Source organism: Streptomyces sp. NPDC031265, from assembly GCF_055570295.1.
In genome coordinates, this window is record NZ_JBVIHM010000014.1 from 124,432 (window position 1) to 180,227 (window position 55,796).

Below are 55,796 nucleotides of genomic sequence, written 5' to 3' on the forward strand. Positions count from 1 at the left end.
TTTTCAGGTGGGGGTGGGGTGCTGGCCGCCGTTCGGGACGCTTCTGCTCGCGGGACCCCCCCCCCCCCCCCCCCTCCTCCCTCCCCCCCCCCCCCCCCCCCCCCGCCCCCCCCGACGCGTACGGCAACGACGCACGGCCCGTGGGTGTTAGGTGTGGGCGCTCAGGGGCACCCGTACCAACCGAACGTACGCGCAGTCGAGTTCGGAGGTACAGCCATGGGTCTGGGCGGATGCATTCTGCTGATCGGGGCCGGAGCGATTCTCACGTTCGCGGTCGACTGGCATGTGCAGGGCATGAACATCCATGTGGCCGGTCTCGTGCTGATGGCCGTCGGCATCATAGGAACGGCCGCCTACGTCAGCATCTTCAAGCGGCGGCGGCTCCAGGCGCCGCCTCCAGCCGTGCCCGTGGTCGAAGAAGACCGCCGTTACTACTGAGGCGTGGAGGACTGGGGATGGAAGCCTTGTCGAAGAAGGTGACGACGGAGTCGACCGGCCTGGTGGAGGCAGCGGTCCTCGCCCTCGACTGCGCCGAGCCGGAGGCGCTCGCCGAGTTCTACGCCGGGCTGCTCGGCGCCGAGCAGCCCGTGGAACGCGGAACGGAACGAATCGAGATCACCGGCCGAGGTGGTACGAGGATGGCCTTCCGCCGGGACCACGGCGCCGCCCCCAACAGCTGGCCCCGCCCCGACGACTCCCAGCAGGCGCACTTGGAGCTGCTGGTGGGCCGGGAGGACATGGACGCGGTCGAGCGCCAGGTGATCGCGCTGGGCGGGCGCCCGCTGGACACGAAGGACAACGGGGGGCTGTACGACACCAGGCTGTACTCCGACCCGGCGGGGCATACGTTTTCGCTGCGGAGCCAGTGACGGCCCGCGCGCCCGCATCGGCGCGGACCACCGCCAGTGTCAGTCGACGTCCTGCCCGTCGACGATCCAACTGGTGCTCTGGCCGCCGTGGTGGTGATGTCCGACCGCCAGGTGCAGGAACCAGATCTCGTCGCTCGGCAGCTCCCAGGTCAGACAGGTGAGCCCGGCGACGAACGCGGAGACGTCCGCCGCGGGCGCCGCCTCGGACAGCCCGGCGAACCCCCGGAGCATCCGCCACACGGCGATGCGGCCCAGCGCCGTGGAAGCCACCGTCCCGTACGCGCTGCTGCCGCCGAGCGCCAGCACCAGGTCGGGGTAGGCGGCCGCGAACGGGATGGGCGTCGCATACGAGGGCCGCTCACCGGCGGGGAGCCCGCTGAGGAACCGGGCGGCGGCCTGTTCCGCCCCGCACCGCACGGGCCCGGAGATCCCCGCGAAGCAGTACGTGGGAGCGCCTGGCACCAGCGGCTCGGGCGGGGTCGGCACCGGCACGGCCCCACCGGTGGCCGGGGGGAGCCGCCTGCGGCCCTCGCGACCGACGGCGGAGAGCGAGGCGATCGCTGTGGCACCGCTGCTGCGCCCCGACGAGCTGGGATGTTGCGCGACGTCCCAGGACTCCGCTTCCCAGGGCGCGAGCGACAGCGGTACGCCGCCGTACGCCGCCGGATCGAGGCCGTCGGCCGACGAGAGGTCCTCCCCGCGCAGCACCCGCGCGTGCGCCACGAGGTGCCGCAGCAGCGGGTGACGGAGGTGGGGGCCGACCTCCTGCCAGGTCCGGACATGGGCCAGCGTCTCCCACAGCGCGCCGGAGTGGGGCAGCCCGTCCTCGTACTCCCGCACCAGGATCCGAACGGCGTCCGCGGCCCGCGCGGCGGGCAGCTCGAACATGGCCACCCGCGCGACCCGGGCCCGGCACTGGCGCAGTTCGCGCTCGTCGTCGGGCGAGGGCTGATCGGAGGGCTTGTCGGCGAGCTCCGCGTCCACGGCGTCGTAGAGCCGGATCAGCCCGCCCCAGTCGCCGTCGTCCGCGAGCAGGTCGCTGCGCTCGAAGACCTCGCCCCAGCTGAAGTGGTGTCTCATATCAGGACAGTCTGTCTGCGAGGAGCTGGAGCCAGGCGGCCGGGGTGTACGGGGCCGGTGGGTCGGCCTCCATTCCCAGTTCGGTGATGGCGAGGGTGCACTCGGTCTCGCCGAGGCGGAGGGCGAGGACTTCGTGGACCTCCCCGGCCGCCTTGGCGATCAGCGAACGGTCGGTGGTGTCCAGATAGTCCTGGAGTGCCGCGTCGTGGTCGGCGAACTCGTCCGGCATGTCCTGCGAGAACCAGCCGCCGAGCAGCTGGGCGAGCTCGGGGAAGCGGGCATGCCACTCCCAGTGGGTCAGGGGGGCGCCCGGTGGCGGCAGCTCGCCGCCCTCGATGCTCTGCCGGAGGTGGTCGGCGAGGACCAGCAGCCAGCTCTGGACGTCCCCGCCGGGGAGGTCGGTGTCGGGTACCGGGTAGAACTCGCCGAGGCGCTGACGGAGCCGGCCGGGCGGGTTGCGGGCGTACTCGCGCAGCTGGGACTCCGCCGTGGCCAGCGCCCAGGGGCGGGTGTGCCAGGTGTGACGGAGATAGGCGTCCAGGGCGGCACTGCGCCGTTGTGGGGTGTCGTCGGCGGGCATACCCAGGTAGGCGCGCAGGACCTGGTCCAACTCTCCGTACTGCCGGTCGTGTTGCAGGGGCTTCAGGGGCACGGTCGGCCTCAGAGGTAGATGGGGAAGGTGGCGTGCACGGTGAAGCCGTGGGGGCTCGTGTTGCTGCGTCTGAGGACGACGCGTGCGGCACGGACGTCGACGGGATCCCGGCCGGCCAGCATCATCGCCTGGAGCAGGACGCGCCCGACGGGGTCGGGCCGGGAGGGCCAGCCTGCCTCGATGGTGAGCCGTTGCCGCGTCGACTGGGCGAGCCAGCGGTGGATCACCTGCTCGTTGCGCGTCACGACCTCCTGGGTGGCCCACTGCGCGGTGGCACGGTCGGTGTACGTGGCGGAGCGGGTTCGCATGGGTGACTGCCTATCACGTAGCGGGGCGATGACCTACCGAGACCGTGCGTACGTACGGGTGCACGGCTCACGCTCACGGCGGGGGCTGGCGGTCGGACGGCATGGCGGTGAGGACGACGTACGGGGGGTGGCCGCCGGGGACGGGCCGTACGATCACGATCACGTTCATCGAGGCGTGCGGCGCCGGATCGCCCTGCACCCACGTCGTCCCGGTCGGCTGGGGGAAGACGAGTCCCAGGTCCCGCTTGGACGGTGGTGAGGGATTGTTGGCCAGGTAGTTCTGGAGCCTCTGCTGGTTGGCGGGGTCGTCGAGCACCGCCTGGGTCAGACGCTGGGCCGTGGCGAGGTCCGCGAACGTCGACGCCTTGGCAGGGGAGTTCGGGTTGGCGCTGGGGGCGTCGCGCAGGCGCTGTCCCAGCTGCTCGTCGGTCAGTCCGACGTGCCGGTCGACGACGTGGGCGCCGCTGAGGCCTTCCTGGTTGGCGAGGTCCACCGGGAAGGTGTGGTTGCTCTCGTCGTCACCGGCGACGGTGTAGAGCGGGTCGCCCTTGAAGTGGGTGAGGGCGCGGGCCCCGAACGCCTCGGCGCGGGCCTCTTCCTGACGGAACTCCGGGGCGCTCAGATAGGCCTCGTCCAGCGCCGCCATGAGCTTGTTCAGCTCCGGTATCTGCCGGGTGACGCGGTTGTTGTAGGCCTCGACGACCTCGTTCATCGCATGCTCGTCGATTTCCAGGACGATACCGACGGACAGTTCCTGCAGCGACTTGGCGGTGCTCTTGACGAGGTCCTTCAATGCCTTGAACGGGTTGTGGGAGCTGATGTGCGGCAACGCCTTGAGCACGGCCTTGCGGAAGAGCTCGTGGAGGTCGTGGCGTACGTCCTGGGCGGCCTGGGCGTATGCCTCCAGCGCCTGGCTCATCACACCGCAGGTGTCGTTGATCACGGCCAGGACGGGGTGGGACATACCGGTGTTGTTGGCCCGGTCGTGGGACCAGACGTAGCCGTCGCGGTCGGTGCCCCAGGCGGTGGTGCCCCAGACCGAGCTGCAGAACTGGCGCATGGCGGTGTACCAGTCGCTGTTCGTCTGGTCGGTGATCCCGGAGAGCACGTTGATCAGGTTGCCGTCGGCGGTGCCGGCCGCCATGCCCGGGTGGGTCCACGCCTGGGAGACGTCGCGCAGCCGCTGGTGGTTGGGCAGCGGAAGAATGGTGGCGGCCTTCCCGAACCGGCAGGCGTGCTCCAGGACGGGGCGCAGTACGGCGAGGAAGACGGCTTCGACGTGGTGCAGGGCGCTGTCGATGAACTCCTGCGCGTCGTCGTGGGAGCCCCACTTGAGGCCGGGCACCTGACGGTACTGCGGCGGTCTGTCGATGACCGGCGGCGGCTGGTGATGGGGAAGCGACGCGTTGCCCGACGGGCCGGTGGGTTGGGTGGCCAGGTCGGCGGCGGCGTAGTTGTTCGCCGTGATGGTGAATCCGACGGCCGCGCCGCCGATGCTGGCGACGGACTTGGCCCACACCTCAAGGAGCCGGTTGCCGACCTTGGTGTAGGCCTCCGCGAACTGCTGGGCGGCTGTGCCGAAGCCGCCGCAGTCGGGGTGTTTCTCCAGTTCGTCGATGAAGTGGTCGGCGGCTTTGTGGAAGAGGTCCTGCTGGACGGCGATGTCGTCCGAGGCCCGGTAGAGCCGGCTGGGTGTGACGTCGAAGCCGCCGTTGGGCGTGGCCGCGGTGGGTACGGTGGCGGGGACGGTCATCAGGCGGCGCCCCAGCCCCGCAGGACGGCCAGATGGGCCGCCGCGTAGTTGGCGTGCCCGGTGGTCACGACTTCGTGGAGCCACGCTTGTCGGGCCTGGAGGTCCTGCATGTCGCGGTCCCAGCGGTCGAGTTCGGCGACGAAGGCGTCGCGGGCCTCACCGTCCCAGGTGAGCACGACCTTCTCGGTACGGGCGTACAACGTGCCCAGCTGCTCGTTGAGTTGCTTGAGGATGTCCTCCAGCTCACCGGCGAGCTCGCGCAGGGCGCTGAAACGTACGGCTATGTGGTCGTCCGGGACGGACGTCATGGTGGGCCCTCCCTGGGCGTCTGGCGGCGGTGGGGCCGATTCGGGGCGAAGGACGGTGTCCCGCTACAGATCGCTGATGCCGCTGCGTGGGCCGGGGGTCGGGGCGGGGGCCTGGAGGGCATCGGCTTCGCGGGCGACGTCGATGTGGTCCTGGATCTGCCGCATCTGCGCGAGGACGGCGAGATCCTGCTCACTGAACCCGTCCCGGCCGAGCCGGACGGCTTCTTCGATCACGGCGAGGATTTCCCGTATCCGCACGGCGTCCTTGGCGGCGCCGCGGTGCAGGTCGCGGTAGGCGGCCGAGGCGGGACTGCGCCACCCGGCCTCAAGCCGGTCCACGATGCCGTCCATGCGCCTGACCTGTGTGTCGAGGTGGCGCTGCATGTCATGGAGATCGCCGGCGAGCGTGGCCAGCCCGTCTTCCTCCGGCACACCGAGATCCGGCCTACCTTGCACCGCGCCCACCCCCCCCGCAGACAGCTGCGGCCGGACTCTACAACGGGCTTGGGGCGAAAGGGAGTTGTGAATGCGCCAGATGCGGTGGGGGAGGGGCGGTGCGGATCACGGGGCTGGGGTGGGTGCATGAGTGCCCGTAGACGGTCGTCAGCCAGGTGGTGATGGCCGTTGTGGTCTGCGTCTGCGTGCTCGGTGGGGCGGCCGATGCAGTCGCATGGTGATGCGAGGTGCCGTGATGTGCCGTCGGCGTCGGGGTGCGACGGCTGACCGGTTGGGGCTTCGGTGCGCGGGGTCGACCTCGACCTCTGATGCATCTACTCGTCGAGTAGCTGCCATGCGGTGAGGGCGAGCCTTGCCCGTATCAGCCCGGTGGGCTCGGTGAGTTCGATGCCCAGGGCCCTTCCGATCTGTTCGAGTCGGCGGGCGACGCTGCTGTGATGCAGGTGGAGACGTTCGGCAGCCCGGCGTAGGGAGCCGGTGGCGCAGTACGTGTCCAGGGTCTCCAGATCTTCTGGGTTGCCGGCGATCCGGGCGATCGCGGCTACGTCGGAGTTGTCCCTCGCGGCGTCCTGGGGTACTTGGGCGAGCAGGGCCAACGCCCCCAGGCCGTCGTAGCGGACGACCGGCTGGCGTGGAGTGGTGAAGCGGAGGGCGGTGCGGGCTTCACGCCAGGACCGGTCGGGGCTTGCGGCGGCGCCGATGCCCGCGCGTACGCCTGCTGGGAAGCGGGCCGGGTCCATGGTGGTGGCCAGGACGACGCCCACGTCGCCGAGCGGTGCGGCCTTCACCGGGCGGTCCGGGCAGAGCAGGCCGGCGACCTGGTCGAGCGGAAGCCGCGACCGTACGGCGGCGACGCGGACCGGCAGTTCGGCGGCGAAGCCCAGGAGCCGCAACGCCCGGGCTCTGGCCGCCTCGTCGCTGTCGGAGCTGACCACCAGCTCGACGAGCGCGGGGTCGGCCATGGTGGTGCGGGCCGGACCGTACCTCTCGACGACCGCCGCGGCGGCGATGGCGAGCCGGTCGAGCAGCACTTCGTCGAGCGAGCCGGGAGGGCCGGGGCGCTCCAGCCACACCGCGCCGATCTCCTCCTCGTCGAGAGTGATCGGCACTCTGGTGGACGCGGGCCGCGGTGGAGTGGTCGCTTCCCTGCCGTCGGGCGAGAGCCGCATGGCCCGCCCGGCGCTGTGGAGGCGAATTCCGGCCACGCACTCGGCCAGGCCCGCGGAGGCCCGCGCGAGCGCCGGGAGGTCCACCCGTCGGCGCATGAGGGTGTCGTAGAACATGACGACGCGGATCGCGCCTTCGACGTGCGAGTCCAGTTGCGACAGCCGTATGGCCAGTGCCTCCATGACAGGAGGATAGGCGTCGGCGGGCGGGGCCGGCAGGAGGCCAGTGGGTCGGCGCCGATCGGTGCGTGATCCGGCCGGGTTGCCCGACGGATGGCGGATGACCGCGGTGGGTGGCGGCGGTGAGGATGGTCGACATGGACCCCGAACTCGAAGCATTCATCCCGTTGTTCCCCCGGGCCGACCTGACCGACCCGGTCGCCGAGCGCAAGAACTTCGCGGAGTTGGCCGCCGCGATCCCGGCGCCGGACCTCGCACACATGGAGGTCGAGGACCGCACGGTGCCCGCGGACGTGTCGGATGCGTCAGGCATTGCGGTACGGATATACCGCCCGCATCGGGCGCAGGGCGCGATCGTCTGGTTGCACGGTGGCGGATTCGTCATGGGCGACCTGGACACCGAGCACGCGTGGGCCGCGCGGCTTGCGGACGGCTCCGGCGCGGTGGTGATCTCGGTGGGCTACCGCCTGGCCCCCGAGCACCGGTTCCCGGCCGCGCTGGACGACGCGTACGCAGTGCTGACCTGGGCGGCGGGGTACGCGGCCGACCTCGGCATCGACGCGAGGCGAATCGCGGTGGGAGGTCACAGCGCCGGTGCGGCGATCGCTGCGGCGGTGGCGTTGCGGGCGCGAGACGAGCAGGGGCCGCGCATCTGCTTCCAGCTGCTGAACCAGCCCGGGCTGGACGACCGCCAAGAGACATGGTCTGCACGGCAGTTCACCGACACTCCCTGGTTGAACCGCGACAAGGTCACCGCGATGTGGCGGCACTACCTGGGCGCCACACCCGCCACGCCGTACGCGGCCCCGGCGCGGGCTGCCGACCTGTCCGGTCTGCCGCCCGCGTACCTCGCCACCGCGGAATTCTGCCCGAACCGCGACGAAGGCATCGGCTACGCGTTGCGCCTTCTGCAGGCAGGTGTGCCGGTCGAACTGCACCAGTGGGCGGGCACGTTCCACGGGTCGCAGGCGATTCTGTCGGCCGAGGTGTCCCAGCGGCAGATGTCGGAGCTGGGTGGGGCGCTGAGGCGTGCGCTGGGTGAGTGAGGCGGGGGTGGTCGCGGTCGCGGTCGCGATTGACGAGGCGACCGACCGCCCCCCCCTGCGGGACACCCACCAGTTGAAGGATCACCATCACCACAGGAAGGACGTCTCGGCATGACCGTTGCCACGATCGATCTGCTCTCCTCCTTCATCCACCTTCTCCAGGACGGCCAGGCGCGGGCCGAGCAGCCCGTGTTCGCCCCCAGAGGGACGGCTGGCAGCTGATGGCCTTCCACGCGGAGACAGACGCCGACATGCATGCCGGCCATTGGGAAGTCCACCCTGAGGCGGAAGAGGTCGTGTCCTGCCTCACGGGCGGGATACGTCTGTACTTCCGACCGGAGCGGCAGGGGGAGGAAGAGCAGGAGATCAAACTGACGGCGGGAACCGCGGTCATCGTGCCGCGCGGGCGATGGCACCGCATCGCCCTGGATGCCCCCAGCGACATCCTGTCGCTCACCGTGGCGCGAGGCAGCCGCCTTGCGGAGCGGACGGACGAGTGACTCGGCTCGTTTATTGGCATGCAGGCTCGACCCTCACCCGACATGTGCGCAGCGGGTACGTTCGGCTGTTCTGCGTCAAGGCCCCAGCATCGGCTGTGCACACACCCTCCCTTAAAATTGAACACGTTCAAGTCTGAGCGTAGGGTGGCATGGGGCGACTGTGCGGCGGGGCGAGACCGGTGAGTTGCCTGAGATGGCGCTGCATGGTGAACCCGAACCTGAACACAGCCAGCACCAGCACGAACAGAACGATCCAGAGAAGCATGGCCGATCCTCGGGTTCGCAGGAGTGCACTCCGCGTTCCGCGGGGTCCCGGCGAAGCGAGCGGCGGCAGGTCGCGCCCGGAGGTCCCGGAGATCCCGGAGCGTCATGGCCCAGCGCCCTGCCCGACAGCCAAGGACGGACCACTGCTCATGTCAACGACTCCGCGCCTTCGGAATGTTCTGGAACAGAATCAGGAGCCGTCGCTGACACAGACGCAACACCAAGGGACATGGTGGCAACAACACCAAGGGACATGGTGGGAAGGGGGAATGGGGGGAAAGGAATAGGGGGAGTCGGCGAGGGTGGCAGGAAGCCTGCCGCTGGTTCCTCGGAGAGTCTGGCACCATGCAGCGACATCGCAGTGTGGGACAGCGTCGACCAAGGAAGCAGGCAGTCGAAGATGAGCGATCCCGGCGGTACGAGGCAGCATCATCCGGTCGTCGTCGCGCACCGAACCCACCGCTCCGGCGACGCCCAATTGCGTATCGCCGATGCGATCACCAAGTTCGCCGGCTCCATGACGTTCGTCTATCTTCATGCGGTCGGTTTCGGGCTCTGGATGCTGTTCGTGGAGTCCAACCCGTGGCCCATGCTGACCCTCGTCGTATCCCTTGAGGCGATCTTCCTTTCGACGTTCGTCATGATCGGCCAGAACCGGCAGGCCGAGTTCCAGCAGGCGAAAGCCGATCACGACTTCGTCGAGCAGGAACTGGAGCTCAAGACGAACACCGAGCTGACCCGGGCCATCCACACGATGACCGCGGAACTCCACCGTCGGCTACTGACCACCCCCGAGGAGCAGTAGCGACGCCGCCCCACTTCCGGTCCCCTGTGTGGGCATCCAGCCCGCGCCACCGGTCGGCGGTCAGGTAGCAGGCCGTACCGGCGGCGCCGAGTACCGCCGGGGAAGCTGGAGCGTCAACGCCGTACCGCGGCCACTGAAGGCGCGGCAGTGGGGAGTCGTTCCCGTCCTTGGGCATACTCGCAGTGTCACAAGTCCACTATCGGGCGTCTTGTAAGAATGTTCCCTCGCGACCCGCGTCGCCGGCCCCGCGTTTGCGGGGTGCGGACCGTGGGTCAGGACGTGGGCGGATGTGTGGACAGGTATGCGGGGGCGGCCCACGCGACGTCGTCGACCGCAAGCCAAGGTGCAACCGCAAGAACCGTGGGCGTCGCACCGGCGAAGGCCATGACGTCCCGATGGAGGTGGGACTGGTCGACGTAGCCGACCTCCGCCGCCACCCGTCGACAGGGTTCGCTCACGTCCGCGTCGCGACGCCACACCCCTTCCCCGTCCGCTCCTCCAGAGACGTGCTGCGGTCGTACGGATCGATCGCGGGGCCGTCACCCGCCCCTTCAGCCCGTCCCGTGCCGAACGTCGGAGTGAGATAGCCGGTCGGGGCGCCGCAACCGCCGTTGGTGAGATGGACCTTGTACGAGACGAGGGAGAACGTTCCCGGCTCGGTGATCACCTTCGCGGGGTCGTCCCAGTTCACCACCACCTCGCGCCGCACGATCGTACGCTCGACCTCGTCGCTGCCCGCAGCCGCGCTCACGACCGGGTACACGTACGTGACATCAGCGGTCACCCGCAGTGCGCCGCGATCACCCTGCTGATACGTGATCCGGCCCCGCGTCTTCACCACGTCCCCGACGAGACGTGTACGCGTCTTCTCGAACCGGCTGAACAACAGCAACGGGTCATTCGCCTTGCTGGGCGTGCGAAACGCGGTCGACAGGTAGTCCTGGACGTCCTGCTGGTGCGGATTGATCAGGGCGATCGCCTTGGCGGGGTGATCGCCCCGCAGCACCGCCTGATCCAGGCTCGCAGCGACGAGGAAGTCCCGGGTGTGGCCCAGGGCCTGCGCCACCTGCGCCGTACTCATCCACCCGGTCGCCTTGGCCTCGGGAACCGTGATCCCCGCTGCGCCGTCGGCCCAGCGTGCCGCAGGCGACCCCTTGAACGGTTCGGCAAGCGTGGGCCGCCCCGCAACCTGTGCGGTCGGCGGCTGGTCGGGGCGTACCGACTCTGCGGCAAGCGGGGTCTCTGCCTGCTCCTCACCAGCGAACCAACCGACCAACCGTCCCGGAAACAAGGCCACGACCAACAGAGCGAGCGACGCCACGAAGCCGACGACGTACCACCCTTGCTTCCTCCGCCTCGGCCGGGCCGGCGAGTAGCCACGCCACACTTGTGATGCCTCGGGTTCCTTGCGCAACCGCCGGGCCACCACTCGGGCCCTCGCAGACGGCTCCTTGGGCGCGTCCGGCACGCCGTCCGCCGACTCCCGCAGGAACCGCTCCCACTCCTCGTCAGGCACCGACGAACCGTCGCCCTGTTCCCCAACCACGCTCACGCCAATTCCCCTGTGTCAACCGCCACCTGGGCCCTCCCCAGCGGTCCGCCAATGGTCGCACGGCAGGACCCTGGCTGGTGTTCCAGCACGGGTGGCCGTAAGCGCAGCATCATCACCGGCACCGTCGACCTGCCGCTGGCGGCGTTGGTCAGCGTGGCCAGTGTCCGGGATTCCATCGCCACCATCCGGACTGAAGGCGCGTGTACGTCTTGGGAATCCTCGCGAGCTGACTGAACGTGAGGCGGCGCTCAGCCTGAACCCGGTTACGGTCCCGGCGGTTCAGCAGCACTGCATGGTGAACATCGCCCGGTCGAAGCGTTGTTCGGCGAGGTCCTGCGGGCGGATGAGCCAGTACAGGGCCCCGCAGTCGCCCCACATCATGTCGGCGTCGTCGTCCGTGTCGAACTGCGCCAGCAGGACCCAGTGTTCGGCCTCCTCGTCGACGCGGGGATCGTCCCAGCCCACGTCCGCACCGAGGACACCGTGGGCGATCTCCTGCTCGACCGGGTTCTGCACCGGATCCGCATGGCCGCCTATCCGGTGGCCGGGGCCCGAGGAGTGGTCGTACAGCGCGTCGGTGAACGCTTCGGGCCACCCGTCGTCAAGAGCGTCCTCCGGCAACGCCGTTCGCATGACGGGGTGCCACACACTCGGCGCCGTAGGCTCCATCCGGACTGCCAGAGGCACCTCGGGATACGCCTCAAGGCCCGCGGGGACAGCATGCTCGGCCACCGGCACTCCCGCAGGCACGTACACCACCCGCGCTCCGGCCCAAGTGTCGGGTTCGTCCGCGGCCACGTACGCAGTACCGTCGTCGATCTGCCCGTCGAAGTAGAAGAACAACAAACTGCCGTCGGCCGGCAGCGCGATATCCAGGGCACCGGTGGGCACAGCGGCGCAGTCGACCGAGGCCACGAACGACAACGGCCCATGCCCCGGCCACACCGGCCAGGCCTCGCCCTGCGGCAAAGCAGGCCGCCCACCGAGCCGACCGGCCACCGCTTCACTCTCGACGGCCTTCACCAGGTGCGCGCCGGGGCGCAGCAGAGCGAGCCACTTCTCGGCCAGGTCGGCGGGCAGGTGTGTGCGGGCGATGTCGTGCAGCGAAGTCATACCGCCGATCATGCACGACACCACTGACAACACCCGCCCGGCCACCAGCCACCGCACACCGGCGGAGCCTCGTGTCCGCCATGGTCGACGCGATGAGTGGTCGTACCGGGTGGCGGCCGTGACGCGAAGTACGGTGCTGAATCGACTGAGTTCAGTGGCAAAGACCGCCGCGACGGTCGGAATCGCAACTGCCGGTCTCGGTTTGTCCGGCTACGAGCTGTGCACTCACCTCTGTCATATCGAATCGGCATCTGGTCGGCCCGGCTGTGCGGTCAGCCTCGTTCAACCAGGTCCAGGCGGTCGAGCAGTCCGGCGTCGGTGAAGGCGGCGACCAGTTCGTCACGGCCCTCGGTGAAGTGCGCCCAGCTGTCGTAGTGGACGGGAACCACTCGGCGGGCACCGAGGATCTTGGCAGCCTCGGCGGCTTGCGCGCTGTCGAGGACGATCAGCCCGCCGTCGAAGAGGACGGGGAAGCGGGGAGCCCCAGCGAACAGGATGGTGGTGTCCACCGGGCCGAGCTGTTCGGCGATCTCCTTGACCAGGTCGAGTGAGGCGTTGTCGCCGCTGACGTAGACCGAGGGCAGGCCTTCCCCGGTCAGGACGAATCCGACGACCTGGCCGGTGATCGGTTCGACGTCGTCGCGGGCGCCGGGCCCGTGGATGGCCGGCACGCCCGTGACGGTGATGGTGCCGCCGTCGGGGCGGTCCAGCACGATCGACTCCCAGTCGGTCAGCCCCCTGGCCCCTGCCCCCAGGCGCTGCCCACCCCCGGGCGTGGTCAGGGTCAGGGGTACGTCGGCGAGCATCGCCCGGCCGGATTCGTCGAGGTTGTCGGGGTGTTCGTCGTGGGAGAGCAGTATCACGTCGATACGGCCGAGGTCGGCTGGTGCGGCGGACGCGGGTGCGGTCTTGGTGAGCCGGCCGCCCGGTACGTGGTAGTCGCGGGGCGCGTCGAAGGTGGGGTCGGTCAGGAATCGCAGGCCGCCGTATTCGAAGAGGGCGGTCGGGCCGCCGAAGACGCGGATGGGTATCTGCTCAGTGGTCGTGCTGGTGCTGGCCATCAAACCCTCACGGATAGGAAGCGGTTCATCCGTGAAGGACAGTAGCGGTCTCTCACGGATGAAGGCAAGCCGTACCATGACAGATATGAGCGAGACCCCGACTGCCGGAACCGTGCCACCGCCTGCCCCGGGGGCGGAGGACTACCTCGCCCTCGACTTCGTCAACAGCGCCATCGCGCTGACCGGAGGGCACTTCATCGATTTCCTCGGCACCCCCGCGGCGACGGACCGGTGGCTCGCCGACCACGGCCTCGCGCCGGCCGACGCCGGGGTACAGGAGATGTGCGCCACGCAGCTGCGCTCCCTGCGCGAACACATCAGGGCACTGTTCGCCGCCCGCGTCGCCGGGCTGCCAGCTCTGCCCGCGGCACTGTCCGCCGTCAACGACGCACTGAACAGAGCCCCCGCAGCCGCCCTGCTGTACTGGGACGAGAAGAACGGCCCCTACCGCGCGGCGCCGTGCCCCACCAACGAGATCCTCGACCGCGCTCTCGCGACCCTCGCGGCCAACGCTGCCGACCTCCTCACCAGCCCCGACGCCGACCGCCTCACCGGCTGCGGTTCCACCCCCTGCAACCGCTACCTGCTGCGCCACGGCCGCCGCCACTGGTGCTCCACCCGCTGCGGCGACCGCGCCCGCGCCGCCCGCGCCTACGCCCGGCGCGCCCAGCAGAAGACGGACTGATGAACTCCGTGGCACCTGAGGAGAGTTGGTCGAGGCCGATGCGTCGGCGGGTCGTCGCCGCCCCGTGCCCAGCGAACGGACGTACCGGGGCAACATCCTCCCAATGGCTGGTCACGCAGTCGGCAGCGGGCGCGGTATGGAGCGTCTGGATGCGTACGACGCGGTCGCCCGCCCACGCGCCGTAGTCCCGGTATGCCGCCGGGGGTAAGCACCGCCCGGAGCAGTCGCTGTGCCTGTGCCTCGTATTGGCGCAGAGAACGCTCATTCACCCGCTGCGTCGGGTAGTGGTGATCTGACCGGCGAGGTGGCGTTGGTGACCGGCGGCAGCCGCGGAATCGGCGCGGCGATAGCAAGGCGGCTGGCTGACGCGGGGCGGCGATTGCGCTGACTACGTCCAGGCAGCGGACGAGGCACATACGGTCGCCAAGCACATCGAGGCCAATGGCGGCAGGGCTACCGTCATCCAGGCCGACCTGACCCATGCGACGGCTTTTCACCTCCGCCAGAACAAGTGATGCGTCACCCCGCTCGGGCTCGGCACCACCTCCAAGTGGAAGCGGTCCAACAGCTCATCCGGCGACTCCCACAGCCGCAGCCCGGACCCGAGCCGCACCTGCGACACCGCCACATGCATCGTGTCGACCAGGCCCGCCTCCAGGAACTGCCGGATCGTCGTGACTCCACCGCCCAACCGTACGTCCTTGCCCTGCGCAGCCTCCCGCGCCTGCGCCAGCACCGTCGCCGGATCACCGTCCACGAAATGGAACGTGGTGTCCGAAAGAGTGAACGTCGGCCGCTTGTGATGCGTCATCACGAACACCGGCGTGTGGAACGGCGGCTCATCGCCCCACCAGCCCTGCCACTCCTCGTCCTGCCACGGCCCCCGCAGCGGCCCGAACTTGTTCCGGCCCATGATCTCCGCACCGATGTTGTGCGCGAAGTCCCGCGTGAAGTAGTCGTCCAGGCCCCGGCCGCCACCCGGGTCGGTACGCATCGGCCAGCTCGCCGTCGCGCCCGCCCAGGCGAACAACTCACCCGGATTGGGAAGGCCGAACGGGCTCTCCAGGCTCTGGTCCTCGGCGGCACCCGCGCCGATACCGTCGCTCGAAACATTGAAGTTCTGCACCCTCAGTAGCTGAGCCACCGGATACCTCCTGCTGTTGGCGATACCTATGTGACTGGCCGAGCCGGAAAAACTCATCGTCGCGACATGACCAATCCCTGGATCGGACCATCAGTCCGGTCGCTTCGCCATGCGTGAGTGCGTCGGCTCCGGCGCGCTCGTCGGTGAGTTCGAGAGGGTCGCCATGGCTGCACTCGACGAGTGCCGGAGCCGCGGGCGGGCACGAGACAGGGTGTCTGGTTCACGATGTTCGTGCGCCATCCGCAGATCGCCAGTTAGTTTGACTGTCCAGGGCTGAGGCGAGGAGGGGGCTGTCAGGTGAGCGGACTCGCGCCGGAGCTGCGTGTTGTCGCCAGCGGGATGATTCGGGGTGCGATGGGTCTGGTCGCCACCATGAAAGAGTCTCGCGACACCGCCATCGCCCTCAGGCACCAACTCGACCGACAGCACAGGATGGCGGGCGATGACGACGCCGGCCATCACTTCGCGAAGGCGTACCAGCAAGCCGCCGCCGCGCCGTATGCAGTGTGGTTCGCCAGCAGCCTGGCCATGGCCAACGGAGCCGAAACCCCCACGGCCCTCACCCCGGACGGCGACGCATCGGAAATCGCCCGGCAGCTGTGTGAGCACCTCGCCGCCATCGACGAATAGCCTGCTCCCGAAGAGCTCGCGCCCGTGTTCCCCGACGCTGTATCGAGCACCTCGGGACCGGACCACATGTGTGATCCGACGCAGTGGACGCTTGTTGCCCCTGCCCTGCCTCGCAGTCTGTGCCTGCTCGAACGACGCAGGTGACGACTTGAACCTGGCACTGTCACCGGCACCGCCCTCGCCGTGGACGGCGGATGCACCGTCTGACGCCCGTTACCCACGCGCACCCGCGCTCCCCAGCAGCGCCGCCGTCTCCTCGTGCGACCCGCCGTGACCGCCGCCTACGCCCGGCAGCACGAACTGCACACCCTCAGCGACCTCGGGGCCGCCACGCTGCCCGTACGGCTCGCCGCCGGTGACGAGTGCGTCCAACGCCCGGACTGCGAGCCCGGGCTGAAGAAGGCGTACGGCATCGACATCACCGCCGTCGATCCCAGAGGCGTAGGCACCACCCAGTCCAAACAAGCCGTCCAGAACGGACAGGACCAGATGGTCCTCACCACCACGACGGACGCCACCCTGGACGCCTTCGGGCTCGTCCTCCTCGCCGACGACAAGCATCTCCAGAACGCCGACTGCATCGTGCCCGTCGTCAACCGCTCGCGAGCCGGAAGCAAAGGGGTCGCCAATGCGCTCGGCGCGCTCAACACCGTCCTGACGACCGGCGGCTTGGCCAGCCTCAACCAGCAGGTGGACAGCTGGCGGCGGCTTCCGAAAGACGTCGCCAAGGACTACTTGGTGTCGAAGGGCCTGCTGCGGTCCTGACGTCCCTCGCGCGCCTACCGTCCCTCGCGTCCCTAACGGTCCTGACGCCCCTGACGGCCCGGAATCCTGTCCCGCAGCCGGTCCTTGCCACGCCGATGCAGCCGCCGCTGGACACGCCCGAGCGCGAGGTCCGGCGGCAACTCCTCCACCAGGTCATCGGCCCCTTCCTGCACGCACACATGGACGTGCACGTCATGCCAGCCGTCCGCGTGCAACTGGGCGCTGCGGCGCGTGCTCTCCGGGACGAAACCCGACTTCAGGGCCACCCGGCAGGCGGCCTCGTTCGCCATCGGATGCGCGATCTCGATCCGGTGCAGCCCCACCGTGTCCAGCGCCCACGAGGCGAGCGCGGCCACCGCCGCAGGCGCCACCCCTTGGCCGCGGAGCGAGGGCAGGATCCAGTACCGGCACTCGGAACGGCCGACCGCCAGGTCCAGGCAGCACAAGGCGACCCACCCGACCAGCGCGCCGTCGGAGGAACGCACCACCGCCCAGTGTGCGTCCGTCTCGGCCCGCCAGCCCTGCCGCCAGCGCGCTATCCACTCCCGGGTCTCGATCTCGCAGTCCGCGCGCCGCCGCGTCCAGTGCTGGATCGCCGGATCCTGGTACGCCTCGTAAACGAACGGCGCGTCGTCGAGTTCCCAGGGCCGCAAGTACAGACCGGTGGGCACCGCGAGGGCCGGTTGGTCAGATCGGCCGAGGCGGCCTGCCGGGACAACGGCAGGAACCATCTGGGGCATGGGCCCATCATGGCAGTGGAGCGCCGCCGGAGGGAGCCGCTCCAGACGGACCGCCCACCCGATTTTTCACGTCCACATTTTCACGTCCCTACGGGACTTGATTTCACATCCGTACGGGGCTTGTGCCACCCGCCCCGCCCACTCGACCCCGACAATGGAGCCACCAGGAAGCAAGAGGAAGTAAGAACAAGTACGGGCGAGAGGGACACGAGGGCATGGATCACGACGAGCTCCACAGCCGCTTCACGACGCTGACCACCGCACACGTGGCGGACGCCTGCCTCCGCGCGCGCGTGCCGGTGCGGTGCGCGCCGTCCGTAGTACGTCCCGTGGTGGACGGCGGACGCGTGGCCGGACGGGTGGCGCCGGCGCGGCACGTCGGCAGTGTCGACATCTTCCTGGAGGCGTACGAGCAGGCCGCACCCGGCGACGTACTGGTCGTCGACAACGGCGGACGGCTCGACGAGGCCTGCGTCGGAGACCTCGCCGTGCTGGAGGCGAAAGACGCCGGGCTCGCAGGTGTCGTCATCTGGGGTCTGCACCGCGACACGGCCGACATCCGCGCGATCGGACTGCCGGTCTTCAGCATGGGCGCGACCCCGGCCGGGCCGCAGCGGCTGGACGGCCGCGCCAAGGACGCGCTGGAGGCGGCCACGGTGGGGGAGTGGACCGTGAGCCGCGAGGACGTGGTGTTCGGGGACGAGGACGGCGTGCTCTTCGTCCCCGCCGACCGGGCGGCCGAACTCCTCACCGTGGCGGAGACCATCCGCGACACCGAGCGCCGCCAGGCGGAACGCATCCACGAGGGCAACTCCCTGCGCGAGCAGGTGCAGTTCGCCCGCTACCTCACCGACCGCCGGGGCAACCCCGCCTTCACGTTCCGTGAGCACCTGCGTGCTGTGGGTGGGGCTATCGAGGAATAGGATGGCGTATGTACACACGTCGTCCATCCATCTCCATCACCGCATGACTCCATGAGTCCGTACTCCATGACTTCTCGGCGGAAGGGACCGGCGCCACGATGTCCACGATGCTGATCGGTGCGCACGAGCCGCTGGCCGTCGAGGTGGCGGCGACGATCCGCGCCGGGGACGTCCGGGGTCTCCAGGAGCTCCTCGCCGCCCACCCCGGTCTCGCGGCGGCCCGGCTGGGCGACGAGCTGGTGAACCGCACCCTGCTGCACGTGGCCACGGACTGGCCGGGCCACTTCCCGAACGGTCCGGTGGTCGTGGCCGCGCTCGTCGCGGGGGGTGCGGACGTGGGAGCGCGGTTCACCGGCCCGCACGCGGAGACCCCACTCCACTGGGCGGCCAGCTGCGACGACGTCGCCGTCCTCGACACGCTGCTCGACCTGGGCGCGGACATCGAGGTCGACGGCTCGGTCATCGCGGGAGGCACGGCGATCGCGGACGCGGTCGCGTTCGGCCAGTGGCGGGCCGCCCGCCGCCTGTACGAACGTGGCGCCCGTACGACTCTGTGGCAGGCGGCCGGCCTCGGCGAACTCGACCGGGTCGCCGCCTACTTCACCCCCGGCACCCCGCCACCGCCCGCCATCGAGATCACCGAAGCCCTGTGGTGCGCCTGCCACGGCGGCCAGCAGCCGACGGCCGCGTACCTGCGCGCCCGGGGCGGCGACATCGACTGGGTCGGCTACGACGAGCTGACCCCACTGGACACGGCCGCCCGTGCCGGCCACGGCGAAGTGGTCGCGTGGCTCAGGGGGCTGGGGGCGAGGTCGGCGAAGGAGCGGGCGTAATCGCGATGTAAGCGGCTGGACCGACCCGGACGGCGCGTCACCGCGACACGGTGCTCCACACCCCCACACGTATCGGCGTCGCCCTCCTCGACACTCCGCCGTCGCACTGAGCCGTCGCACTGAGCCGTCGCACTGCCCGGACCCGTTGTCAGTGGTGCGTGCGAAGGTGGTCTGCATGGGAACGACACGGACGACACCTGACGGGCGGCCCATCCCGCCGCCGCACGCCGACGAACGGACCATGCTGGAAACCTGGCTCGACTTCCAGCGGGCCACGCTCGCGCTGAAGTGCGAAGAGCTGGACGACCGCCAGCTGCGGCAGGCGGCGGTGGAGCCGTCGCCCCTGACACTGCTCGGCCTGATAAGGCACATGGCAGAGGTGGAACGGAACTGGTTCCAGCGGGTGTTCCCGGGGCAGGACATACCGCGGCTGTTCGGGGACGAAGGCGACGGCGGGTTCGTCCTCGACCCGGACCAGGGTGTCGACGAGGCGCTTGCCCTGTGGCGTGCCGAGATCGCGCGAGGCCGCGAGCTGACGGCCGACGCTTCCCTCGACGACTCGGGCACGCTCTCGGAGGAGGGCGCCGCGTTCCTGGGCGACAAGGCCGTGTCCCTGCGCTGGATCCTCATCCACATGATCGAGGAGTACGCACGGCACAACGGGCATGCGGATCTGCTCCGGGAGCGCGTCGACGGGGTCACGGGGGTGTAGCGCGCACGCTCACATCCCGCCGTGGTCCTCGACGGCGTACAGCCAACCGCCCAAGTCGGCGACGTACACGACGCCGTCCGAAACGATCGGTGACGACCGTAGCGGGCGGGTCGTGGGGAGCCGCCACCGTGCGGCCCCGGTCTCGGCGGACAGCGCGTACAGATGGCCGTCCGCGCCGCCGACGTACACCGTCCCGTCAGCCAGGGTCGGTGGCGACTGCGTCGGGATGCGCTCGGTGGACACCCACCGGCTCTCGCCCGTCGCCGCGTCGATGCCGCACAGGATGCCGGCCTCGTTGCTGACGCAGACCAGGCCGTCGGCCACGGCCGGCGACGCGCTCACGCCGCTGCTCGTGGGGTTCGAGCGCCACCTGACCTGTCCGGTCAAGGCGTCGATGGCGTACACATGCCCGTTGCCGCTGCCCACGTACAGAACCCAGTCGGACAGGGCGGGCCGGGACGAGACCGGGGCCTGGATCGGAGTCCGCCATTTCCGCTTCCCGGTCGCCGCGTTGACGCCGTACACGGCCCGCTCGGTGGCGGTCCACACCAGCCCGCCCGCCGCCGCCACCCAGTGGAAGGGTGCGATACGCGGGCAGTACGTCCAGGTCTTCTCACCTGTGGCGAAGTTCAGGGCGTACACGCTGTTCGTGTTGGCGAGGTAGACCGCCCCGCCGTCCGTCTCGGGGAGGGCGGTGACCCGTTGGCGCACCTGGAACTTCCAACGTTCCGTACCGGTGTGGGCGTCGAGCAGATGCACGTACGGGCCCGCGGTGACGGCCAGCGTCCCTGCCGCCACGGCCAGCACCGAGTGGACGGGGTTTCCGGCCTCGAAGCACCAGTGGCCCCGCCCGGTGGCGCTCTCCACCGCGTGCACCCGCCCCGAGTTGTTGCCGACGTAGACCAAGCCGTTCGTGATCGCGAGGGAGGCGTGCACGGATGCCCGGGCGTCGAAGGACCACTTCACCGTGATGCGCGCCGGGCGCGTCACGGCGGAGAGGGACAGCGCGCCGGACGTCGGGGCCGCGGTGGGCGCGGGCGGGGCCGGGGCGGGGACCGGGGCCGACGGCTCCGTGTCGCTCACGCCCAGCAGAGCGTGGAACCTCGCCGCTGCCGCAGCCGAGACACTGCGGCTGTCGTCGTCCAACAGGCGCCGCATCTGCTCCGAGATGTGCTGCCGTACGGTCGTGTTGCCCACCTGGTAGCGATGGGCGAGGCCTTCGATCGCGCCCAGCCGGTCGGCGGCGACCGGGCTGGAGAGTGCGTACCGAAGGTGCGCGGGCAGCTGCCAGTTGACGTTGCGGGCGATGACGATGCGGCCCTCGACGTTCTCCTGCTTCTTGGGGCGCTGCTGCGGCATCTCCTCCACGACCTTGTCGTGGACGTACGCGTACAGCTCGTCCAGGGTGATGTCCCCGTCGCCGTCGAGGTCGGCGCTGCCGTCGCGCAGACCGGACACCAGGTGGCGGGTGAAGACGGACTGCGGGGCGAGGCCGTGCACTTGGTCGCCCTCGAAGGAGTACTGGGTGGCGTCGGAGGCGGTCAGGACGCTGCGGCCCCTGCCCCGGAACCGTTCCAGGGTGTGCATGTCGGCGACGCCCTTGGCGAGGCGGCCGGCGGGGAAGGCGCCGCTGTAGCAGCAGTCGAGGATCAGCACCTGCTGCCGGGACGCGCAGCCGGTCATGGCGCGGTCGATCTGCTCGGCGGGCAGCGAGGTGAACGCCAGGTTGTCGCGGCGGGTGTTGCCCATCGCCAGATGCAGACGCCCCTCGTCGTCCTTGAGGCCGTGCCCGGTGAAGTACAGCAGCGTCAGATCGTCGCGCCGCCGGTCGCGGAACAGGTCACCGATGGCCTCACCGACCCGGTAGTGGGGCTCGTTGATGAGCGTGGCGACCTCGAAATCCGCGATGTCGGGGTCCCGCAGCACGCCCGCGAGGGCCTCGGCGTCGTGTGCGGGCGCCGTGAGCCGGCGCAGGCCCGCGTCCTGGTACTCGTACGTCGCGACCAGAAGGGCCAGCCGACGGCCCACGGCTACTCGCCCGACCGGTGGCGGCGCACGAACCCGTCGATCAACTCCCGCCGCTCTTCAGCGGTCGCGTGCTCCAGCTCGATCGTGTCACCGTCGATCGTCACCGAGATGCGGTGCCGGGCCGCCTGCCGGCCGAGCCAGTCCCGCAGGGTGTCGATGAGTACGGTGAACACGCCGCCGGACGCGCTCAGGGCCACCACGATGGCCCCGACCGTGACCGGGTCGCTGGCCTTGGCGCCCGGTGGAAGCTCCGGAAGCTCCCCGACCGGCACCGGACGAAGCACGTCGACGTCCAACTCGCGTAGTTCCGTACGCAGTCGGCGCATCAGCCGTTCGACGTCCTCCGCGTCCGACTCCTCGTCAGGTGCCAGCGCCAGCAGCACTTCCATCACGCGTCCCCGCTCCAAACCCGCAGCCCACACATCTCTGTGGTCCCGCACGGACAGTACAGTCCATTACATCAGGCGGACCCGAAGCGGGTTTCAACTTCCCTCTCCCGGCAACCCGGTCGGCATGTCCAGACGCTATGGCGGAAACCCGGCCGCGACGATCATCCTCATCATCGCGGACATCACCGCGGTGATCCTGATCCTGTGGATCGCCTTCTTCCTCTTGGACGCCAACACCGGGAACGACCTGGTGTCATGGGTCCACCACGCGGCGAACTGGCTCTCGGGCTGGTCGCGCGACATGTTCAACGTCAAGTCGGACGACTGGCGCACGATCCTCAACTACGGCCTGCCCGCCGTGGTCTACCTGCTGATCGGCCACGCGGTGGCCGGCCGGGTCAACCGGTCGTAGCACCAGCGCAGCCGACTGCCCCCGCCGTCCGCCCGCCAGGCCTCACCGCACCGGCCGCCGACGGCTGCGCCGGATCCAGCGCCTGGTGAAGAAGGCGACGTCGGCCACCAGGACGACGACGCCGATGGCCAGCAGATAGCCCAGGCCGTCCGCGACCGCGCCGATCAGTCCCAGGACGACGGCCACGAGGATGAGGAACAGGAACAGCGCCATGATGTGGCCATCTCCTTCGTCGGTGGAGGACGGTCGGGTCGTGGGCGGGCGGTGCGGTCAGCGGCGTGCGAGCCGGCGTTCGCCGGCAGTGCCCGGGCGGTACTCCATCTCGTAGTGCTGGAAGATCGCCTCCTCCTGTTCGGCGGGCAGCACGTCGTCCGTCCCGATGGACGGGGCCTGCCGGACCAGTGCCCGGGCGTACGGGACCTTGACGTAGTGCGGGCCGAGGACCGCCTCGTCCAGGGGGACGAAGACCAGGCGGCGACGGGTCGGCAGACCGGTCAGGACGGTGGCCATGGCCGGTTCGTCGGTGCTCGTGTCCACGTACACCGCTTCGAGCACCCCGATCTTGTGCCCTTTGGGGTCGATCACGGCCTGGTTGCGCCACTCACGGACATCGGCTGATGTGATCATGGTCGTTTCCTCCGGTCGAGACCCGGATCGGCGGGTCTCCGCCCTTCCAGCCTGCCCCCGATCCCGTACGACCACCACAGTCGCCACGCCCATGGGCCCCCGAAGTCACCCGAGCCGCGTCAGCTTCGACCCGAAGGACGGCTCGCGGAGATCCTTCTGGAGGGCGACCGGGACCTTCGGGGCGTCGGGACCGGTGCCGATCGACAGCGCGGCCACCACCGTACCGGCCCCGGCCGAGTGACCAGTTCTCCCTCGTCCACCTCGAAGGACAGGCCGTCGACGGCCTTCGTGCCGTCCGGACACACCTTGCTGACCTGCTCGAACCTGATCATGGATCCACGCTGGGAGCCACCGTGGCCGTACGCACACGGACCGCCGCCGGGGGAGTGCGCTCCGGGTCGGCCGGATGGCAGCGGGCGGGGAAGTGCGCGGACCGGCCGGTGTGATCCACTGGGCCGAGCCGGACGTACGACCGAGACCAGGAGCCCGCACCCTTGACCACCGCCAGCGCGCCCGCCTACCGCCAGCCCGGAACCGTCCTCGTCGACCACCGGTTCGCCGTACCGCTCGACCACGCCCGCCCCGACGGCGAGCAGATCGAGCTCTTCGCGCGCGAAGCCGTCGCCGCCGGTCACGCCGCCGACCGGGAGCGGCTGCCCTGGCTGCTCTATCTGGAGGGCGGCCCCGGCTTCGGCGCCCGGCGGTTCATCGGGCAGCAGGCCTGGCTCGGGCGCGCCCTGCGCGACTTCCGGGTGCTCCTGCTCGACCAGCGCGGCACCGGCCTGTCCACCCCGGCCAACCGCCAGACCCTCCCCCTGCACGGCGGCCCCCACGAACAGGCCGACTACCTCGCCCACTTCCGCGCCGACTCGATCGTCAAGGACTGCGAGCTGATCCGCCGCCGGCTCACCGGCGGCGCGCCGTGGACCGTCCTCGGCCAGAGCTTCGGCGGCTTCTGCGCCACCCACTACCTCTCCACCGCGCCCGAAGGCCTCGCCGCCGTCCTGATCACCGGCGGACTGCCCTCGCTCGACGCCCACGCGGACGACGTGTACCGGGCGGCCTACCCCCGTATCGAGCGCAAGAACGCCGCGTACTACGCCCGCTATCCGCAGGACGTCGAGCGGGTGCGCCGCGTCATCGAGCACCTCGCCACCGAACACACCGTCCTGACCAGCGGATACGTGCTGACCCCGGCGGCCTTCCAGTCGCTCGGCATCCTCCTCGGCGGTGGCGACGGCGCCCACCAGCTGCACTACCTCCTCGAAGACGCCTTCGTACGCACGGCCGCAGGCCCCGCGCTCTCCGACGCCTTCCAGGAAGGCGTGCACGCGGCCCTCTCGTTCGCCGGTCACCCCCTCTACGCCGTCCTCCACGAGGCGATCTACGCCCAGGACGCCCGCCCCACCGACTGGTCCGCCGACCGGGTCCGCTCGGAGTTCCCCCGGTTCTCCGCCGAGAAGGCCCTCGCCGGAGACGGCCCCGTCCTCTTCACCGGCGAATCCGTGCACCCCTGGCACTTCGAGACCGATCCCGCGCTGCGCCGGCTGCGCGAGACCGCCGATCTGCTGGCCGCCCGCACCGACTGGACCCCGCTGTACGAACCGGCCGCGCTCGCCGCCAACGAGGTGCCGGTGGCGGCCGCCGTCTACCACGACGACATGTACGTCGACACCGCCCACTCGCTGGCCACCGCTCACGCCGTCCGGGGGCTGCGCACCTGGGTCACCGACGAGTACGAGCACGACGGCGTACGAGCGGGCGGCGAGCGCGTACTGAACCGGCTTCTCGGCCTCGTACGGGGTGAGTTGTAGCCGAGAGGCGGCGCGGCGGCGCCCCGTCCGGGCTCGTAAGCTGCGGCTATGACAGAGCAGTTGGAGCAGTTGGAAGAGATGCCCGACGACTGGCAGCGCGCCCTCGCGGTCGTCGCCCATCCGGACGACCTGGAGTACGGGTGCGCCGCCGCGATCGCCGGATGGACCGACGCGGGCCGTGAGATCACGTATCTGCTCGCCAGCCGTGGCGAGGCGGGCATCGACGGTATCGAGCCCGCCAAGTGCGGCCCGCTGCGCGAGCAGGAGCAGCGGGCGAGCGCGGCGGTCGTCGGTGTCTCGGCGGTGGAGTTCCTCGACCACAAGGACGGTGTGATCGAGTACGGGAGCGGCCTGCGCAGGGACATCGCCGCCGCCATCCGCCGGCACCGCCCCGAACTGGTCATCACGCTCAACCACCGGGACACCTGGGGCGGCGTCATCTGGAACACCCCCGACCACCGGGCCGTCGGCCGGGCCACCCTCGACGCCGCCGGGGACGCCGGCAACCGCTGGATCTTCCCCGAGCTCATCGAGCAGGGCCTCCAGCCCTGGAACGGTGTGCGATGGGTGGCCGTGGCCGGTTCCGACTCCCCGACCCACGCCGTCGAGGCGACCGCCGGGCTCGAACGGTCGGTGGACTCGCTCATGGAGCACCGCAGTTACATCGAGGGCCTCACGAACGACGAGCCCGAGACGTACTGCCGCAACTTCCTCACCGCCAACGCCGAACGCGCGGCCGCCCGCTTCGGGGGCCGCCCGGCGGTGGCGTTCGAGCTGTTCCCCCGGTAGGGGAGGGCGCAGAGGGCCGAGCGGGGCTTCCCCGCCCGTTCCCGGCTTCCAGTATTCTGACGTACCGTCAACTCAGGTCGGTGGTACGGGAATGGGGGCGCGTTGATCGACACCCTCGACCGGGAGATCCCGGACGGCGAGGAGCGGATACGCCTGGAGGTCACCGCGGAAGGGCTCGGCGTGCTCACCCTCTGCCGCCCCGAGAAGCTGAACGGCTGGAGCTGGGAGTCCAGCCGTCAGCTCGGCCTCCTCGCCGACCGGATCCGCTTCGACGACGCGATCCGCGCCGTACTGCTGCGCGCCGACGGCCGGGCCTTCTGCGCCGGGATCGACGTCACCGCCCCCGGCGGCGCCATCACCGGCCGCTCCCCGGCCGAGCGCACCCACCGCTACTACGAGGGCATCCGCTGGGTCCACGAGCGCTTCGCCGCGTTCGCCCGACTGCCGCAGCCCGTGGTCGCGGCCGTCCAGGGCTACTGCCTCGGCTTCGGCTTCGAGCTCGCGCTGATGGCCGACATCAGGGTCGCCGCCGACGACGCGGTCTTCGCGCTGCCCGAGACCGGGATCGGGGTCGCCGTGGACGCGGGCGGCGACCTGCGGATCGCCCGGGACGCGGGTGCGGGCTGGGCGAAGCTCCTGGCACTCACCGGCCGCCGCATCGACGCACCCACCGCCGAGCGGCTCGGCCTCGTCCAACAGGTGGTCGCAGAAGCGGAGTTGGAGGAGGAGGCGAGAGCGCTGGCTGTCGAGATCGCGGCCAATGCCCCACTCGCCGTGCGGGCGGTCAAGCGGAACCTCGACGCCTTCGCCGACGCCGGGCTGGCCGAGGCTCTCGACCGTACGGCCATGGCCGCCGCCCTCACCCTGACCTCCGAGGACGCCCGCGAGGGCTACACGGCCAAGGCGGCCCGCCGCCCGCCGACGTTCGACGGAAAATGACGCTGGTGGGGCTCAGCCCTGGAACCCCTCCCTCCCCAGCTGCTCCCGTACGGGTGTCACCGGCGCGGCGACCACCGTACGGCGCTGCCAGTTCGCGCCGTCCACCACCAAGGTGTGGCCGCTGATGAAACGGGCGTACGGGGAGGCCAGGAAGGTCGCCGCCCAGCCGAGCTCCCGGGGCTCGCCCACCCGTAACGCGGGCTGGCGGGCGACGAGTTCGCCGCGCGCCGCCGCGTCCTCCAGCCCCGACCGGATGGCCTCGGGCATGTCCGGGTGCGGGAAGAGCCCCGGAACGAGCCCGTTGACCTGGATGCCGTAAGGCCCCCACTCCACCGCGAGCGTCTCCACCAGATTGCGCACCCCGGCCTTCGCCGCCGCCGAGTGGGCGTATCCCGGGCCGCCCGTCCAGGCGTACGACGCCCCCACATTGATCACCGACCCGGGCGTCCCGGCCGCGAGATGGCGGCGGCCGAACTCACGGGTCGTGAACCAGGTCCCGGTCAGTGTGATGTCCACGACCGCGCGCCAGGCGTTGGGTGACAAGTCCTCTGCGGGGCAGGGGAAGTTGGCGGCGGCGCTGTTGACGAGCACGCCGGGCAGCCCGATCTCCCGTTCGGCCAGGTCGAAGGCCGCGCCGACCCGCTCCGGCTCCCGGACGTCGCACACGGCGACGACCACCCGCCCACCCAGCCCCGCCAACTCCTCCCGGGCCGCCTTCAGCCGCTCCTCGGTGCGTCCCACGATCACCAAGTCCGCACCCGAACGGGCGAATTCGGCGGCCATCGCCTTGCCGAGCCCGGAGCCACCGCCGGTCACCAGGACCACGGTCCCGTCGTACGTTCCCGGCGGGAGTGCGCGGGCGCCGGGCGGGGGAGGGGCGGGGAGGCCCGGGAGCGGGGCGCCGGGGGGTGCGGTGTCGGCCGTCATGGCGGCAATCCCTACCGTCAACACCGCGAATCCACCAGACACGATCGCTGAGAAGCCGTCAGAATCCTTCTGTGGCACTGACTCAGTACGAATCGTCGATAGCGGCGGTCTGGGACCAGCAGAACGTCTGGTCGCGGAGCGCGGACCGGCTGAAGAAGGCCGTGGAGGGCGCGCGCAGCAAGGCGTTGCTGCTCGCCATCCTTGCTGCGGTGCTGGGGACCGGATCCGCCGAGACCATGGGCCGGAACGAGGTGGCCGGCAAGGCGCTCGCCTTCGCCGCGGCCGTGGCGGCGGGGGCGGCGCCGCTGTTCGCCCAGCGCGGCGGGGCGGCCCGGCTCAGCGACTGGATCCGGGTGCGCGCCGTGTCCGAGGCGCTGAAGGCCGAGGTCTACACCTGCCTGGCGCGGGTCGGGCCCTACCGGGACCCGGAGGGCGCGGGCGCGCTGCTGGCCGAGCGCGGGCGCGCGTACCGGACGGACGGCGGCGATCTGATCCGGTACACCGCCGGGATCGCCGCCCTTCCGAGGCCGCTGCCGCCGGTGACCGACCTCGATTCGTACGTCGGGTACCGCCTGCGGCGACAGATCGAGACCTACTACCGGCCCAAGGCCGAGTGGATGGGCAGGAAGGTCGTGTTGGTGGGCCGCGTGGAACTGGGTCTCGGTGGTCTGGCTGCCGTGCTGGCGGCGTTCGCGGGCGTGTTCTCGGCGGGTGGCCTCGCCGCGTGGGTGCCGGTGGTGGCATCGGTCTCGGTCGCGCTGACCGCGCACGCCATCGCCCAGCGGTACTCGTACCAGCAGCTCGAATTCATGCGTACGGCTGAGGAGTTGGAGCGCCTGCTCACTCGCTGGGAGGGCGTGCCCGGGGCCGTGGGGACGCCCGAGGCGGCCGAGGCGTTCGTCGCCGAGTGCGAGCATGTCATCTCGATCCAGAACGAGGCGTGGATGATTCGCTGGACGGTGGGCTGATGGAACAGTCCGCTGTGCCGTTGTCGGATGCGGCTTTCGAGAGCCGGTACCTCGACTTCGTGGCCAGGAAGTACGACCGGGTGGAGGTCTTCGGTTTCGACCTCGTTTCGAGGCGGCCCCGGGGCGGCTGGCCGTTGCGCGAGCTGTACACCGACCTGACGACGTTCGGCGATACCGGGGCGCCAACGGAAACGACGGCGGGGACGGCGCTGGCCGGGCGTCGGCGGACGCTGGTACGTGGTGCGGCGGGCTCCGGAAAGACGACGTTGCTGTGGCACATGGCCGTCTCGGCCGCGCAGGGGCAGCGCACCGCGTACGACCATCTGCACGAACACATCCCCTTCGTCCTGCCGATGAGATACCTTCAGCTGGGCGGCGGGCTGCCACGCCCTGCGGAGTTCCTCGCCTCGGCGGGTTTGATGATCGCGGACGAGCAGCCCGTGGGTTGGGCGGAGCGCGTCCTTGCGGCCGGGAGGGGGCTCCTGCTCATCGACGGCGTCGATGAGGTGGAGGAGTCCGAACGGGCCGGGATCCGCTCCTGGCTGGGCGAGTTGCTCACCGCCTATCCGGACTGCTCGTACGTCGTGACCGCACGAACCCAGGCCGTGCCCGAATCATGGCTGACGGAATGGGAGTTCGCCGCCCTCGAACTGGCTCCGCTGAATTCCATGGACATTCAGCGACTCATCACCCGGTGGTACGCGGCGACTTCGGCGGGCACGGGTGACCCGGCGGAAAGGGCGGACCTGGAGCGCAAACGTGGCGCGCTGCTGGACGCCGTCGTCGAACGGCCCGACCTGCGGGAGATGGCGAGCAACCCTCTGCTGTGCTCGTTGCTGTGCGTCGTCTACGACGAGAGCGGCGGCCTGCTGCCCCAGACGCGGTGGGGTCTCTACGACGCCGTGCTCTCGATGATGCTCACCCGACGGGACGAACAGCGGCGCATCTCGACGCACGACATCACCGACTTCGGGCGAGAGGCCCAGACCCAGCTGCTGCAACACCTCGCCTACTGGTTGCAGCGCAACGGCCGGACCGAGGTGGACCTCGCAAGAGCCCACGGCTTGATCGCCGGGCTGCTGCCGTCGCTCCCGGCGGTCGCCGAACAAGGGACGCCCGAGACGGTCCTCGCGTATCTACGGGAGCGCAGCGGCCTCCTCCAGGACTCCGTGCCCGACCGCATCGGCTTCGCACACCGGAGCTTCCAGTCCTACCTCGCGGCGAAAGCGGCCGTCGAACAGCGGGACTTCGGGCTACTGGTGGCCAGGGCGGGCGATCCGAATTGGCAGGACGTCGTGCTCATGGCGTTCGGCCATGCCCGGCTCCGCGAGCGTGAGGAACTGTTTCATGGGCTTCTGGACCGCGCCGAACGGGACAAGGACAGCCGTGTCCGGCTCCATCTGCTCGCTGCGGCAGCGCTGGGTTACACCACCGAAGTCGACCCCGCCGTCCGCGAACAGATCGAGTTCCGATTGGCGCAGTTGATCCCGCCCCGGACACCCGCCGAGGCGGACGCCCTCGCCGAAGTGGGTGAGCTGGTGCTGGAATTGATGCCGTCACCCGACGGTCTCGACCCCGACGGCCCCGAAGCAGGCATGATCGTGCGCACCGCCCAGCGGATCGGCGGCCCCGCAGCCCATGAGCTGGTCCGCCGTTTCGTCGCGGCCCGCAGGCTGCGGGCCGCCCAAGTGCAGCGGCCGCCCGCCCGGCCCGCTCCGGAGTCCGTCCGGGTCGAGTCGTGGACGACCGCGCCACGGCAAGTGGCCGCTGGGCCCGGGATGTTGGAGCTCTCCGGCGCGGAGTTCCCGCCAGACCTCGACCGGCTCGCCGCCACCGTCCACCACGTGGTCTGGCGTGACGCCGCGCCCCCGTGCGCCGTCCTGGGCCGCCTGCCCCTGCTGCGCACGCTGGTCATCGCCGACAGCCCGGCCCTGACGGACCTCGACGGGCTGCCCCGGCTGCCCCGCTTGCGTACGCTGCGGATCACCGGATGCCCGTCCCTCTCCGACCTCACGGCCCTCGCCCGCACCGGTGTGGTGTTCCTCGACGTGTCGCCGAACCCCGGGGCCGCCGCACTCGCCGCACTCGCCGGTGCGACGCGTCTGCGGGTGCTCGGATTCCCTTTGCCCGCAGGGGAGTTCGACCTGGAGGGGCTGCGGCGCAGCCTGCCGGGAGTCGAGCTCGTGCCGCGTTCCGGCGTCCGCGCATGAGGCGGGGCGCGGGCGTGCAGAATGACTTCCGGACGCACCGTTGAGGGAGGGCCGCGTGCTGCGGTACGACAAGGAGTTCGACCCGAGGAGCGACGGCCTGGGGGCCGACGGCTCCGGTGGTCCGGCCGCGGGCCCGGGGCGGTACGCCGCCGACGACGAGGTGTACGTCTTCGATGACGACTCGGTCGTCCTCGCGGTCAACGTCGCGCTCAAGACGGGGCGTCCCCTGCTGCTGTTCGGCCCGCCGGGCTCCGGCAAGTCCACCCTCGCCCCCAACGTGGCCAGGATCCTGGGCTGGGAGTACTACGCGCACGTCGTCACGGCCCGCACCGAGCCGGAGGACCTGCTGTGGCGGTTCGACGCGCTGAAGCGGCTCAACGACGCCCAGGCGCAGCAACTCGTCGACGACATGGGGCACTACTACACCAAGGGTCCGCTGTGGCGGGCCTTCGCGGCCCCCGGTGGCAAGCGTTCGGTCGTCCTCATCGACGAGATCGACAAGGCGGACCCGGATCTGCCGAACAGCCTGTTGGGGCCCCTCGGCTCGCTGTCGTTCCCCGTACCGTGGGACGACGAGCAGTCGGTCTCCGTACCGCCGGAGCGAGCGCCGTTCGTGGTGATCACGACCAACGACGAACGCGAGCTGCCCCGGCCGTTCCTGCGCCGCTGCATCGTCTTCGAGCTGCGGTCCCCCACCAAGAAGCACTTGCTGAAGGTCGCGGGCTCCCACCTGGGGGAGCGGTACGAACCGGAGCTCGCGGACAAGGTCGCCACGCACATTCTCGACGTCCGCAAGTCGCTGGAGGACCCGGCGGCCGGGCCCAGCACCGCCGAATATCTGGACGCGCTCAAGGCCAGCCAGCAGCTCGGCGTGGTGCCCGGCACGCCCGAGTGGGCCGCGCTTGAGGCGGTGACCCTGCGCAAGCGGCGCGACGGAATGGAGCCCACCGCGTGAGCGGGCGCGGTGAGCTCTTCCTCGGTGATCTGGTGCGGGCCATGGCCGAGTTGAAGCCCGCGGACCTGGCCACCGCAGCTGCCGTGGCCGCTCTGCTGGGGCAGGGGCACCGTACGCCCACGGCCCTGCCGCAGGGCCGCGTCGTCCAGGCCGTCGGCCGGGGCACGGGGGCCGGTCGCGCCAGGGCCGTACGGCTGGAGGAGGCGTCCGGCGGATCTCGTCGCAGCACGCCCGCGCGACTTCCCCGGGCCGTCGCCGCCGAGCGGGGACCGCGCACGGAGAGGCCGGACCCTTCCGAGCCGGAGGGGGACGACACCGTGCGCGGCGGCGCGGAGCGGGCGCTCCTGCTGGCCGACAGGCCGGTCGACTTCTCGTTCACCGCGATCGGCGGACCTCCGCCGCACACTGCCGTGACGGACGGGGTCAACGGTCCGGCTGCCGGCGCCGGGCTGCCGGAGCGCACTACCGCCGCCACCCCGCTCTCCAACGAGCCGCCCTGGAAGGGGGACTGGGCCCGCGGAATCGTGTTCGCGGTGGTGGCCACCCCGGTGGAGAGCAGAGAGGTCGACCAGCGGGCGCTGCTGCGGGGCGTCGCCGGCCGCCAGGCGCTGCGAGCCGTGCCGCGCCGGCGGCGCTTCAGCACCCGGCGCGGTGCGCAACTGCTGCTCGACCACGGGCCGGGCATGGCGCCGTTCCGTGACGACGGACTGTGGCTGCGCGAACTGGTGGGCAGCATCGCCGGACGCGACCGGGTCGAGGTGCTGAGGTTCCGGGGCGCGCCGGGACGCGGGGTGGTGCGCCAGGATCCCCTCACGATCGACCCGTACCGGCCGCCGCCGCCCGGCACACCGGTGATCCTCTTCTCCGACCTCGGCCGGATGCGGCCGCCGTTCGCGGGGCAGGGCGTCGCGGGCCCGCAGGAGTGGCGCGCGTTCGTCCACACCGTGGCGCACTCCGGCTGCCCCGTCATCTGCCTGACTCCGTACGAGAGCGCCGACTATCCGGCCCTGCTGCGCAAGAAAGTGGCGTTCGTCCCCCTCGACCGGCGTGTCTCGCTGCGGCACGCGCGGGAAGCGACGGCGCGGGTGCGCGGATGGCTGGAGTGCCCATGACGAGCCAACCCGAGGCGCCCGAGGCGCATCTGCCGTCACCGGCCGACCGCACCATGGAGGAGTACATCCCGCAGCTCGCGCGGAGCCGGCCCCAGCTCGTCCGGCTCGCGGAGTGCCTGTCGCTCGCGGCCGGAGTGGAGCGGCCGCTGTTGCGGCGTGCACGGTTGCGCTTCCTGCCGCGCTCGGCGGCGGGTCTTGAGGCCGAGCTGTGGTTCTCCCCGCTGGTGGAGTCGGCGAGCGCGCACTCTCTGCTGCTCGACCCGGCCGCGGCGGCCGTCCTGCGGCGACGCCTCGCACTCCGCCCCCGCCAATTCGTCCAGGACGTAAGGGACTTGATGGTCGAGGCACATCTGGGCGCACAGCCGGTCGCCCGATGGTTCGAGGATCTGCTGTGGGCCGATCTCTTCCCGGCCACGTCGAGGCCCGAGCACATCGGCGAGCAGCTGCGACGAGTGCTGCACGCCGTCACGGCGACCGGGCACGCGGCCGACGAGATCGGGCGCTGGGCGCTGCACTATGTGCCGCGCCTGCCGAGCGGGGTGCGCCAGTACGACGACGCCTGGCGGATCCAGGTGGCGTCCTCCGAACGCCTCGGCCTGGCGCCGCCGGAGGACCTCTTCCCGCGCGCATCCGGCATGACGGCCGCGGCTCGCGCCCTTGTCCAGCGGGACATCCCGGTTGGCGTGGTGGCCCGGTCGGACGGGTTGGTGCTCAGCCGGCCGCCGGTCGAGGGGGCGCGGATGGTGATGGCGGCGGGGGTGCGTACGGTGCGGGTCGAGGCGGCGAGTGTGCTCGCGCCACAATCCGCCCCGGTGCGGCTTGAGTTGATGGAGGATCAGAGTGTCCATCTCCCGTTCACCGTGGTGCAGCGGCTGTCCGTGAGTGGCGAGGCCGTCCAGGGGTTGGCGCATGCCGGGGCGGCTTACGAGGTGGCGGTCGCCTCGGGCACGGAGGTGCATACGCGGTACGCCGTAATTCTGGCGGACCGCACGATCGTGCTGCACGCGGACGACGGGTCGGAGACGGGTCGCGTCCCGGCCACCGCCGACGGCCCGCCACGGCGGTCCCTCACCCTGTCGGCGGACGGCGTGGCGCTGGCCTGGACCGACGGGGGAACGGTGACCCTCCACGAGCTCGCCACGGCGAGGAAGGACGCCCAGGTCTGGAGCGGGGGCGCCGCGATCGGTGTGCGGTTCCCATCGGATCACACGGAGGGCCTCACACAGCTGTGCGTCCAGAATGACCGGCTCTACCTGGTTGGGCGGACGGGGCTGATGCGTCATGTCGGCGGCGGCGAGGCCATCCCGGTGCGGGCGTTGTGGCAGTCGGCCCGGGAGGAGCGCTCAGCATTCATCGACAGATCGGGCGCGCTGAGGATGTATGAAAACGGGGCGTTGCGCGAGTTCGCGGACCGCGAGGTCACCGCTGTCACCGGAACGCCGGACGGGGCGCACCTGGTCTGGGCGCACGCGGACGGGAGAGTCGAAGGGTGGTTCGTCGGCGACAGCGGTGAGGCGTTGATGGAGTACGGAACGGCGCCCTGGCAGATCACCTCCCTGGCCATGAGTGCGGACGGCCGCTGGGTCGCGGCCGTGGGCGGTGACTCCAGGCTCTTGCTCTGGGAGCTCACAAGCGGGGCGTCCGTACCCCGAGAACGGCGGTTGGCCTTCTGCGCCGACCGCGTCTTCGCCCTGCCCGGCGGGGAATGGGCGGTCTCCGGCACGGGCGGGCCGGTCGAGCTCACCACGGACGACGGGCGCCAGTACGTCATCACCCCGGACACCGAAGCCCTGGCCGACCCGGCGGACGTGCCCGGCTGGATTCGGGGCGAAGTGATCGCCGAGGTGCGCGCGGGCCGGGACCCGGTCACGTTCGTCGATCTGGCGGAGGCGATGGCGTCCGTCCGGGCGGCGGGCGTCACCTGCCTGGTGGTCGGGCCGATCACCCTGACCGCCCGGGGTGATGTGGAGGGAATCCCCGGCGACGAGGAAATCCCCGACTCCCTGGGCGACTTCGGAGGGTTCGTGTCGCTGCTCATGTCCGCCCACCATCACGGGGTGCGGATCGTCGTCGACATGGACCTGCGGGCCGTGGACGACGCGCCGGTCGGCCGGATTCTCAACTCCATTGGGCAGTGGCTGGATCACGACGTCGACGGCCTGCGCCTGGTCAGCGACCGCCGCCTCGACGCGGGCGTACTGCGCGATGTGCGCCACCTGCTGGACGGCTACGACGACCGGGTTCTCATCGGTACGCACACCCCTGGGCTCCCCGCCACGGCGGTCTCCGGCTTCGGCTCCACCGGCACCCTCGACGTAGCCTGCGATGTCGTGGTGCGGGCCCTGCAGGGTGAGCTGATCATTGGCATGACGGAAGGCGCCCTGGTCAGGAACGCACTGGTCAACGCCCAGTCGCCCTTGGCCACGGCCAGGCCCGGAGCGCAGTGGGGCCACCTGCTGCCCGACGATCTGACCGCACCCGGGCGGACGGCGTTGGCCCTGCGCGTGCTGCTCGGCCTGCCGGGATGCCCCATCGTTCCGCTGTCACTCCTCCAGAGCCAGGACCCGGAGGTGTCAAGAATGCTGGAGCTTCGCCGGGACCACCTCGCCCTGTCCCGGGGCGACTGCCGTGAACTCTCGTTGTCCCGACCGCACTTGCTCGGACTCGTACGGCGGCACGGCGACGAGATCGTGCTCTGCGTCGCCAACGCCGGGGCGGGCCGCGAGACGATCGACGTCACCCCGGACGACCTGGGCGCCACGGCCGACGCGCGGCTGCTGGACCTGTTCGACGGAACCGTCGTCCCGTGCACCGACAACACCCCCGCCACCGTTGCCGTCGACGACGGCGCCGTCCGGTGGTACCGGCTGCTCCCGATACCGCGTACTTCCGGCCTCGGGGAGTAGCGGCATGGCACGTCCCCGGATCTTCCTCAGCCACAGCTCGCAGTGCACGCCCGAGTCCGGGTGCGACTGCCGGGCCTACCTGTTCGCGCTCGAAGCGCACCTCGTCACCCTGGGCTGCGAGCCGATCGTCGACAAGGACATCCTGAGCGGCGGTGACACCTGGTACGGCAAGGTGCTGACCGAGATCAAGAAGTGCCACGGCATGATCATCCTGCTGTCGCCGCACGCGCTCGACTCGTACTACGTGATGGTGGAGGCGATCGTCGCCGACGCCGAGCGGGCCGGTACCGGCGACGCCTTCCTGGTCCTGCCCGTGACGCTGCCCGGAGTCCGTCGCCGCCAGCTTCCCGACAGCGACCTCGGCAAGCTGAACCTCGGCCGCTTCGACATGGTGGACTGGCGGCGGCAGTACGGTCCCGACCGGCCCCCGAAGAAGATCGCCACGTCGCTGCGTCCGCTGATCGAGCGGCACGGTGCCGTGCCGTACCCGGAGGTCACCGACTTCCTCGCGGGGCGGATCTCCGACCTCTCGGACGCGGCCCTTGAGCACACGGCCGAGATCCTGGGAGTCACCACCTTCGCCTACGCACGCGATCACTCGCGCTACGCGGTGGCTCAGGGGCTGCTGGCCGAGCGGCCGGTCCAGAACGTCGGCGACAGCTGCGCGATGCGCAAGGCCGTCAAGCACTTCCTGCCCAAGGTGAAGAGCCAGGCCGACCGGCAGAAGATCGTGGACGTGGTGGTGCCGTTCGCCCGGGTCCCGAAGAAGGCGGCGGATCAGCTCCGCCTGGTCGGGCAGGGAGCGGGCGACCGGGTGGCGCTGCTGGGGTCGACGCTCAAGGAAACCGCGGACATGTACGTGCGCAGGGCGAGCGAGGCGCCGGACTCGTGGCGCGTGCGCAAGCCCGCGCCCCGGCACGACGCGGCGGACTTCGTGGAGGGCATGATCGCCGAGGTGCGCGCCTGCGTGGTCGACTCGATCGGGTGGGGCTTCGAGTGCGACGACGAGGCCCTGCGGCGGCTGCTGGCCCGTCACGAGGAGGAGTCGGGGCCGTTCACGATCGTGCTGTACCAGCCGCCAGACGCCGACCTCCTCGACCGGCTGCTCACCGCGTTCCCCAGGCTGCTGTTCGTCTTCGCCCACCAGCAGGCGGCCCCCGCGCGGGGGCGGGCGGGCTCCGTCCGGCTGGAGGGACTGACGCCGGGGCAGGAGCAGGACATGGTCATCACTCATCGGGAGTTCCAGAACCTGGCCGCCACGGGGGAGCAGTAGCTCCCGGCGACCCGACTCGGAAGACGGGACGACCGGAGGCCGGAGGACCGGAGGGCCGGATTGACAAACCGCCTTGGCGATTCTGCGATGGGCTGATGGATGGGGAACGCGCACTCGACGACGTGCTGACCGAAGTCGGCCCCCGGCTCCGGCGGATCCGCAAGGAGCGCGGGGCCACGCTCGGGGATCTGTCGGCGGCGACCGGGATCTCCGTCTCCACGCTCTCCCGCCTGGAATCCGGGAACCGGCGGCCCAGCCTCGAACTCCTGCTGCCGATCGCCCGCGCCCATCAGGTGCCGCTCGACGATCTGGTGGGCGCGCCGCCGGTCGGGGACCCCCGGGTGCGGGCCAAGCCGATCGTGCGGGGCGGCAAGACCCTGGTGCCGCTCACCCGCCAGCCCGGCGGGCTCCAGGCGTACAAGGTGGTGGACCGGGAGACGGGCGGTGCGCCCGAGCCGCGCATTCATGAAGGCTACGAGTGGCTGTACGTCCTGGCTGGGCGGCTGCGGCTGGTGCTCGCCGGGAACGACGTGGTGCTGGGGGCGGGCGAGGCGGCCGAGTTCGACACCCGGCTGCCGCACTGGTTCGGGCCGGCCGGGGACGCGCCGGTGGAGTATCTGAGCCTGTTCGGGCCGCAGGGGGAACGGATGCACGTACGGGCGCGGCCCCGGGGCGGGGGCTCGTAACAAGGCGGTCGCGCGTCGAGGGACGGGCGGTCGCGCGTCGCGGAACCGGGCGGTCGCGCGTCGCGGGGCGAATTCGTCGCCCCGCACACCCTCCACCTGTTCCCTCAGCGGCAAGCGACCGCTTAGTATGCCGTGCAGCAAGGGTACGCAGCCGTACCGCCTACAGCGCGTGGAGGCCCCGAATGCAGGCATGGCGAGTGCACGAGAACGGCGAGCCGGGCGAGGTGATGCGGCTCGAAGAGGTCGAGCGCCCCACTCCGGGCCCCGGGCAGGTGCTGCTGAAGGTGCGCGCCGCGAACATCAACTTCCCGGACGCGCTGCTGTGCCGGGGGCAGTACCAGATCAAGCCGCCGCTGCCGTTCACGCCCGGGGTCGAGATCTGCGGGGAGACCGAGGACGGGCGGCGGGTCATCGCCAATCCCGTGCTGCCGTTCGGCGGGCTCGCGGACCATGTGATCGCCGACGAGCGCGCGCTGCTGCCCGCGCCCGACGCGCTGGACGACGCCGAGGCCGCCGCCCTGCACATCGGCTACCAGACCGGCATGTTCGGGCTGCACCGCAGGGCCAACCTCCAGGCGGGTGAGACGCTGCTGGTGCACGCCGCCGCCGGAGGGGTCGGCAGCGCGGCCGTCCAGCTCGGCAAGGCGGCCGGGGCCAAGGTCATCGGTGTGGTCGGCGGGGCCGAGAAGGCGGAGATCGCCCGGCAGCTGGGGTGCGACCTCGTCATCGACCGGCGCTCCGACGACATCGTGGCCGCCGTGAAGGAGGCCACCGGTGGGCGCGGCGCGGACGTGATCTACGACCCGGTCGGCGGCGACGCGTACGCCAAGTCCGCCAAGTGTGTCGCCTTCGAGGGCCGCATCCTCGTCGTCGGCTTCGCCAGCGGCAGCATCCCCGCCCCCGCCCTCAACCACGCGCTGGTGAAGAACTATTCGATCGTCGGTCTGCACTGGGGGCTGTACGCGCAGAAGGACCCCGCGTCGATCCTGCGCTGCCACGAGCAGCTGACCGAGCTCGCCGCCAAGGGCGCCGTCAAGCCGTTGATCAGCGAGCGCGTGCCGATGAAGGACGCCGCCGCCGCCGTTCAGCGCGTCGCCGACGGCACCACCACCGGCCGTGTGGTCGTGCTCCCGGACGGAGCCGCCCGATGAGCGAGCAGCAGCCCGACGCCGCCGAACTGCGCACCCGTACCCAGGAGTTGCTCGCCGCGCACCCGCCCGCCACCACCGGGGCGATGGACTTCCTCAAGGCCCGCTTCGACGCAGGGCTCGCCTGGGTGCACTACCCGGTGGGCCTCGGCGGCCTCGGGGCGCCTCGCTCGCTCCAGCCGGTCGTCGACGCCGAACTGGCGGCGGCCGGCGCGCCCGACAACGATCCGCGCCGGATCGGGATCGGGCTCGGCATGGCCGCGCCGACCGTGCTCAAGTACGGCACCGACGAGCAGAAACGGCGGTTCCTGCGGCCGCTGTGGGTCGGCGAGGAGGTGTGGTGCCAGCTGTTCAGTGAGCCGGGCGCCGGGTCCGACCTCGCCGCCCTCGGGACCCGGGCTGCTCGCGACGGCGACCACTGGGTGGTCACCGGGCAGAAGGTGTGGACCTCCAGCGCCCATGTCGCCCGCTGGGCCATCCTGATCGCGCGCACCGACCCCGAGCTGCCCAAGCACCAGGGCATCACCTATTTCATCTGCGACATGACCGACCCGGGCGTCGAGGTGCGGCCGCTGCGGCAGATCACCGGCGAGGCCGAGTTCAACGAGGTCTTCCTCACCGGCGTCCGCATCCCCGACGCCCACCGCCTGGGCGCGGTCGGTGACGGCTGGAAGGTCGCGCAGACCACTCTGATGAACGAGCGGGTCTCCATCGGCGGGATGCGGCTGCCCCGCGAGGGCGGGATGATCGGGTCCGTCGCGCGCACCTGGCGTGAGCGCCCCGAACTGCGCACCCACGACCTGCACCAGCGCCTGCTCACCCTCTGGGTCGAGGCCGAGGTCGCCCGCCTCACCGGCGAGCGGCTGCGCCAGCAGCTCGTGGCGGGCCAGCCCGGTCCCGAGGGCTCGGGCATGAAGCTCGCCTTCGCCCGGCTCAACCAGGAGATCAGTGGCCTGGAGGTCGAACTCCTGGGGCAGGAGGGGCTGTTGTACTCCGACTGGACCATGCGCCGGCCCGAGCTCGTCGACTTCACCGGCCGGGACGCCGGATACCGGTATCTGCGCTCGAAGGGCAACTCCATCGAGGGCGGCACCAGCGAGGTACTCCTGAACATCGTCGCCGAGCGCGTCCTCGGGCTGCCCGCCGAGCCGCGCAACGACAAGGACATCGCCTGGAAGGACCTGGCCCGATGACCGAGACCGCCCCCGACCTGCTGTACTCCGAGGCCGAGGAAGACCTCCGGGCCGCGGTGCGCTCCCTGCTCGCCGACCGCACCGACACTCCGTCCACGCTGACCCGCGCCGAGTCCGACACCCCCTGTGACCCCCGGCTGTGGCAGGCGCTCGGCGCCGAGATGGGGCTCGCGGGGCTGCTGGTGCCGGAGAAGCTGGGCGGCCAGGGCGCGGGGCACCGCGAGGCCGGCGTGGTCCTGGAGGAGATCGGCCGGAGCGTCGCCCCGGTTCCGTACCTCACCAGCTCCGTCATCGCCACCGAGACGCTGCTCGGCCTCGACATCACGGCCGCCGAAGTCGCCGGTCTACTCGGTGAGTTGGCGTCCGGCCGCAAGACTGCGGCGCTGGTCGTGCCGTTCTCGTACGGGCCCGACTCGCTGCGGCTGCGCGGCGGCCTCGACGGCGTCACGCGGACCGTGGCCGACGCCGCCACCGCCGACGTGCTGCTCGTGCCGACCGGGCAGGGGCTCTACGCGGTCGAGGCGGGCGAGGCGGCCATCACTGCACTCACCCCGCTCGACCTCACCCGCCCGCTGGCCGACGTCGCCCTCGACGGTGCGCGCGGCACGCTGCTCGCCGACGCGGACACCGGCCGGGCCGCCGTCCGCCGTGGTCTGCTCGGCGGGGCCGGGCTGCTCGCCTCCGAGCAACTGGGCGTCGCGGAGTGGTGCCTGACCGAGACCGTCGCGTACACCCGGGACCGCAAGCAGTTCAACCGGCCCGTCGGCTCCTTCCAGGCGCTCAAGCACCGGATGGCGCAGCTGTGGCTGGAGGTGGTGTCGGCGCGGGCCGCCGCACGCAACGCGGCCGACGCGCTGGCGACCGGGAGCCCGGACGCGCCGCTCGCGGTGGCGGTCGCGCAGGCGTACTGCTCGCGGGTCGCGGTGCACGCGGCCGAGGAGTGCGTCCAGTTGCACGGCGGCATCGGGATGACCTGGGAGCACCCTGCGCACCTCTACCTCAAGCGGGCCAAGTCGGCGCAGAGTGCGCTGGGTTCGGCCGGTGAGCACCGCGCGTCGGTCGCGGAGATCGTGGGGCTGCCCGGACCTTCCTAGTATGCGCCGAGTGTCCCGTTTTTGACCGCCCCTTTGCAGGCTGTTCAAATGGCGAACTTTTGCGACCAGTTCGCAGTAACAGTTGAGCTTCAATAAGGGGTGTGGGGCATGGTCGCCCGTTCGACCCACGGGGCGATGCGAGGAGCGGGCGCCGCGGCGCTGGCCGGAGCACTGGCCCTCACCGCGGCCGCCTGCTCGAACCCGGGCGGGGAGAGCGGCGGCAAGGGTGCCACGGCCGCCAGGGAAACAGCCGTCGTCGGTATCGCCTACGAGCCCGAGACGCTCAGCCCGCTCCTCGGCTACGGCAAGGACGCTGCGCGCCAACCTCGGCGTCGACCGGCCGCTGGTCACCCGCTGGTGGGACCGGCTGACCACCGCCCTCACCGGTCCCGCTGCTCGCCGCGCTGACCGTGCTCGCCATCGCCGCCGTGCTGCTCGGCAACCTCCTGTCCGATCTGCTCCACGGCATCGCCGACCCGAGGGTGGGCTTCGATGGCTGACACCGCTCGCCCTGCCGACATCGCCTGGCGCCCGCGCGGGCGCACCCGCCGCTCCACCCGGACGCCGCGGGTCCGTACCTCCGCCGTGATCCTCTCGGAGACCGCGACCTGGTCGACCGTACGGCCGACGAGTTGCGCCGCACCGCCGACGACGGCCGGGCGCTGCTGATGATCACCCGCGATCTGGCGGCCGCCGAGCGGATCGCCGACCGGGTCGCCGTGATGTACGCGGGGCGCGTCGTCGAACTCGCCGACGCAACCTCGTATTTCGGCGGGACCGGACCCCGTCACCCGTATGCTCAAGGCCTGCTCGACGCGCTCCCGGAGCGGGCGTTCACGCCCATCCCCGGGATGCCGCCCGAGCTGGGCGATCTGCCGCACGGCTGCGCGTTCGCGCCCCGCTGCGAACGGGCCACCGGCCAGTGCGGCACCCTGCCGCCGTTCGACGGCCGGGTCGCCTGTCACCACCTGGAGGAGCCCGGCCGTGCTTGACCTGAAGAACATCACCGCCGGGTACGAGCGCGGCACGCCGGTGGTCCGGGAGGTGAGCCTCACCGTCGCCCCCGGCGAGGCGGTCGGCCTGCTCGGCCCCAGCGGCTGCGGCAAGTCCACCCTGGCCCGGGTCGCGGCGCTGCTGCACCGGCCGGACGACGGCACGGTCACCCTCGACGGCGCCCTCGTCACCGAGTGGCGCCACCGGGCCCCGCGCGCGCTGCGCACCACCGTCGGCGTCGTCTTCCAGTCGCCCCGGCTCGCCGCCGACCCCCGGCTGCGGCTGCGCGACCTCGTCGCCGAGCCGCTGCGGGCGACCGGCCGCCAGATCGAGGTCCGCGAGCGCGTCGACGAACTCGCGGACCTGGTCGGCCTCGGCGGGGACCTGCTGAACCGCCGCCCCCACGAGGTCAGCGACGGCCAGCTCCAGCGCGCCTGCCTGGCCCGCGCCCTGGTCCTGCGGCCCCGGCTGCTGGTCTGCGACGAGATGACGGCGATGCTGGACGCGTCGACGACGGCGGCCCTGGTGGCGGCGGTCGAGCGCTACCGCGCGCAGACGACCGCGTCCCTCCTCGCGGTGGGCCACGACCGGACACTGCTGTCCCGGTGGTGCGACCGGGCGGCGGAGTGGGGCGAGCTTTCGCGATGACCGTTTCGCAGTAACGTCCCTGCGACGGTTGTTCCCCACGTGCGGCGTCGCCGCCCGGCCACCGGGTGGCCGGGCGGCGAAGTACCGGCCAACTCTGCGAAGCAGCCTGCCCGTCGGGGCCCGTGCGCCCGCATACTCGGTCGCGTCCGCCCGTCCCACCGCCCCGGGAGCACCCCATGGCTCGACTGACCCGCCGCAGCGCCGTCGCCGCCCTCGCCGCGGCCGCCGCCTCCGCCGCCATCGCGCCCGCCGCCGCGGCCGAGCGCGCTCACCCCGCCGGGCCAAGACCGCTGCGCCGGACCCACGCGCACAACGACTTCGAGCATCCGCGCCCCCTCTTCGACGCCCTCGCACATGGGTTCACCAGCGTCGAAGCCGATGTCTTCCTGGTCGGCGGGCAGCTCCTGGTGGCCCACGACCCGACCCGGCTCGACCCGACCCGTACGCTCGAAACGCTCTACCTCGACCCGCTGATGGCCCGCGTCCGCGCCAACCACGGCTCGGTGTACCGGGGTCACCACCGCCCGGTGCAGCTCCTGGTCGACATCAAGACCGAAGGCGCCGCCGCCTACCTGGAACTCGACCGGCGGCTGCGCCCGTACCGGCGGATGCTCAGCAGCTACGCGCACGGCCGTGTGTCGACCGGCGCCGTCACGCCCGTCATCTCCGGCGACCGCGCCGCCCGGGTGCCCATGGAGGCGCAGAAGGTGCGCCACGCGTTCTACGACGGACGCCTGGAGGACCTCGGCACCGCCGCCACCGCCGCCTTCATCCCGCTCATCAGCAGCAACTGGACGCAGAGCTTCAGCTGGTTGGGCGCCGGACCGTTCCCGGCCGCCGAGCGCCAGAAGCTGCGCGCGATCGTCGGGCAGGCCCATGCAGACCGGCAGCGGGTACGGTTCTGGGCGACCCCCGACCTCGCCGGGCCCGAGCGGGACGCCCTGTGGCGCGAACTGCTCGCCGCCGACGTCGACTACATCAACACCGACGACCTCGCGGGCCTGGAGACCTTCCTCCGCGCGCACGGAGAGTAGTCCCGGCGCATCCCGGGGGCACGGGCGTCACTCACCTCACGGGCCGTCACCCGCAGTCAACACCCGTACGGCGGACACGCCATACGCCCGACCGGCCCGCCTCCTCCGCCACACTGGCCGCCGAATGCCGCAATTCCGGCGCGGTGGAGGAGGTTGGCCATGGCCGTTTCGATCTCGGTGGTGCTGTTGCTCATGGTGCTGGCGGTGATCTTTCTGCGCAGCGGCGGACTCAAGGCCTCGCACGCGATGGTCTGTGTGCTGCTCGGCTTCTTCCTCGCCGGCACGAGCATGGCCCCCACCATCCAGGACGGCCTGAACGCCACCGCGAGCGTGGTCGGTAGCCTCAGGCCATGACTCCGGCCCGCCAGAAGATCACAGCCGAGGCGCGGCGCGCCCGCCTCGGTACCCGCCACCTCCTCACCCCCGCCGCCCGCGCGGCCACCCCCGAGGAGGTGGCGGATGCGCTGGTGGCGCTGCACGCCACCGACCCCGCCACGGTGTATCTGGCGGTCGCCGCGCGGACCAGGACCGCGTCGGTGGGGGAGCTGGAACGCGCGTTGTACGAGGACCACTCACTCGTACGGATGCTCTGTATGCGCCGCACCATGTTCGTGCTGCCCAGGGCGCTCGCACCGGTGGCCGACGCGGCGGCCGCCCGGGCCGTCGCCGTCCGTGAGCGCGCGGGTCTCGCCAAGGTGATCGAGGAGCAACTCGGTTTCGACGCCAAGTGGTTCGCCGCCACCCAGGAAGCGGTCCTCGCCGCCCTCGCCGCGCGCGGAGAGGCGACGGCGGCCCAACTCGCCGACGACGTGCTGGACCTGAAGTCGCAGATCGTCCAGGCCCCGGGCAAGCCGTACGAGGCGAGGCCCCGCATCACCAGCCGCTTCCTCGGGGTCCTGGCCGCCGAGGGCCGCATCCGGCGCGGCCGCCCGCTGGGCACCTGGGCGTCCAGCCAGTTCCGCTGGACGGTCGCGGAGCCGCACCCCGAACTCGGGGCCGACGAGGCCAGGGCCGAGCTCGCCACCCGCTACCTGGACGCCTTCGGCCCCGCCACCACCGAGGACGTCAAGTGGTGGACGGGCTGGACCCTCACCGACACCCGCAAGGCGCTGGCCAGGACCGACGCCGTCGACGTCGACCTGGACGAGGGCCCCGGGCACGCCCTGCCGGGCCAGTTGGCCGCGCCGCCCGCCCCCGAGCCGTGGGCCGCCCTGCTCCCGGGCCTCGACCCGACCCCGATGGGCTGGCGCCACCGCGACTGGTACCTCGACACCGCCCACAAGGCCGAACTCTTCGACGGCACCGGCAACATCGGCCCCTCGGTGTGGTGGAACGGCCGCATCGTCGGCGGCTGGGCCCAGCGCCCGGACGGCGAGATCGCCACGCACGTGTTCGCGGACCAGGGCCGCGAGGCGAGCGCCGCCATCGAGGCGGAGGCGGCCCGGCTGTCCGCCTTCTTCGGCGAGATGCGGATCCGGCCGAGCTTCCGCACCCCGCTCGAACGGCGGCTCTCCGTCTGAGCACCGGCCGAAGCGTGTGTGAAGCGGGCATCGACGTCTGGTACCTGACCGCCTTCGACTTCCGTACGGGCGCGGTGCGCTGGAAGCGGCTGACGGGGACCGGCGCCGCGCCGCGTACGACAACAGCTGGGCGCCCGTGACGATCGGCCCGGACGGCACGGCGTACGTGGGGGTCTTCGACGGGTTCGTGGCGGTGCGTGACCGGGACTGAACCGGGTGCGGCCTGTCAGATGAGGCGGGAGCGGATGAGGAAGCGCACGCCTTCCGGGGCCTCCAGGGAGAAGCCGCTGCCGCGCCCCTCGACGACGTCGACGATCAGCCGGGTGTGCCGCCACACCTCGTGCTGACTCGTCGACATCCAGAACGGGACGGGCTCCTCGACGCCGTCGACGGCGAGGCTTTCGAGCAGGACGTCCGACCCTCCCGTACGGAACTCGCCGTCCGGGAAGCACATGGGCGCGCTGCCGTCGCAGCAGCCGCCCGACTGGTGGAACATCAGGGGTCCGTGAGCCGCCCGCAGCCGCCGCAGCAACTCGGCGGCCGCGGGTGTCAGCTCCACGCGCGCGTGGCCCGTGCCCGCGTCGCCCGTACCCGTATCGCCCGCGGTCCTGTCGGACATGAGGATCACGGCCCTTCGGTCTGCGTGTCGTGCCGGCCCCGCCAGCCAAGCACGGGCGGGGTTGCGGCGACGTTGCGGCGGGGCAGCCTACGCCGGCGCCTGGCGCGGGTGCGGGACCGGAGCAGGGGCGGACACCAGGGACGAAGGTGTCTGCTCGTCGTGCTGGAGCGAGACCGTCCGGGTGGGGGCCGGGATCGCGATGCCCTCGGTGCGGTAACGCTGGTGCAGGCGCTTGATGAACTCGTGCTTGATCCGGTACTGGTCGCTGAACTCGCCCACGCCCAGGATCACGGTGAAGTTGATCCGCGAGTCCGCGAAGGTGTGGAAGCGGACGGCCGCCTCGTGGTGGGGGAGTGCGCCGGTGATGTCGATCATCACGCTGTCGATGACTTCGAGGGTCACCCGCTCGACGTGCTCCAGGTCGCTGTCGTAGCCGACACCCACCTGGACGAGGATCGACAACTCCTGCTCGGGACGGCTGTAGTTGGTCATGTTCGTCCGCGCGAGACGGGCGTTGGGGATGATGACCAGGTTGTTCGACAGGTTGCGCACCACGGTGTTACGCCAGTTGATGTCGACGACGTACCCCTCCTCACCGCTGCTGAGCCGCATGTAGTCACCGGGCTGCACGGTCTTGGAGGCGAGGATGTGCACACCCGCGAAGAGGTTGGCGAGGGTGTCCTGGAGCGCCAGCGCGACCGCGAGTCCGCCCACGCCGAGGGCGGTGAGCAGCGGGGCGATGGAGATGCCGAGGGTGTCGAGGGCGACCAGCGCGCCCATCGCGACCACCACGACCCGGGTGATGTTGACGAAGATGGTGGCCGACCCGGCCACCCCCGTCCGCGACTGCGCCACGGACTGCACCAGACCCGCGATGACACGGGCCGTGGAGAGCGTGGTGATCAGGATGAGCAGGGCGGTCAGCGAGTGGTTGACGATCGCCGCCATCCGCGTGGTCAGCGGCAGCGCCGAGGCCGCCGCCGCGGTGCCCGCGATGACCGCGGCCCAGGGGGCGACGGTGCGCAGCGCGTCGACGATGATGTCGTCCCCGCTCCACCGCGTCCTGAGGGCGTGCTTGCCCAGCCACCGCAGCAGGGCGCGCAGAAGCACCGCGGCGACGAGCCCCGCGGCCACCGCGATGGCGGCGACCACCCAGTCGTGCACGACGAGGCCCCGGGTCAACGGACACCCTCCGAGCCGCATCGGGCCGGAGAAACGCTGCGTGGGGCCGGGGAAACTCCGCGCCGGGCGGGGGAGACTCCGCGTCGGGCCGGGGAGACGCCGTGGGCCGCCACCGGCCGCCGTATGTGAAGTGTCGCCATCTTGTCACCTGTCAGTTCGTCTTGCGTGAAGCCTCGTTCGGGGTCCGCGTACACGCCGAACGGGCTGCCATCCTGCCCCATGGGCAGAGCGATGTCGCAGGTGGGCCGGGGTGACACCGGGCACCCGCTCACCCACGCAGGGTCTCGCCCAGATCCCGGGCCACCGGGTCCTCTGGCGCGGTGAGTCCGGCGCGTTCGGCGAGCACACCGCCCTGGAAGCGGCTTTCGGCGCCCAGCTCCTCCAGCAGCTCCGCGATGTGGCGGCGGCAGGTGCGCAGCGACATGCCCATGCGCCGGGCGATCACCTCGTCCTTGGCGCCCTCGGCGAGCAGCCCCACCAGCGCCCGTCGCAGACTGTGGCCGACCTCCTTGTACGCGGCCTCACTGGTGCCCAGGAACGGGGTCGCGCCGGACCAGTGCTGCTCGAACACCCGGCAGAGGTAGGCGACCACATCGGGATCCCGGACGAGCACCGCGCCCTCGCCCGACCCGCCGTCCGCCCGCCGGGGCAGAAAGGCCACGGCCCGGTCGAACACCACGGCCCGGTCCGGCAGTTCGGCGGCGGTGCGGTACTCGGCACCGGCCTCGGCGAGCGTCTCCACGTACCCCTGGGTGGACAGGCTGGCGCGCGCCGAGTGCTGGTAGAGCGTGCGCATCCGGATGCCGCGGCGGAGCATCGCCAGATCGCGGTCGATGGCGTCCCCGAGGCGGTGGGGCGCGCGGCCGCCGCCCGGCTGGATGCTGAACACCTCCTCCCGGCAGTCCGCCGCCGCCTCGGTGAGCATCGCCGACGCCGCCGACAGGTCGGGCAGCAGGTCGATGCCCTCCCGGTGGCTGCGCCGGCGCCGGGCGGCGCGGTAGTGCGGCATGAGGGAGTGCAGATCGTCGCGTACGGACTGGGCGTGCGCCGCGTCCTGTGCGAGCCGCGCCTCCAGCGGACCCACCACTTCCGCCGCGGCGGCGTCGGGGCTGACCGGTATGAGCTCCTCGGGTCTGCCCGGAGCGGGGCGCAGCAGCCGGAGCAGCAGCAGGGTCCGGCTGGCCGCCTCGACCTCCTCCTGGGTCAGTCCGAGTGCCGGGGGCGCGTCGGGCGGCCACCGCTTGAGGCTGCCCCGTGACAGCACGTACTCGAAGACGGCGACGGCTCTCGCATCCAGCTGCGGCAGCCCGTCCAAGTTTGCCCCGATAGTCATGAGTTTCCCCCGCAATGCGGCCGTACTACTTCCTTGCCATGCAGGCTATTGCCAGGTCAAAGCGCTGGACCAACGGGGCCCGCCGGGATGAACTTTGGGCGTCGGGCCGGGCAAACCCCGCCAGGCCGACATTTTGGGACCCCGTGTGTCCGTGAGTTCGTGATCTCCCGACCCTGGAGCCGTGCCATGCCCAGAGCAGTCCGCTGTCTTCTCGTCCTCACCGTCCTGATGTTCGGGGGCGCGTGCGTCACCGCGGTGAACGGCGGCCCGGGGACGGCGGCCGGAGTGCACGGTGGTGCGACGGCGACGGTCGCCGCGGACATCCTCGACACGAGCTGGGGCGACGACTACGTGCGGCCCGAGCACTAGGGCCTGTCCGGCGGATCTTGTCTGGGACGCGGGGGCCTGGCACGCCCTCCCCCAAGGCCTCAAGGGCCAGGGGCGGGGACCCAGGGGCGTTGTCGTCGGTTGCCGATTCCCCCAAGCTCTCAACCTTCGTTCGAGCAGGGGGGACCCCCATCGCGTCGACGCCCTCCTCCGCCTTGCGGCATTGGGGTCTCCCCTGCTCGAACGAAGTTGAGAGCTTGGGGAAGCACCAGGACCCCGCTCACCAGGACCGAAAGGCGCAGGCACCTCGCGGGCGACCAGATCCGCCGGACAGGCCCCAGCCCCCACCCCTTCATCTGCGAACTGTGAGGCCGAACAGCGTGTCCACCCTGCCCGCGGCACCGCCGCCCGCCCCGCCCCAGGCGCTCCCCGGGCCCCGGCGGGCACGCGCCGAACGCCCGGCGGACCTCGCGCTGTTGCCCGATCTGGTACGCGCGGTCATCGCCCGGTCGGGGACGGAACCGGCGCTCCGAGGCGGAGCGACGGCGAAGGTGTCCGGGCACGACGGGGCGGCGGACTGGGCCGTGGAGCCGGGCGACTTCTGGTGCCACGTCGTCCCCGCCGGGGCCGCCCGCCGCACCCAGGGCTGGAAGCTCCACGTCTCGGCCACCCCGCTCTCCGCGCCGCTGACCCTGGCGCGGTCCGCCGAGGTGCTCGTCGCCCACGGGGCCGCCTTCAAGTTCGCGGGCAGCCCCGCCCGGGTCGCGGCCCTCGTCTCCGGGCGCTACGAGCGCGGTGGGGGCGGCAAGTTCATCACCGTGTACCCGGCCGACGACGACCACTTCCGGCTGCTCGCCGAGGAACTGCACCTCGCCACCGTCGGGCTGCCCGGTCCGGCGGTCCTCTCCGACCGCCGCTATCTGCCCGGCAGCCAGGTCTACTACCGGTACGGCGTGTTCGCCGCCACCCCGGGCCTGACCGCCGACGGCTGCTTCGCCACGCGGCTGACCGACCCCGAGGGGCGCCCCGTCGCCGACGAGCGGAACGCCTGGTTCAGCCCGCCGGCCTGGGCGGGCGACCCGTTCCCCGACCGCCCGGCGGCCCCGGCCCGCAGCAAGGCCACGGCCAAGCCGGTCCTGCTGAACGACCGCTATCTCGTACGCGGCGCGATCCAGCACTCCAACAAGGGCGGGGTGTTCCGGGCCGAGGACACCAGGACCAACGCCCAGGTCGTCGTCAAGCAGGCGCGCCCCCACGTGGGGGCGGGGCTTGAGGGGCTGGACGTCCGTGACCTGCTGCGCCGGGAGGCGGCGCTGCTCGACCGCTTCGGGAGGGTCCGCCCGGACCGGGTCCCCCGCCTGGTCGAGGTGTTCGAGCAGCAGGGCAGCGAGTTCCTGGCAACCGAGTCGGTACCGGGCGCGACCCTGCGGCGCACCGTCGCCGAGCGCCTGATCCAGAACGGGACCGGCTGCCCGGACGACCGTACGGCCGACTCCCTGGTCTGGCAGCTCGTCGAACTGGTGGGCACCGCCCATGAACTGGGCGTCACCCTCCACGACTTCAACCCCAACAACGTGATGGTCACGCCGGACGGCCAACTCCTGCTGATCGACCTGGAGATGGCGGCGAGGGAGGGCGAGCGCTGGGTGCTGGGCGCCACCCCCGGCTACACCGCCCCCGAACTGCGCGCCTTGGACCAGGTGGCGCCCGCGTCGGCCCCGAGCGTCGACCTGTACGCCCTGGGGGCGACGGTTCTGCACGCGCTGAGCGGCGCCGACCCGCTTTTCGCGCCGGACCGGCCGGGCATCGGGGCCCGGCCGGAGGAGGCGCGCCTGGCAGGGCTTGTGGGGCTGCTGGCCCGCGAGAACCCGCTGGTACGCCGCTTCTCGCCGCTGATACGGGGGTTGATGCGGGACGATCCGGCCGACCGCTGGACTCTGGAGCGGGCGCGGCAGTTCGTCACCGGGGCCGCGGCGGGGGACGCGGGCGGCGCCGCGGTTCAGGCGGCGCCCGCGGCCTCGGTGCTGCCGCCCACCGCCCGTACGTCGACCGACGCGGAGCCGGCCGATGCCGCGCGCACCCGGGCGCGGCTGGTGCACGACGGTGTCGCCCACCTCCTCGCCACCATGCGTCCGCACGACACCGAGCGGCTCTGGACCTCGGAGGCGTTCGGCGAGACGTGCGACCCGGTGGCCGTGCAGCACGGTTCGGCGGGCGGCGTGAGCGTACTGGCTCGGGCACTGCGGCACTGGGACGACGATGCCACTGGACCAACGGCCGTACAGGCGGCCCCTGTTGGGCTTACGGCGCTCGTCACGCGGGACGCGCTGCGCGAAGGGCTGCGGTCCGCCGCGTACTGGACCGCGGACCGGCAGGACGCGCTGCCCGGGGACCTGCCCGGCCTGCACTTCGGCCGCTCGGGCACGGCGTGGGCCCTGCTGGACGCCGCCCGGGCGCTGGACGACACCGCGCTCGCCGCTCGCGCCGCCGCCCTCGCCCTGGCACTCCCGGTCGAGTGGCCCAACCCCGACGTCTGTCACGGCGCGGCCGGATCCGGTCTGGCCCAGCTGCACTTCTGGCGCACCACCGGGGACCCGCGCTTCCTCGACCGTGCCACGCGGGCCGCCGAAGGCCTGCTCGCGGCGGCCCGGCGCACCCCGGAGGGGATCTTCTGGCCGGTACCGGAGGACTTCGCGTCCGCCCTCGCGGGAGCCTGGCACTACGGCTTCGCGCACGGCGTGGCCGGCGTCGGTACCTTCCTCCTCCTCGCGGCCGACGCCACGGGGGAGGAGCGCTTCCTCGACGCGGCCGTCGAGGCGGGTGCCACGCTGGTCGCTGCCGCCCGCCGGGGGCCCGCGGGCGCGCTGTGGCCGGTCGACCGCGCCCGCCACCTCTCCGACTCCCCGGAGCTCGCCCGGCACTGGTGCAGCGGCTCGTCCGGAGTGGGCACCTTCCTGGTCCGGCTCTGGTCGGCCACCGGCGCGCACGACGACGCCCTGCGCGAGCTGGTGGAGGGCGCGGCCCTCGCCGTACGGGCAGGCAGGGTGACCGACTCGACCTCGACCTGCCACGGGCTCGCGGGCAACGCCGAATTCCTCCTCGACGCGGCCGAGTTGACGGGCGACGCGTACCACCTCGCCGGAGCGGAGGCGCTCGTCGAGCACCTGGCGGCGCAGGCGGTCCTGCACGACGGCCGTCTGCTGGTCCCCGACGAGAACCGCAAGACGGTGCTCGCCGAGTACGCCACCGGCCTGGGCGGAAGCCTCTCGCTGCTGCTGCGCATACGGTTCGGCGGTCCCCGCGCGTGGCTGCCCGAGGGCGAAGGCGCCCACCCCTGAACGTCCGGTGGCCACCCGGCCACCGGCAGCCGGACCCGCCCGGGCCCGGCCCACCCTCCCGAACGAAGGAGCCCACCATGATGGAGCACGACATCGACGCCCTCCAGGTCCTGCCCGAGGACCTCCGTACCGAGAGCCTGGGCGGCGAGGAGCACGCCGCCGCGCTGATCACCGCCTGCCGCATCCACACCAGCGGCTGCTGACGCGCCGGTGGGGGGGGCCGGGCCCCCGTCCGGCCCCCTCCACCGCGCAATTCCCGGAAAAGAGACTGCCCTTCTGCAACGGGCGCTGCCCTGAGCCGGGCCGCCCCTCGCCCGACTTCTCCCGGCGGGCGCCTGCGCGTTGGGCTGTCCAACACCGCCCGCCCTCTCTACGGTGGTGGTCGACCGGCCCGAAGGGCGGGAGACATGAAGGGGGCCGAGTGGAAGCCGAGTTGACCGCGCTCGCGGCGTCGGGTGCGACGAGCCTGGTCGGGCTCATGGTCTCGGACTCCTGGGCGCAGGCCAGGGAGCGGCTGGGGCGCTTCCTCGCTCGCCGGCGCGGAGACGCGGGCGGGGCGGACGGGACGCGTAGCGCCGGGGACGCGGAGGACGCCGAGGGCGAGCTCCAGGCCGCCAGCGACGAGCTGGAGGCGGCGCGCGGCGTACGGGACGAGCGTGCGGTGGCCGACCTTGAGAACCGCTGGTCGCAGCGACTTCTGGAGATCCTCCGGGAGGACCCGGGCGCGGCCTCGGAGTTGCGGCGGCTGCTCGATGAACTCGCCCCGGCCCAGCCGCACTCGCCCCACCCCCGGCCCGAGGTCCGGCCGGACCAGGTGCCCGCCCTCACCGTCGCGTTCGTCAACCGCACGGCCGACCTCTCGGCCCTGGACCGGTGCTTCGGGGACGGCGGGACCCGCGCCGCCGCACGCATCGGCATCGGCGTGCTCCACGGTCTGCCGGGCGTCGGCAAGACCGCGACCGCCTGCCACTGGGCGGACAGGTCCCGGGAGCTGTTCCCCGACGGCCAGATGTACGTGGACTTCGCGAGCCTGCACGGGCAGACCGGCGGCGACGTCTCCGAGGCCGTCGCCATGTGCCTCAGGTCGCTCGGGGTGAGCGACGAGTGGATGCCGCGCTCGCTCGCCGAGCGCACCGCCCTGTTCCGGTCGCGCTCCGCACAGCGCCGGATGCTGGTCGTCCTCGACGACGTCAGCCACCCCGCGCAGGTCAGACCGCTCGTCCCCAAGGGGCCCGGCAGCGCGGTACTCGTCACCAGCCACGGGAAACTCGGCGAACTGGTCCTGGACGGCGCCCGGTTGATCTCGTTGCACCCATTGGACGGGGACGGCGGGATGCGGCTCCTCGCCGACCGCTGCGGCGAGGACGCCGTGGCCGCCGAACGGGCTGCGGCCGAACGGCTGGTGGAGCTGTGCGGCGGCCTTCCGGTGGCGCTGCACGTGGTGGCGGCCCGGCTGCTCACCGACCGCCGCCTGACCATGACCGGCCTGGCGCAGGAGCTCGCCGACGAGGCCGGACGGCTCGCCGGAATGTCGATGCGAGGGGAGCGCCCGGTGTCCGCCGTACTCGGCCCGTCGTACCGCATGCTGCCGCCCGACGCGGGCCGGCTCTACCGGCTTCTGGGGTGGGCGCCGGTGCGCACCTTCGACGCTGCGACGGCCGCCGTCGCCGCCGGGATCGACGCCCCGCGTGCAGCGGATCTCCTCGACGTGCTGGAGGCCGCGAGCCTCCTCGAAGGCTCCGCGGACGGCCGGTACCGGCTGCACGACCTCGTACGACTGCATGCACGCGAATGCGCGGAGCGGGAGGAAGCGGACGGTGAGCGGGCGGCGCTGACGCGGCGCGTCGTGACGCACTACCTCGCCCTCACCGGCTTGGCGGACCGGGCGATCCGGGCGGACCGCCTGCGCATCGCGGACCTCTCGGAGCTGCTGGCGGACACCCCCGACCCGTTCGCCGCGCCGGGTGGCCCGGCGCCGCTGGACTGGCTGGAGGCCGAGCGTGCGAACATCCTCCAGGTGCTCCGGGCAGCCTCACAGCAACAACTGCACGAGCCGGTATGGCAGTTGGCCGAGGCCTTCACCGTCCTGTTCCTGCACCACCGGCACCTCGCCATGTGGCGGGAGTCCCTGGAGCTGGGCGCGGCCGGCGCGGCGGCGGAGCTGATGCCGGCGGCCGAGGCGCGGCTGCGCAGCCTGCTGTCGCGGCCCCTGCTCGACCTCGGCGAGGACGACCGGGCGCGCGCCGAGCTGGAAGCGGCCGTCAGCTGCGCCGAGATCGCCGACCACGTCGTCCTGCGGGCGTCCGTGCAGGAGTTCCTCGGACGGTACTGGGACCGTGCCGACCCCGCTCGCGCCATCGAGGCGTACCGCCGCTCCCTCGATCTCAACCGCCGGGCGGGAGAGGTGCGCGGGGCGGCCATCGCGGCGTACTTCCTGGGATGCGCGCAGGACGCCCACGGCGACCACGCCGACGCCCTGGCCACGCTGGGCCGGGCGCGGGAGGAACTGCTCGGGTGCTCGGACACGCGGATGGCGGCGCGGGCGACGGCCGCCGTCGGGGCCGTCCACGACCACCTGGGCGCCCCTCAGGAAGCCCTGCGCGCACTACGGGAGGCCGCACGCACCCTCCGGGGCGAGGGCGCCACCCACTACGAGGCCCAGGCCCTGGTCCAGCTGGCCGACATCACCGAGCGGACCGGGGGACCACGCGGCGCCGCCCGCCCGTACCTCACCAGAGCCCTGGAGATCCACGAGGCGGGTGGCAGCCCCTCGGCGCAGGGGCTGCGCGAGCGGTTGGAGCGCTTGGACGGCGAGGGGTAGGGAAGCGGCGCGACGGGGGTCAGTCCGGCGACGCGCTCGTCCGCGCCGAGTGCGGTCGCAGACGTACGTCCGTGTCGGGCAGCCCGCCGACCCTCAGCGTCACCCTGGTGTCGTCCAGCGGGTGGCCCGCGCGCAGACGGCCGTATACGGCGGCCGCCAACAGCCCCGCATCGAGGGACGGGTCGGCGGCCGCCGCTTCGACGACCCGCCCGTCCCGAAGCCCGATCAGCCACCCGGTCCCGGCTCCAGCCTCGCGTACGCCGGTCGCGGCCAGGTGGCTGCCCGGCAGCCGAGTCAGCGAGTCCTGGATCCAGTCCAGGGCCGCGGCCGCTGTCACGGCCGGGCGGGCTCGGACGACGACCGACGCGCTCTCGGCCAGTCGCGGGTCGCGTTCCTCGTCGGTGCACGCCAGATGGACGTACGGGCCCGGGCCCTCGGCCCAGTCGTCGCAGACGGGGGCGGGGAACCGGTGAACGGTGACCACCGGCCGGCCCGCGCCCTCGGAGACGGCGGTGGTCACCCGCCATGAAGTGACTGCCGCCGACGGAAGCTCCGGCGGGAGCAGGGTCAGCGCGGCGGGCGGCCGTGAGGGCGGCTCGGGCAGTTGGAGCAGCCGATACAGGGCGGCACGGAGGCGGGCGAGCGCCTGCCCGGAGTCGCTGAAAGCCCGCCCGGCCACCTCCGCGTACCGCTGCGGCACATGGCCGTGGACGGCGTCCTCGACCTGCCGCCGCAGGTCTCCGGCCGGATCGAGCCGGGGTGCGGTGCGCGCGAGATCGGCGCCCGCGGTCCCCGGCACGGCGTCGCTTCCGAACGCGGCGAGCAGTACGGGCTTGTCCAGGGCGGCCCCGTACAGCGTCACCGAACCGTGGTCGCCGATGACGACGTCGGCCGCGACCAGCGCGGGGCGCCAGCTGTGGACCGGCGGCATCAGCAGCAGACCGGCGTCCAGCGCGGTGGCCTGCG

At 71.8% G+C, this 55,796-nt stretch carries 54 protein-coding genes and 5 pseudogenes (1 of these 59 running past the window's edge); 38 read left to right on the top strand and 21 right to left on the bottom strand.

What is annotated here, in order from left to right:
- Positions 1-216: 216 nt before the first annotated feature.
- Positions 217-438: a hypothetical protein gene (locus tag ACZ499_RS22250; RefSeq protein ID WP_385535067.1), complete on the top strand. Its 222-nt coding sequence runs from the start codon at positions 217-219 to the stop codon at positions 436-438.
- Positions 439-455: 17 nt separating this feature from the next.
- Positions 456-869 carry a VOC family protein gene (locus tag ACZ499_RS22255; RefSeq protein ID WP_468677278.1) on the top strand — a complete coding sequence of 138 codons (414 nt, stop codon included), beginning with the start codon at positions 456-458 and terminating at the stop codon, positions 867-869.
- Between the two features lie 39 nt (positions 870-908).
- Here ACZ499_RS22255 and ACZ499_RS22260 read toward each other — a convergent pair whose 3' ends face one another.
- From ACZ499_RS22260 to ACZ499_RS22290, 7 genes are all read right to left on the bottom strand, one after another.
- Positions 909-1,949, bottom strand: a complete 1,041-nt coding sequence (locus ACZ499_RS22260; protein ID WP_468677280.1) for a hypothetical protein — start codon at positions 1,947-1,949, stop codon at positions 909-911.
- A gap of 1 nt (position 1,950) precedes the next feature.
- The gene (locus ACZ499_RS22265) at positions 1,951-2,601 is read right to left on the bottom strand and encodes a contact-dependent growth inhibition system immunity protein (RefSeq protein ID WP_468677282.1); all 651 of its coding nucleotides are present in this window, start codon (positions 2,599-2,601) and stop codon (positions 1,951-1,953) included.
- Positions 2,602-2,609: 8 nt separating this feature from the next.
- Positions 2,610-2,909: an RNase A-like domain-containing protein gene (locus ACZ499_RS22270; RefSeq protein ID WP_468677285.1), complete on the bottom strand. Its 300-nt coding sequence runs from the start codon at positions 2,907-2,909 to the stop codon at positions 2,610-2,612.
- Between the two features lie 73 nt (positions 2,910-2,982).
- Positions 2,983-4,662, bottom strand: coding sequence for an RNase A-like domain-containing protein (locus ACZ499_RS22275; protein WP_468677287.1), 1,680 nt, complete (start codon positions 4,660-4,662; stop codon positions 2,983-2,985).
- Positions 4,662-4,970, bottom strand: a complete 309-nt coding sequence (locus ACZ499_RS22280) for a WXG100 family type VII secretion target (RefSeq protein WP_468677289.1) — start codon at positions 4,968-4,970, stop codon at positions 4,662-4,664. Before ACZ499_RS22280 ends, ACZ499_RS22275 begins: the two co-directional genes overlap by 1 nt.
- Before the next feature lie 63 nt (positions 4,971-5,033).
- Entirely contained in the window at positions 5,034-5,402 is a 369-nt protein-coding gene (locus tag ACZ499_RS22285; RefSeq protein ID WP_468677291.1) for a WXG100 family type VII secretion target, read from the bottom strand.
- A 338-nt stretch (positions 5,403-5,740) separates the two neighbouring features.
- Positions 5,741-6,775, bottom strand: a complete 1,035-nt coding sequence (locus tag ACZ499_RS22290) for a PucR family transcriptional regulator (RefSeq protein ID WP_468677294.1) — start codon at positions 6,773-6,775, stop codon at positions 5,741-5,743.
- Positions 6,776-6,909: 134 nt separating this feature from the next.
- Here ACZ499_RS22290 and ACZ499_RS22295 point away from each other — a divergent pair, with 134 nt between their 5' ends.
- The 3 genes from ACZ499_RS22295 (at position 6,910) to ACZ499_RS22305 (ending at position 9,387) form a co-directional block, all read left to right on the top strand.
- Entirely contained in the window at positions 6,910-7,818 is a 909-nt protein-coding gene (locus ACZ499_RS22295) for an alpha/beta hydrolase (protein WP_468677295.1), read from the top strand.
- Between the two features lie 221 nt (positions 7,819-8,039).
- Positions 8,040-8,318 carry a cupin domain-containing protein gene (locus tag ACZ499_RS22300; RefSeq protein WP_468677298.1) on the top strand — a complete coding sequence of 93 codons (279 nt, stop codon included), beginning with the start codon at positions 8,040-8,042 and terminating at the stop codon, positions 8,316-8,318.
- A 664-nt stretch (positions 8,319-8,982) separates the two neighbouring features.
- Positions 8,983-9,387 (top strand): DUF1003 domain-containing protein, encoded by a 405-nt coding sequence (locus ACZ499_RS22305; protein WP_468677299.1) that lies wholly within the window; start codon positions 8,983-8,985, stop codon positions 9,385-9,387.
- A gap of 454 nt (positions 9,388-9,841) precedes the next feature.
- Here the strand turns inward: ACZ499_RS22305 and ACZ499_RS22310 are convergent, their stop codons facing one another.
- From ACZ499_RS22310 to ACZ499_RS22320, 3 genes are all read right to left on the bottom strand, one after another.
- Entirely contained in the window at positions 9,842-10,939 is a 1,098-nt protein-coding gene (locus tag ACZ499_RS22310; protein WP_468677301.1) for a hypothetical protein, read from the bottom strand.
- A 279-nt stretch (positions 10,940-11,218) separates the two neighbouring features.
- Complete coding sequence (locus ACZ499_RS22315; RefSeq protein WP_468677302.1) at positions 11,219-12,052, bottom strand: YwqG family protein; 834 nt, start codon at positions 12,050-12,052, stop codon at positions 11,219-11,221.
- 272 nt (positions 12,053-12,324) lie between these two features.
- A complete protein-coding gene (locus ACZ499_RS22320; RefSeq protein ID WP_468677304.1) occupies positions 12,325-13,113 on the bottom strand; it encodes an MBL fold metallo-hydrolase in 789 nt (262 codons plus the stop codon).
- Positions 13,114-13,198: 85 nt separating this feature from the next.
- On the opposite strand from ACZ499_RS22320, the gene ACZ499_RS22325 reads away from it, so the two are divergent.
- Entirely contained in the window at positions 13,199-13,798 is a 600-nt protein-coding gene (locus ACZ499_RS22325; protein WP_468677306.1) for a CGNR zinc finger domain-containing protein, read from the top strand.
- A 493-nt stretch (positions 13,799-14,291) separates the two neighbouring features.
- Here ACZ499_RS22325 and ACZ499_RS22330 read toward each other — a convergent pair whose 3' ends face one another.
- A complete protein-coding gene (locus tag ACZ499_RS22330; protein ID WP_468677308.1) occupies positions 14,292-14,942 on the bottom strand; it encodes a dihydrofolate reductase family protein in 651 nt (216 codons plus the stop codon).
- Between the two features lie 297 nt (positions 14,943-15,239).
- Here ACZ499_RS22330 and ACZ499_RS22335 point away from each other — a divergent pair, with 297 nt between their 5' ends.
- On the top strand, positions 15,240-15,572 hold the full coding sequence (locus tag ACZ499_RS22335) for a hypothetical protein (protein WP_468677309.1): 333 nt from the start codon (positions 15,240-15,242) through the stop codon (positions 15,570-15,572).
- Between the two features lie 267 nt (positions 15,573-15,839).
- Positions 15,840-16,337 (top strand): annotated as a pseudogene (locus ACZ499_RS22340) (glycine betaine ABC transporter substrate-binding protein); the annotation flags it as partial.
- Positions 16,338-16,369: 32 nt separating this feature from the next.
- Here ACZ499_RS22340 and ACZ499_RS22345 read toward each other — a convergent pair.
- Positions 16,370-17,077 (bottom strand): GNAT family N-acetyltransferase, encoded by a 708-nt coding sequence (locus ACZ499_RS22345; protein WP_468677311.1) that lies wholly within the window; start codon positions 17,075-17,077, stop codon positions 16,370-16,372.
- A gap of 215 nt (positions 17,078-17,292) precedes the next feature.
- Here ACZ499_RS22345 and ACZ499_RS22350 point away from each other — a divergent pair, with 215 nt between their 5' ends.
- From ACZ499_RS22350 to ACZ499_RS22360, 3 genes are all read left to right on the top strand, one after another.
- Positions 17,293-18,000: an RraA family protein gene (locus ACZ499_RS22350; protein ID WP_468677313.1), complete on the top strand. Its 708-nt coding sequence runs from the start codon at positions 17,293-17,295 to the stop codon at positions 17,998-18,000.
- Positions 18,001-18,098: 98 nt separating this feature from the next.
- Entirely contained in the window at positions 18,099-18,833 is a 735-nt protein-coding gene (locus ACZ499_RS22355) for an ankyrin repeat domain-containing protein (RefSeq protein WP_468677315.1), read from the top strand.
- A 175-nt stretch (positions 18,834-19,008) separates the two neighbouring features.
- Positions 19,009-19,545, top strand: coding sequence for a DinB family protein (locus tag ACZ499_RS22360; RefSeq protein WP_468677317.1), 537 nt, complete (start codon positions 19,009-19,011; stop codon positions 19,543-19,545).
- 9 nt (positions 19,546-19,554) lie between these two features.
- Here the strand turns inward: ACZ499_RS22360 and ACZ499_RS22365 are convergent, their stop codons facing one another.
- Together ACZ499_RS22365 and ACZ499_RS22370 are read right to left on the bottom strand one after the other, a co-directional pair.
- A complete protein-coding gene (locus ACZ499_RS22365) occupies positions 19,555-21,573 on the bottom strand; it encodes a caspase, EACC1-associated type (RefSeq protein ID WP_468677318.1) in 2,019 nt (672 codons plus the stop codon).
- A 2-nt stretch (positions 21,574-21,575) separates the two neighbouring features.
- On the bottom strand, positions 21,576-21,962 hold the full coding sequence (locus tag ACZ499_RS22370) for an effector-associated constant component EACC1 (protein ID WP_468677320.1): 387 nt from the start codon (positions 21,960-21,962) through the stop codon (positions 21,576-21,578).
- Between the two features lie 124 nt (positions 21,963-22,086).
- On the opposite strand from ACZ499_RS22370, the gene ACZ499_RS22375 reads away from it, so the two are divergent.
- Entirely contained in the window at positions 22,087-22,374 is a 288-nt protein-coding gene (locus ACZ499_RS22375; RefSeq protein ID WP_385535041.1) for a hypothetical protein, read from the top strand.
- A gap of 42 nt (positions 22,375-22,416) precedes the next feature.
- On the opposite strand, the gene ACZ499_RS22380 is transcribed toward ACZ499_RS22375, so the two are convergent.
- Together ACZ499_RS22380 and ACZ499_RS22385 are read right to left on the bottom strand one after the other, a co-directional pair.
- Entirely contained in the window at positions 22,417-22,587 is a 171-nt protein-coding gene (locus ACZ499_RS22380) for a hypothetical protein (RefSeq protein WP_385535039.1), read from the bottom strand.
- 57 nt (positions 22,588-22,644) lie between these two features.
- Complete coding sequence (locus ACZ499_RS22385) at positions 22,645-23,001, bottom strand: PRC-barrel domain-containing protein (protein WP_468677322.1); 357 nt, start codon at positions 22,999-23,001, stop codon at positions 22,645-22,647.
- Between the two features lie 494 nt (positions 23,002-23,495).
- Here ACZ499_RS22385 and ACZ499_RS22390 point away from each other — a divergent pair, with 494 nt between their 5' ends.
- From ACZ499_RS22390 to ACZ499_RS22400, 3 genes are all read left to right on the top strand, one after another.
- A complete protein-coding gene (locus ACZ499_RS22390) occupies positions 23,496-24,815 on the top strand; it encodes an alpha/beta fold hydrolase (RefSeq protein ID WP_468677323.1) in 1,320 nt (439 codons plus the stop codon).
- Positions 24,816-24,863: 48 nt separating this feature from the next.
- The gene (locus ACZ499_RS22395) at positions 24,864-25,604 is read left to right on the top strand and encodes a PIG-L deacetylase family protein (RefSeq protein WP_468677325.1); all 741 of its coding nucleotides are present in this window, start codon (positions 24,864-24,866) and stop codon (positions 25,602-25,604) included.
- 102 nt (positions 25,605-25,706) lie between these two features.
- Entirely contained in the window at positions 25,707-26,543 is an 837-nt protein-coding gene (locus tag ACZ499_RS22400; RefSeq protein WP_468677327.1) for an enoyl-CoA hydratase/isomerase family protein, read from the top strand.
- 12 nt (positions 26,544-26,555) lie between these two features.
- Here the strand turns inward: ACZ499_RS22400 and ACZ499_RS22405 are convergent, their stop codons facing one another.
- Positions 26,556-27,470, bottom strand: coding sequence for an SDR family oxidoreductase (locus ACZ499_RS22405; RefSeq protein WP_468677328.1), 915 nt, complete (start codon positions 27,468-27,470; stop codon positions 26,556-26,558).
- A gap of 71 nt (positions 27,471-27,541) precedes the next feature.
- Between ACZ499_RS22405 and ACZ499_RS22410 the strand changes: the two genes are divergently transcribed.
- The 19 genes and pseudogenes from ACZ499_RS22410 to ACZ499_RS22500 form a co-directional block, all read left to right on the top strand.
- Entirely contained in the window at positions 27,542-28,438 is an 897-nt protein-coding gene (locus ACZ499_RS22410; RefSeq protein WP_468677330.1) for a DUF4231 domain-containing protein, read from the top strand.
- Positions 28,438-30,648, top strand: coding sequence for an NACHT domain-containing protein (locus tag ACZ499_RS22415; RefSeq protein ID WP_468677332.1), 2,211 nt, complete (start codon positions 28,438-28,440; stop codon positions 30,646-30,648). The genes ACZ499_RS22410 and ACZ499_RS22415 overlap by 1 nt, the downstream gene beginning before the upstream one ends.
- Before the next feature lie 55 nt (positions 30,649-30,703).
- The gene (locus ACZ499_RS22420) at positions 30,704-31,603 is read left to right on the top strand and encodes an AAA family ATPase (RefSeq protein WP_468677334.1); all 900 of its coding nucleotides are present in this window, start codon (positions 30,704-30,706) and stop codon (positions 31,601-31,603) included.
- Positions 31,600-32,715 (top strand): hypothetical protein, encoded by a 1,116-nt coding sequence (locus tag ACZ499_RS22425; protein WP_468677335.1) that lies wholly within the window; start codon positions 31,600-31,602, stop codon positions 32,713-32,715. Before ACZ499_RS22420 ends, ACZ499_RS22425 begins: the two co-directional genes overlap by 4 nt.
- On the top strand, positions 32,712-35,621 hold the full coding sequence (locus ACZ499_RS22430; RefSeq protein WP_468677336.1) for a DUF3459 domain-containing protein: 2,910 nt from the start codon (positions 32,712-32,714) through the stop codon (positions 35,619-35,621). The genes ACZ499_RS22425 and ACZ499_RS22430 overlap by 4 nt, the downstream gene beginning before the upstream one ends.
- Before the next feature lie 4 nt (positions 35,622-35,625).
- On the top strand, positions 35,626-36,894 hold the full coding sequence (locus ACZ499_RS22435; protein ID WP_468677337.1) for a toll/interleukin-1 receptor domain-containing protein: 1,269 nt from the start codon (positions 35,626-35,628) through the stop codon (positions 36,892-36,894).
- A gap of 95 nt (positions 36,895-36,989) precedes the next feature.
- A complete protein-coding gene (locus ACZ499_RS22440; protein ID WP_468677339.1) occupies positions 36,990-37,580 on the top strand; it encodes a helix-turn-helix domain-containing protein in 591 nt (196 codons plus the stop codon).
- 182 nt (positions 37,581-37,762) lie between these two features.
- On the top strand, positions 37,763-38,731 hold the full coding sequence (locus ACZ499_RS22445; RefSeq protein ID WP_468677340.1) for an NADPH:quinone oxidoreductase family protein: 969 nt from the start codon (positions 37,763-37,765) through the stop codon (positions 38,729-38,731).
- A complete protein-coding gene (locus tag ACZ499_RS22450; RefSeq protein WP_468677341.1) occupies positions 38,728-39,921 on the top strand; it encodes an acyl-CoA dehydrogenase family protein in 1,194 nt (397 codons plus the stop codon). Before ACZ499_RS22445 ends, ACZ499_RS22450 begins: the two co-directional genes overlap by 4 nt.
- Positions 39,918-41,015, top strand: a complete 1,098-nt coding sequence (locus ACZ499_RS22455) for an acyl-CoA dehydrogenase family protein (protein WP_468677343.1) — start codon at positions 39,918-39,920, stop codon at positions 41,013-41,015. The genes ACZ499_RS22450 and ACZ499_RS22455 overlap by 4 nt, the downstream gene beginning before the upstream one ends.
- Positions 41,016-41,123: 108 nt before the next feature.
- A pseudogene (locus ACZ499_RS22460) lies at positions 41,124-41,327 on the top strand (ABC transporter substrate-binding protein); the annotation flags it as partial.
- A 77-nt stretch (positions 41,328-41,404) separates the two neighbouring features.
- Positions 41,405-41,515, top strand: a pseudogene (locus tag ACZ499_RS22465) (ABC transporter permease); the annotation flags it as partial.
- Positions 41,508-41,684 (top strand): hypothetical protein, encoded by a 177-nt coding sequence (locus tag ACZ499_RS22470; protein WP_468677345.1) that lies wholly within the window; start codon positions 41,508-41,510, stop codon positions 41,682-41,684. The pseudogene ACZ499_RS22465 and the gene ACZ499_RS22470, both read left to right, overlap by 8 nt.
- A pseudogene (locus tag ACZ499_RS22475) lies at positions 41,615-42,007 on the top strand (oligopeptide/dipeptide ABC transporter ATP-binding protein); the annotation flags it as partial. The gene ACZ499_RS22470 and the pseudogene ACZ499_RS22475, both read left to right, overlap by 70 nt.
- On the top strand, positions 42,000-42,656 hold the full coding sequence (locus ACZ499_RS22480) for an ABC transporter ATP-binding protein (RefSeq protein ID WP_468677346.1): 657 nt from the start codon (positions 42,000-42,002) through the stop codon (positions 42,654-42,656). The pseudogene ACZ499_RS22475 and the gene ACZ499_RS22480, both read left to right, overlap by 8 nt.
- A 176-nt stretch (positions 42,657-42,832) precedes the next feature.
- Complete coding sequence (locus tag ACZ499_RS22485) at positions 42,833-43,690, top strand: phosphatidylinositol-specific phospholipase C/glycerophosphodiester phosphodiesterase family protein (RefSeq protein WP_468677348.1); 858 nt, start codon at positions 42,833-42,835, stop codon at positions 43,688-43,690.
- A gap of 159 nt (positions 43,691-43,849) precedes the next feature.
- Positions 43,850-44,044, top strand: a complete 195-nt coding sequence (locus ACZ499_RS22490) for a hypothetical protein (RefSeq protein ID WP_385534997.1) — start codon at positions 43,850-43,852, stop codon at positions 44,042-44,044.
- On the top strand, positions 44,041-45,210 hold the full coding sequence (locus ACZ499_RS22495) for a winged helix DNA-binding domain-containing protein (protein ID WP_468677350.1): 1,170 nt from the start codon (positions 44,041-44,043) through the stop codon (positions 45,208-45,210). The genes ACZ499_RS22490 and ACZ499_RS22495 overlap by 4 nt, the downstream gene beginning before the upstream one ends.
- 26 nt (positions 45,211-45,236) lie before the next feature.
- A pseudogene (locus ACZ499_RS22500) lies at positions 45,237-45,421 on the top strand (hypothetical protein); the annotation flags it as partial.
- A 15-nt stretch (positions 45,422-45,436) separates the two neighbouring features.
- Here ACZ499_RS22500 and ACZ499_RS22505 read toward each other — a convergent pair.
- The 3 genes from ACZ499_RS22505 to ACZ499_RS22515 all read right to left on the bottom strand — a co-directional run bounded on the left by ACZ499_RS22505 (position 45,437) and on the right by ACZ499_RS22515 (position 48,344).
- Positions 45,437-45,829 carry a DUF779 domain-containing protein gene (locus ACZ499_RS22505; protein ID WP_468402575.1) on the bottom strand — a complete coding sequence of 131 codons (393 nt, stop codon included), beginning with the start codon at positions 45,827-45,829 and terminating at the stop codon, positions 45,437-45,439.
- 87 nt (positions 45,830-45,916) lie between these two features.
- The gene (locus tag ACZ499_RS22510; protein WP_468677352.1) at positions 45,917-47,011 is read right to left on the bottom strand and encodes a mechanosensitive ion channel family protein; all 1,095 of its coding nucleotides are present in this window, start codon (positions 47,009-47,011) and stop codon (positions 45,917-45,919) included.
- Between the two features lie 268 nt (positions 47,012-47,279).
- Positions 47,280-48,344, bottom strand: coding sequence for a hypothetical protein (locus tag ACZ499_RS22515; RefSeq protein ID WP_468677354.1), 1,065 nt, complete (start codon positions 48,342-48,344; stop codon positions 47,280-47,282).
- A 186-nt stretch (positions 48,345-48,530) separates the two neighbouring features.
- Between ACZ499_RS22515 and ACZ499_RS22520 the strand changes: the two genes are divergently transcribed.
- The 4 genes from ACZ499_RS22520 (at position 48,531) to ACZ499_RS22535 (ending at position 54,830) form a co-directional block, all read left to right on the top strand.
- Positions 48,531-48,713: a hypothetical protein gene (locus tag ACZ499_RS22520; protein WP_468677356.1), complete on the top strand. Its 183-nt coding sequence runs from the start codon at positions 48,531-48,533 to the stop codon at positions 48,711-48,713.
- Between the two features lie 338 nt (positions 48,714-49,051).
- Positions 49,052-52,009 carry a class IV lanthionine synthetase LanL gene (gene lanL, locus ACZ499_RS22525; RefSeq protein ID WP_468677357.1) on the top strand — a complete coding sequence of 986 codons (2,958 nt, stop codon included), beginning with the start codon at positions 49,052-49,054 and terminating at the stop codon, positions 52,007-52,009.
- Positions 52,010-52,086: 77 nt separating this feature from the next.
- Positions 52,087-52,212: an ALQxL family class IV lanthipeptide gene (locus tag ACZ499_RS22530; protein WP_371655971.1), complete on the top strand. Its 126-nt coding sequence runs from the start codon at positions 52,087-52,089 to the stop codon at positions 52,210-52,212.
- A 218-nt stretch (positions 52,213-52,430) separates the two neighbouring features.
- Positions 52,431-54,830 carry an ATP-binding protein gene (locus ACZ499_RS22535; RefSeq protein ID WP_468677360.1) on the top strand — a complete coding sequence of 800 codons (2,400 nt, stop codon included), beginning with the start codon at positions 52,431-52,433 and terminating at the stop codon, positions 54,828-54,830.
- A 19-nt stretch (positions 54,831-54,849) separates the two neighbouring features.
- Here the strand turns inward: ACZ499_RS22535 and ACZ499_RS22540 are convergent, their stop codons facing one another.
- Positions 54,850-55,796, bottom strand: the 3' portion of a protein-coding gene (locus tag ACZ499_RS22540) for a hypothetical protein (RefSeq protein ID WP_468677425.1). It continues 775 nt past the right edge of the window; only the last 947 of its 1,722 coding nucleotides appear in the window; its start codon lies beyond the right edge, outside the window; it ends in the stop codon at positions 54,850-54,852.

What these genes read in the sequence shown, in the direction of transcription:
- ACZ499_RS22250 (WP_385535067.1), top strand. Translation starts at nt 217, where the DNA reads ATGGGTCTGGGCGGATGCATTCTGCTGATCGGGGCCGGAGCGATTCTC.
- ACZ499_RS22255 (WP_468677278.1), top strand. Translation starts at nt 456, where the DNA reads ATGGAAGCCTTGTCGAAGAAGGTGACGACGGAGTCGACCGGCCTGGTG.
- ACZ499_RS22260 (WP_468677280.1), bottom strand. Translation starts at nt 1,949, where the DNA reads ATGAGACACCACTTCAGCTGGGGCGAGGTCTTCGAGCGCAGCGACCTG.
- ACZ499_RS22270 (WP_468677285.1), bottom strand. Translation starts at nt 2,909, where the DNA reads ATGCGAACCCGCTCCGCCACGTACACCGACCGTGCCACCGCGCAGTGG.
- ACZ499_RS22275 (WP_468677287.1), bottom strand. Translation starts at nt 4,662, where the DNA reads ATGACCGTCCCCGCCACCGTACCCACCGCGGCCACGCCCAACGGCGGC.
- ACZ499_RS22280 (WP_468677289.1), bottom strand. Translation starts at nt 4,970, where the DNA reads ATGACGTCCGTCCCGGACGACCACATAGCCGTACGTTTCAGCGCCCTG.
- ACZ499_RS22290 (WP_468677294.1), bottom strand. Translation starts at nt 6,775, where the DNA reads ATGGAGGCACTGGCCATACGGCTGTCGCAACTGGACTCGCACGTCGAA.
- ACZ499_RS22295 (WP_468677295.1), top strand. Translation starts at nt 6,910, where the DNA reads ATGGACCCCGAACTCGAAGCATTCATCCCGTTGTTCCCCCGGGCCGAC.
- ACZ499_RS22300 (WP_468677298.1), top strand. Translation starts at nt 8,040, where the DNA reads ATGGCCTTCCACGCGGAGACAGACGCCGACATGCATGCCGGCCATTGG.
- ACZ499_RS22305 (WP_468677299.1), top strand. Translation starts at nt 8,983, where the DNA reads ATGAGCGATCCCGGCGGTACGAGGCAGCATCATCCGGTCGTCGTCGCG.
- ACZ499_RS22315 (WP_468677302.1), bottom strand. Translation starts at nt 12,052, where the DNA reads ATGACTTCGCTGCACGACATCGCCCGCACACACCTGCCCGCCGACCTG.
- ACZ499_RS22320 (WP_468677304.1), bottom strand. Translation starts at nt 13,113, where the DNA reads ATGGCCAGCACCAGCACGACCACTGAGCAGATACCCATCCGCGTCTTC.
- ACZ499_RS22325 (WP_468677306.1), top strand. Translation starts at nt 13,199, where the DNA reads ATGAGCGAGACCCCGACTGCCGGAACCGTGCCACCGCCTGCCCCGGGG.
- ACZ499_RS22345 (WP_468677311.1), bottom strand. Translation starts at nt 17,077, where the DNA reads ATGCCCCAGATGGTTCCTGCCGTTGTCCCGGCAGGCCGCCTCGGCCGA.
- ACZ499_RS22350 (WP_468677313.1), top strand. Translation starts at nt 17,293, where the DNA reads ATGGATCACGACGAGCTCCACAGCCGCTTCACGACGCTGACCACCGCA.
- ACZ499_RS22355 (WP_468677315.1), top strand. Translation starts at nt 18,099, where the DNA reads ATGTCCACGATGCTGATCGGTGCGCACGAGCCGCTGGCCGTCGAGGTG.
- ACZ499_RS22360 (WP_468677317.1), top strand. Translation starts at nt 19,009, where the DNA reads ATGGGAACGACACGGACGACACCTGACGGGCGGCCCATCCCGCCGCCG.
- ACZ499_RS22370 (WP_468677320.1), bottom strand. Translation starts at nt 21,962, where the DNA reads ATGGAAGTGCTGCTGGCGCTGGCACCTGACGAGGAGTCGGACGCGGAG.
- ACZ499_RS22375 (WP_385535041.1), top strand. Translation starts at nt 22,087, where the DNA reads ATGTCCAGACGCTATGGCGGAAACCCGGCCGCGACGATCATCCTCATC.
- ACZ499_RS22380 (WP_385535039.1), bottom strand. Translation starts at nt 22,587, where the DNA reads ATGGCGCTGTTCCTGTTCCTCATCCTCGTGGCCGTCGTCCTGGGACTG.
- ACZ499_RS22385 (WP_468677322.1), bottom strand. Translation starts at nt 23,001, where the DNA reads ATGATCACATCAGCCGATGTCCGTGAGTGGCGCAACCAGGCCGTGATC.
- ACZ499_RS22395 (WP_468677325.1), top strand. Translation starts at nt 24,864, where the DNA reads ATGACAGAGCAGTTGGAGCAGTTGGAAGAGATGCCCGACGACTGGCAG.
- ACZ499_RS22405 (WP_468677328.1), bottom strand. Translation starts at nt 27,470, where the DNA reads ATGACGGCCGACACCGCACCCCCCGGCGCCCCGCTCCCGGGCCTCCCC.
- ACZ499_RS22415 (WP_468677332.1), top strand. Translation starts at nt 28,438, where the DNA reads ATGGAACAGTCCGCTGTGCCGTTGTCGGATGCGGCTTTCGAGAGCCGG.
- ACZ499_RS22430 (WP_468677336.1), top strand. Translation starts at nt 32,712, where the DNA reads ATGACGAGCCAACCCGAGGCGCCCGAGGCGCATCTGCCGTCACCGGCC.
- ACZ499_RS22435 (WP_468677337.1), top strand. Translation starts at nt 35,626, where the DNA reads ATGGCACGTCCCCGGATCTTCCTCAGCCACAGCTCGCAGTGCACGCCC.
- ACZ499_RS22440 (WP_468677339.1), top strand. Translation starts at nt 36,990, where the DNA reads ATGGATGGGGAACGCGCACTCGACGACGTGCTGACCGAAGTCGGCCCC.
- ACZ499_RS22445 (WP_468677340.1), top strand. Translation starts at nt 37,763, where the DNA reads ATGCAGGCATGGCGAGTGCACGAGAACGGCGAGCCGGGCGAGGTGATG.
- ACZ499_RS22450 (WP_468677341.1), top strand. Translation starts at nt 38,728, where the DNA reads ATGAGCGAGCAGCAGCCCGACGCCGCCGAACTGCGCACCCGTACCCAG.
- ACZ499_RS22455 (WP_468677343.1), top strand. Translation starts at nt 39,918, where the DNA reads ATGACCGAGACCGCCCCCGACCTGCTGTACTCCGAGGCCGAGGAAGAC.
- ACZ499_RS22470 (WP_468677345.1), top strand. Translation starts at nt 41,508, where the DNA reads ATGGCTGACACCGCTCGCCCTGCCGACATCGCCTGGCGCCCGCGCGGG.
- ACZ499_RS22485 (WP_468677348.1), top strand. Translation starts at nt 42,833, where the DNA reads ATGGCTCGACTGACCCGCCGCAGCGCCGTCGCCGCCCTCGCCGCGGCC.
- ACZ499_RS22490 (WP_385534997.1), top strand. Translation starts at nt 43,850, where the DNA reads ATGGCCGTTTCGATCTCGGTGGTGCTGTTGCTCATGGTGCTGGCGGTG.
- ACZ499_RS22495 (WP_468677350.1), top strand. Translation starts at nt 44,041, where the DNA reads ATGACTCCGGCCCGCCAGAAGATCACAGCCGAGGCGCGGCGCGCCCGC.
- ACZ499_RS22505 (WP_468402575.1), bottom strand. Translation starts at nt 45,829, where the DNA reads ATGTCCGACAGGACCGCGGGCGATACGGGTACGGGCGACGCGGGCACG.
- ACZ499_RS22515 (WP_468677354.1), bottom strand. Translation starts at nt 48,344, where the DNA reads ATGACTATCGGGGCAAACTTGGACGGGCTGCCGCAGCTGGATGCGAGA.
- ACZ499_RS22520 (WP_468677356.1), top strand. Translation starts at nt 48,531, where the DNA reads ATGCCCAGAGCAGTCCGCTGTCTTCTCGTCCTCACCGTCCTGATGTTC.
- ACZ499_RS22530 (WP_371655971.1), top strand. Translation starts at nt 52,087, where the DNA reads ATGATGGAGCACGACATCGACGCCCTCCAGGTCCTGCCCGAGGACCTC.